Raw genomic sequence first — 56,158 nt, 5'->3', positions numbered from 1 at the left:
AGGAATATAAGACATGAAAACTCAACGTATCGCTTCAACGCTGTTTGCCTCTTCTCTGCTGCTGGGCGCAGCCAGTTTCTCTGCTCCGGTTTTTAGCGCTGACCCTACGCCGCTGGTCACCATTTCAGGCGTTGACCACGCTGGTATCAATGTTCCTGACCTGGCTGAAGCCATTGCGTTTTTCCAGACCACTTTTGGCGGCAGGATTGAATCGGACATCACCCCTGGCGCTATCCCGGATGCGTGGAAAGCGGCGTTTAACTGGCACCAGTCCAGTGACCTCAAGCGTTTTGTCATGATGCGTCTGCCTGATGGCACCGGAATCGAACTGTTCCAGTACAGCGGTGCGCAAATCGACCATACACGTCCACATCAGGATGATGACGGTGCGACGCATATCGCGCTGAGAACCCATGATGTGCCCGCCAGTTTTAAAGCGATTCAAAAAGCCGGACTGAAAACCCTGAATGAACCAGTGACCAACGCCGACGGCACCCAGTGGTTTTATTTCCTGACGCCATGGGGCTCGCAGATTGAGCTGGTAGGCAAAACGAAAACAGCAAACTAACAGAGGACGCAGATATGAAAAAGGTCCTTACCCAATCCCTGCTGCTGGCGGCACTGCTGGCCGGATCAAATTACGTATTAGCGGAGAACACAACCATGAATATCACTACGGCACAGATCGCACCCGCAGGTTTACAGAAGCTGATCGATCGCCACTTTGCTATCTGGAATAACACCGATGCCGTTGAGCGAGAGAAAGCCTTTACTGCGGTTTACTCGTCAGATTTTTTCGTTGCCGATTATGACGGACTGAACGCAGGGGTGGACCGCGTGAATGCCGCCATCAGTAGAGTTCAGTCACAGCATCCGGGCTTTATCTTCACCCCGGCAGCTGTCGAGTGGAATCACGGCATTGCCCGTGTGACCTGGGGTTATGGTCCAAAAGACAATCCGTATCTGGTACGGGGAGAAGATGTCTTTACGGTCAGCGCGGGTAAGTTGTCGAGCGCCCGGGTCTTTCTTAATAAATAACGCTGCTCTTTATTTTTGATTATCCAGTCACGTGGAAAGTGTTTTCTGAATTCATGCATTTTTTCGCACTCATTAATGACGTTACAGTGCTAACCGAACTCAGCAGGCTGATCTTTACTGTAACTCATTGACTTTAATAGCTAATTCATACTTTGATTAAGGAATTCCAACATGAGTAAAAAACTGTCAGGCAAAATCGCGTTAGTTACGGGCGGCAGCTCAGGCATTGGTCTGGCCTCAGCGCAGGAGCTGGCGGAGCAGGGGGCGAAAGTCTACATTACCGGCCGCCGCCAGGAAGAGCTTGATGCGGCAGTAGCCTTTATCGGGCCGTCAGCCACAGGGATCCGCGCGGATGCATCAGTCCTCGGCGATCTCGATAGGGTGTTTTCCACCATTGCGGGCGAATCAGGAAAACTTGATGTGCTGTTCGCAAATGCAGGTGGCGGTGACATGATGCCGCTCGGCGCCATCACTGAAGAGCATTTTGACCGTATTTTTGGCACCAATGTGCGTGGCGTGCTGTTCACCGTACAGAAGGCGCTTCCGCTGTTGACCAACGGTGCCTCCGTCATTCTAACCGGTTCGACCGCTGCGGCGAAAGGTACGGCCAGCTTCAGCGTTTACAGCGCCAGCAAGGCCGCCGTGCGTAATCTGGCTCGATCCTGGGCGCTTGACCTGAAGGAACGTGGCATCCGCGTCAATGTCGTTAGCCCGGGTCCTGTCCGTACACCAGGTCTGGGAGGTCTTGTACCGGAAGAGCACCGCCAGGGGTTGTTTGATGCGCTCGCTGCTGGCGTACCCTTAGGGCGTTTGGGTGAACCGGACGAGATCGGTAAAACCGTGGCATTCCTGGCGTCTGATGATGCGAGCTTTATTAATGCTGCGGAAATATTTGTAGACGGCGGCTTAGCGCAGATTTAATTCACTACCAGACAGACCTTATCAATTATTTATAACAACGACGACATGATTATTCATTTTGTCGATAGTTAGCCTTGCGCCATGCATATCAGAGCGATGAATAAATGCCGTTGTAAAAGAAGATATTTATTCTCTCGGGTATAACGTCAGGCCAGGAATAACCTGCACATCATCAACGGAGAAAAAGAAATGGGCTTTATTACCACACCTGATACAACCCGTCTTTTTTATAAAGACTGGGGTGACAAAAATGCACAGCCGGTTGTTTTCTCGCACGGCTGGCCACTAAGTTCAGATGCCTGGGATGGACAGATGCTTTTCCTGCTGCAGCAAGGGTATCGTGTGATAGCGCTTGACCGTCGCGGCCATGGTCGCTCCGACCAGCCGTCTTACGGCAATGACATGGACACCTACGCCGACGATCTCGCCGTGCTGCTGAATGAGCTGGATGTAAAAAGTGCGGTACTGGTAGGACACTCGACCGGTGGTGGTGAAGTCGCGCATTACATCGGGCGCCATGGCGAAGCTCGCGTAGCAAAAGTGGCGCTGGTTGGCGCGGTGCCGCCCATCATGATTTCATCGGCTGAGTGGCCTGAAGGTACCGATATGGCAGTGTTCGATGGCATTCGCAAAGGTGTCTTTGATAACCGTTCAGACTTTTATCTCAACCTCGCTATCCCTTTCTACGGGATGAATCGCGAGGGGGTAGAGATCAACGAAGGTCTGCGCCTGAGCTTCTGGAATCAGGGCATGTCAGGCTCGATTGTCGGTCAGTACGCCTGTATCCAGGCGTTCTCAGAAGTGGATTACACCGAAGATCTGAGAAAAATCACCGTGCCGGCGCTGGTCATTCATGGCGATGATGATCAGATCGTCCCCATTAGCCATGCTGGCCTGCTCTCTGCTGACATTATTCCTCATGCCGAGCTGAAAATTTATCCAGGTGCGTCTCACGGTCTGGCGGCAACGCATCAGGATCAACTTAACCAGGATTTGCTGGAATTTATTAAGTTGTAGTTCATCTATATTAGCCACCTCATTTAACCATGAGGTGGTCACGCTATTTAATCTTTTTACCAGCACGCCGCATTTTCCTTTTTATTTTTCTGTAATAAAGGCACGCATGCGTATGAACTTATATCAATTAATTCCTTCCCTGGTGCTGTTATTCATGGCGGATGTTGAGGCACAGGATCATGCTCATCAGGCTGTTCAGTCGGACGCTGCTGAATCCGCATTCATCCAGGACAATCAGACGGCGATGAACCGGATGATGGCAGGTATGGAGGCTAAGCCGACAGGCAACATCGATGAGGATTTTGTGGCGATGATGGCTCCGCACCATCAGGGCGCAATAGACATGGCCATCGGCGAACTCCGCTACGGCACCAATCCGCAGCTTCGCCGTATTGCGCAGGAAATCATTGTCACTCAGCAGCAGGAGATCACTGCTATGTATCAGGCACTGAATAAACCGCTGCCACCTGCGCAGGCAGCTCCCGATCAGATTGCGCCAGTAAAGGGGATAACTCCCTGATACCCCTCACCGATCTTCCTTTTGACAGACCCCACTAAACAGGATGATGCAATGAAAACGTTATTAAGGACCGGACTTGCCTTCGCTGTCGCGTTCTCCGCCTGGCCCGCGATGGCAGGCCAGGCTCCCTTTGGTGCTGCAGCCTCCGAGATCCCTCTCAGCCACCATGACCGTGTGTATGCCGCAGAACAGTTCTCAAATACGGTCTCCGTCACCGATCCAGCCAGTAATAAGTTGCTCGGCGTCATCCGACTGGGCGATTCCCAGCCGGCAAACCTCAGTCCCCTGTACAAAGGCCAGGTGTTGGTACACGGCATGGGATTTTCACCGGATCGTAAAACGCTGGTAGTGGTCTCGATTGGCTCAAATTCGGTGAGCTTTATCGATACTGCCACCAACGCAGTCAGGCATATCACTTACGTGGGACGTTCTCCGCACGAGGCGTTCTTTACGCCGAATGGAAAAGAAGTGTGGGTGACGGTCCGTGGCGAGGACTACGTTTCGGTACTTGATGCCAGCAGCGGTGAAGAGAAGACGCGCATTAAAGTGCCTGGCGGTCCGGGCATGCAGATCTTTTCGCCCGACGGGCGGTACGGTTACGTTTGCTCTTCGTTTAACCCGGAAACCGTGGTGGTTGACGTCAGTACGCACAACATTGTCGGCTCGGTAAAACAGGCCAGCCCTTTCTGCCCGAACATTGCGGCAACTCCCGATGGAAAACAGGTATGGTTTACCCTTAAGGACACGGGGAAAGTCCAGGTCTTTAACGCAAGGCCGCCATTCAACATATTAAAAACGCTGGATACCGGCCCCATCACCAATCACGTCAACATCGTAGAAAACGCGAAAGGCAGTTTTGCATGGGTCACCGTCGGTGGTCTGAACCGAGTCAACGTCTACCGCACGGATGATTTCTCACAGGTGGCCTCCATCCCGGTCGGAAATCTCCCGCACGGCCTGTGGCCATCTGGTGACGGGAAGCGTATTTATGTCGGTCTGGAGAATGCCGATGCGCTTGCAGCCATTGATACGACAACTTACAAGAGAGTGGCTACCATCCCGATTGGACAGGCACCGCAGGCTGTTGCCTATGTGCCCGGCGCTGTGCCGCAAGGGGATGGCATACAGGGCTTGCAGCCTCTGGGGATAGCCGGCCAGGCAGTGCATCTCCAGTTGAGAAGCGTGGGGGCTGCCGAAAATGCGCAGGCGACGACAACGGTTTCACTGTTTGAACAAGGGATAACGCAGGTTCTGCAGGCGTCGGCGACGGGTTTAGCACCCAAACAACCTTACCTGCTGGCATTGTCATCGCGAGCCGACGGCAGCGGTGAGCTGGAACCATTGACGCGCTTTATGACTAACCCTGCTGGCGCGGCCATTGTTAACGCGGTTGGCCCGATACGGCAAATCGTGGAGGCCCATCACGCGGATGAACGTCGCTACCTTGTGATTGCCAAAAGCGACGGCAGCCAGTTGGGGAGCGTCGTCCAGGTGCAGGCGCGCTAATACTTCACTAGTGTGTTTAATCCAGCCATGACGCGTCGGCATGACTGAAATTCTGGCTCACTATTACCCGTCTAAATGGCGGGTTTTTTTACGGATTATTACGGCAAAAACGCCTCTAATTTTTATTCATATTTTTTGAGTGTTTTAAGTAAATCTCTTTGCTTTTAAACCGAGGGTCGTAAGCGCATGATTAATCCATCGAGGCAAATAGCCTTACAAACTAAATAAATCATTGAGGAACAGATCATGAAAAACATCAAAACTTTCGTTGCAGTTATCGCTCTCTCTGCTGTTTCATTCGGTAGTTTTGCTCAGAGTGTAACCGCGTCAGCCTCTACTCTGGATGCTGCAGAAGCGCAGATTGCTGCTCAGGCACATCAGGCAGGTGCTTCATACAAAATCACAGGTGCACGTTTCAATAATGGCGCCTACATCTCTGCTAAGTTGAACAAATAAGCAAGGGTTTTAGTGGGTGATTCAGGGCCGCGAAAGCGGCCTTCAGTTTTTGGGCGCAAGCCAGGAATAGCGGGATAAAAGGCGGTGCTGATAAAATGTTTCTGACGGACTTTTTGCTGCTGGCAGTAGAGTAACTCTAACGGCTGAGTTAGTTTTTACTGGTTCTGACGCTCATTCGCTTATTCAAAAACGTGGCACTTAGCTGCTTATGCGTAGGGCTTAGAGGGCGGGTATGAGCGAGAAGCGGGCGTTTGTTTAAAAGCAGGAGCTTTGTCGCAGATGATGAAAAAGGGTCAGGCCAGGCAGAGTCTTTGCACTACTCATAAGGAACAAACGATATGAGCTTTAAATTTACTATAGTGAAATTAAATTTACTATTGTGAATTTAATTTCACTATAGTAAATTTAACCAGGCTCTTCTTGTACGTTAAAGCACCCGGTAAAAATCACCATAAGGTTGAAAAATGTTAGTAATCAGAATATCCCGACCCTCTGAAGCGTCAGAAATTATACAAATTTGGAAGAATTCCGTAGATGCTACGCACGATTTTCTGACAGCTCATGATCGACAAGAAATCGAAAAAGAAGTTGTCAGCTTTTTTTCAAAAACCCCTGTATGGGTTGCAACAAATCGGGATGATCAACCACTGGGATTTATGTTTTTGCATGATGGTCATCTGGAGGCACTTTTTGTAGATGCTTCTGCTCGCGGACTAGGCGTTGGCAAAAGGTTGATTTCACATGCGCTGGCGCTGCATCCGGATCTAAGCGTCGATGTAAATGAACAAAACCAGCAGGCTGTAGGGTTTTATCAGCATATGGGTTTTCAGGTATCAGGGCGTTCAGAGCGGGACAATCAGGGGAGGCCATACCCCCTGTTGCATCTAAGACCAGCTAATAAGATGTAACCATTGCGACAGAGAAAATTTCATTATTCTTTTTGGCTAAAAGCGACGATGTAAGAACAGCTCTGCTCACTGTCAGGGTTAGTCATTTGGTACTCGCTTGCAAAGGTAAGGGCGAGACAGTCACCGGCGCGTAAATGATGAGTCTGTTTATTGACCAGAAAATCAAGACTGCCACTCAGCACCCAAAGTGTTTGCCCGGAAAGATGTTCATTCGCCGAAGCGGGTATCGTCAGCTCACCCATGGCAGGAATTTCAACTCTTATAAGTTCCGGACATGCCCCTGCCGGGGAAAGAGACCAGCGAGTAATACCTGACTGCTCATCCGTCCAGTGCTGTTGCTGATGAGAAAAGAGAACCAGTGAGTTCTGTTGTAGTTCAAGCTCTGCGAAAAGCTTTGATAAGGTAATATTCATCGCGTTAGCCAAACGACTAAGTATCATTGCACTGGGGCTAGAAGTACCTCGTTCAACCTTGCTAATCATAGCCTGACTAACGCCCGAACGTTGAGCAAGCTCAGTTACTGTCAAGTTGCGAGCCTTTCTGTGTTTAAGCAATAAACGTGCAATGTCGCTATCTACTATCTGATTTTTAGATGTTTTATCCATCTTTACCCTCACTTTTGCCAGCCTGATTATGCCATTACATAAATCAGGCTGGAATAATTGATTGTACAAGTTTGATAAAAACCGGCATCGAATAGTAGGTCTCCGCCTTTAAGAACACACGTCATCATTTGAGCATCAATTTGCAACGATTATGGCCGCTTATGGCACAAAGCGGACATTCACCATTACCCAATAAGGCTTACAGCGTGTTTATGCGATTTAAATAAAAACACCCTGGCCTGATAATCTCAGGCTGGCTCAGGACCAGGGATATTTCGGCTCAGTAAGGCCAATTTAATCAGTGCCACCCCAGGCGTAATCAATGTAGCCCTCTCTTCCCTGGCTAAACCAGGTGTTGCGATCGTCAGGCGTAAGCGGCTGTCCTTGAGCGACACGATACGGAAAGTCCGGGTTGCTTATAAAGGGTCGGCCAAAACTGACCGCATCGCCGGTTCCCTCCAGCAGGGCCTGCTCAGCACGGGCTACGCTGAAGTCCGAGTTCAGGATTAAGGGACCGCGAAAAGAGCCTCTCAGCGCCTGCGCCAGCGGAGGCTGCTCACCCACGCCAAACGTGCCATCAATGGGTGGCTCTCTTAACTCCAGGTGAGCAATCCCTATATCTGACAACGTCTCTAGCGCCAGGCGAAAAAGCGGCACAGGATCGGAGTCACGTATGCCCTGGGTTTCACCATTAGGAGAAAGGCGCACGCCGACCCGATTTGCGCCAATCTCATCTGACACCGCCTGGGTAATCTCCGCCAGCAGACGAATGCGATTTTGCCTTGAGCCGCCATAGTTATCGGTTCTGAGGTTGTCGCTGTCGCGTAGAAACTGATCGATAAGATAACCGTTAGAGGCATGAAGCTGTATGCCGTCGAAGCCGGCATTGATGGCATTTCTGGCAGCTTGCCGATACTGCTCGATAATCTCGGGGATTTCGCTGAGGTCGAGCGGACGCGCCTGTTCATAAGCTGTTTTTCCCGCGTAGGTATGAGCATGGCCCGGCGCGGTGGTTGCTGATGCCGACACAGGCTGCGCGCCGCCCATGCTGGAGTGAACCACGCGGCCCATATGCCACAGCTGCGCAATTATCCTGCCGCCTGCAGCATGCACCGCCGAGGTAACGCGCTGCCAGCCCGCTATCTGTTCTGCATTCCATATGCCAGTGGCATAGGGCCAGCCCAGGCCCTGTCTGGAAATGCCGATAGCTTCGCTAATGATTAAGCCTGCAGACGCTCGCTGAGCGTAGTACTCCGCCATTATTGCCGTTGGCACATTATCCCGCGTGCCGCGAGCGCGCGTCATAGGCGCCATAATAAAACGATTAGGCATGGCGATAGCGCCCAGCTGCAGGGGTTCAAAAAGTTTACGCATTATTTTTTATCTCCAGGTCAAAAGCCGGACGTCTCAAACGAGGCGTTGTCCACCATCGATGTGCAGCACCTCGCCATTCATAAACGGGTTCTGCATGAGAAACAGCACGGCGGCGCCCGCCGCATCAGCGGAAACAATCTGCTTTAAGGGAAGCTGCGTGCTTAAGGAAGCAACGTAGCCGTCGCGCGCGTCGCCCAGCGTACGTCCCAGCAGGGCCGTATTGGTGGTGCCCGGCGACAGCGTATTAAAACGGCGCGGCGCTAACTCCAGCGCAAGGCCTCGGGCAAAACCTTCCATCGCTGAGGAGGCGGCAGCCAGAACAGCCGTCCCGATGGCGTTGGGGCGATCGGCCAGAATGCCCGAGATAAAGGTAACGGATGCCGTTTCGCTCAGCCGCTCGCCAAGCGCGCGAAGAATATCGATCGAGGCCCAGATACGCTCGTCGAACGCGCGGCGCAGATAGCCGGTGTTCGCATCCATAATTTTCCCTGCCACAAAGGACCCAGCCAGCAGAACCAGGTGATCCACGGCGCCGATGTCAGACAAGGCGACGTTAACGGCTTCTGTATCGGTAACATCCGCACTACGCCAGTCGAATCCGTGCTGCAAAGCGACACTCGCTGTGCGAGCCGCATCCGATCCGATAATAGTGACGCGGGCGCCGGCTTCCTTCGCCTGGCGCGCAGCCGACAGGCCGATGCCAGAACTGCCGCCAAAAATCACGATATGGCTGCCAGCGATGCCCTGCGCCTTGTCTGTAACTGGAAGGTCTTTGGTGATGTTCATATTCTTCTCCGGGAATGCAGTTGTGGGTTATTAACTCTTCCCGGACATACTAGGAGATTTTATTTGCTGATTTAATGGCGTTAATACTCACCTTGTAAGTGCCATTATGGAACAAATCAGGTTATAGATTTAGGCTCGCACCCAGGCAGAGATTCAGATTGGTTCTTTCACGGCCATCAGTTCCTGTTCCCAGGCGGTTGGCGACGCAAACACCTCGCCTAACATATCGATAAATGCCCGTACGTTAAGGCTGTTACGGCGGCTCTCAGGCCATAGCGCTGTGATCCAAGCCCGATTGAAGGCGTATGCCGGCAGCACAGGTACCAGAACGCCATTTCTGACGTGATGGGCGCTCATATAGGTGGGTAAAAATCCAATGCCGCCGCCTGCCGCGATCACGCCAGATACGATTTCGCTCGCGTCCGCCATCATCCAGGCGTTGACCGGGTACTCCTCAATTTCATCTTCGATACTAAATGACCAGCGAAATACCTGCCCGGTACTTTGAAAGCGGAAATTAACGCAGTCGTGATCCTTTAATTCATCAGGATGCGAGGGCATACCTTTGCGGTTGAGATAGGAGGGCGAAGCAAAAGCGCAGACGCGATGATGACCTAGCCGACGAGCAATCAGGCGCGAATCTGGAATACTCCCTACCCGAAGGGCGATATTGATGCCTTCCGCCGCCATATCGCTGACCTGATCGCTGCTACGAATATCGACAAAAATATCAGGATAGCGTTCATGAAAGGCGGGTAACGCTGGGGCCAGTATATGCACGGCAATGGGCCAGGGCGCCGTCACTCGCAGCAGGCCAGAGGGACGGCTTCGGGTAGAGATGACAGCCTGCTGAATATTTTCAGCTTCCTGTAGCAGCTGGAGCGCTTTTTCATACAGCACCCGGCCTTCCTGCGTCAGATGTAAAGAGCGCGTGGTGCGGGTAAAAAGCGTCAGGCTCATCTGTTTCTCAAGCCGCGCAATGCTTTTACTGACGGCTGAAGGAGAAATACCCAACGCTTTAGAGGCGGCAGAAAAACTGCCGAGCGATGCCGCACGCGTAAATGCAATCAGGCCCGTCAGGCGTTCAATCGTAATCTGTTCCATAAAGGCATCTGTTCATCAAAGATTCAGGTTTGTGAATCATATAAAACGGAACCTGTATTGAACAGTTACTCTATTGCTGGTAACAACGTGCGGTTGAAACAAAACGCCTGCTACCGATAAACGGCTGCGGACGTTTGCAGCGATGCAGCTATTTGGACCGCGCCTGAGCGCGGAGAGTGGCGTCCATCGAGGCGACGAAAAGACTCCGCCGCCCGCGCTGGAGTACAAACAGACCCGGCAAGCCTCTGGCTCATTGCCACTCATTAGGGTAGATATAGGCTGGTGTTGGTTACGTCACCCAGTGCGTGAGCGGCGGCAGAATGGCAGGTCGCATGATAAAGGATAATTAGCATCAACCCCTGTTTCCGGATGATTATTAAGGGAAATGCAACTTTTCTGAAAAAAAGCGCAGCAAAGCTCCCCGCTTATAACAAAAACGCAATAAGAAAATTGATTTTTGTTTACATTCCTCAGGTTAACACCGCGTGCTTTCCTTGTCTGGCAAGGGCTAAGGCTAGTTTGCCCTCTATTGCACAGAGCCGTGAGAAGAGAAGCTTTTGCCACAGAGTTATAACTTACCGCTATAACATATGCCTTTCCATTATCGGCCAGGCCCGTTTAGAGGTGTTATTTTAAGGCTCTGTAAAAACAACATAAGTGACAAAACGATGGCGTCACATATTATTGATTTTCTTTTAATTGGCAACAATTTTGGTACACCAGAAATGCGCGACGTCTGGTCGGAGCAAAACCGACTGCGGCAGCAGGTGCAGGTCGAGGTTGCGCTGGCGCAGGCGGAAGGCGAACTTGACGTCATTCCGGCGCAGGCGGCAAAAACCATTGTCGAACGCGCCGATCCGTCGAAGCTGAATATCGACGAAATCGCCCAGCAGGGCGCGCAGATGAAACACTCCCTGATGCCGACGCTGATTGCGCTGCAAAAACAGTGCGGCGAGGCGGGCGAGTTTATCCACTACGGCGCTACTACCCAGGATATCGTCGACACCGCAACCGTACTGCAGTTGCGCGACGCGTTCGCCATTATTCAGCGCGACGCGACCCAGCTGGCGAATGAACTCGCAGTCGTCGCCAGGCGCTATCAGCATACCCCGATGGTGGGCCGCACTCACGGCATGCAGGCACTCCCGACTACCTTCGGCTTCAAAGTGGCCGTCTGGCTGGATGAGTTCCTGCGCCATCTGACCCGCCTTAACGAGATCAAATCGCGCACGCTCACGGGCAACATCAACGGCGCCATCTCTACCTACGCCTCCTTTGGCCCGTCAGGCCCGGAAGTGGAAAAGCGCACGCTCGATATTCTCGGGCTGGCGACGCCGAATATCGGCTGGCAGTCGGCGCGCGACCGCTTCTCGGAGTTCGCCTCCGTGGCGGTGCTGATCAGCGGTACGCTGGGCAAAATCGGCAACGAGCTTTACAACCTGATGCGCACCGAGATCAACGAGATTGAGGAGCCGTTCTCCGCCGGCAAGATCGGCTCGACCACCATGCCGCACAAGCGCAACCCCGCCGCGCTGGAAGGGCTGGCCAGCCTGACCGCACCGGTGCTGAAAAGCGCCGCGCTGATTTATGAATCGATGCATGTCGAGCACGAGCGCGACGCCATGAGCTGGCGCGCCGAGTGGATCGCGCTGCCGGAAATCTGCATTTACCTCTCGGCGCAGCTGCAAAACGCCATCGCCATTCTGCGCGGCATGACGGTGAACGAAGCGCGCATGCGCCGTAATCTCGATATGCAGGGCGGTTTGCTGCTGTCGGAAAAAGTGATGTTCGAACTGGGTAAAAAGATGGGCAAGCAGACCGCGCACCACCTGGTGTACGAGTGCGCCATGCACGCCTGGGAACAGCAGCGCGACTTCAAAGAGACGCTGCGCGCCCATCCGCAGATGGACAACAGCATTAGCGACGACGAACTGAACCGCTGGCTCGATCCGGTGAACTATCTCGGTTCGGCGCCGCGCAAGGTGGATGAGGTGCTCGCCGCCGCGCAGGCGTCGGGTCTGCTGGAGATGCGGGCATGAGCGACAGCTTCCGCCAGCTGACCGAGGCCGATACCGCGGCCTATTACGCGCTGGTGCATGCGGCCTATGCGTCCGCGCGCGATCTGGGCATTAAATTCGATGCCGCTACGGCCGATGCGGCGCAGATGCAGCGCCATCTCGCCGCTCACGGCGTCTACGGCATGTTCCGCGACAGCGAACTGGTGGCGTCGGTCACGCTGCGCTATCCCTGGGGGCCGCTGCCTGGCCCGTTCGGGCTGCCGCATATCGGCTGGTTCGCCACCGCGCCGCACTATCGCGGACAGCGGCTGGGCGTGAAGATGCTCGACTGGCTGGAGCAGGCGGTACTGCGCGATCAGCTGCGCGCGCCAGCCTATTCCCTTGGTACCGCCGAGAGCCATCCGTGGCTGATTCAGCTTTACGAGGCGATGGGGTTTGAGAAGGTCAGTAAAAAAGACCTCGGCAAAGGCCACATCACCGTTTACATGCAAAAAAACCTTCATTCACAGCACGCCCGCTAAGCGCGGCTGCAGATAAGAAACCAGGGAGATCACCATGAAAAAAGGGTTAATCGCACTGTCCGTCGTAATGGCGGCCTCACTGCTTAGCGCCTGCGACAACAGCGACAAATCGGCACAGGGCGGCTCCGACGCATCCACTATCCGCGTCGGCGCGACCGGTCTGAGCTTTCCCGGCGCGTTCAAAAAAGATGGCAAGCTGACCGGATTCGACGTGGAGGTCACCGAAGCGATCGCTAAAGACCTGAACTACAAAATCGAGTGGGTCACCTCTGACTTCAGCGGCCTGATGGGCCAGCTGGAGGGGGGCAAGCTCGATACGGTGGCCAACGTGGTGGCGATCACCCCGGCGCGCCAGGCCAAATATAACTTCTCCACCCCTTACAGCTATTACGGCAGCCAGATTGTCACCAACAAAAGCAACGCCGATATCAACACGCTGGACGACCTGCGCGGCAAAACCATCGCCGGCGTGCTCGGTTCTAACCACCTGGTCAACCTGAAAAAAGCTTTCGGCGATAACGGCGTAACTATCCGCACCTACGAGAGCCGCGACGGCGCGATGAACGACGCCATCAACAACCGCGTGCAGGGCTACGTCAACTCCGGGCCGATTCTGCTGGCGGAGATCAACCAGAAAGGGCTGCCGCTGAAGTTTGTCGGCCAGCCGCTGGTGATCGAGTCGGTCGGCTTTCCGTTCCACAAAGATGAGAAGGGCGACAAGCTGCGCGCCGCGTTCGACAAAGAGGTCGATGCGATGCGCAAAGATGGCCGCCTGAAAGCGATCTCGGAAAAATACTTCGGCGAAGATATCACCGCGCAGCCGTCTCACTAAACCTGGCGTTTACTTGTCAACGTTTGCCACCGCCGGGTGGCAAACGTCGTTAAGGGCTTTTTATGAATTTCGATTTTAATTACCTGCTGAAAATCTCGCCGCAAATTCTCAGCTATCTGCCGGTTACCCTGATGCTGGCGGTGGTGTCCATGGCGTGCGCCATGGTGATCGGCCTGGGGCTGTCGCTGTTGCGCAACAGCAAATCCACGCTGGTGAGCAAGCTGGTCGAGCTCTATATTTCGCTGTTTCGCGGCATGCCGTCGCTGGTGCAGCTGTTTATTATCTACTTCGGCCTGCCGCAGCTCTTCCCGGCGCTGACCGGCATGTCCGCCACCACCGCCGCGATTATTGGCTTCAGCCTGAAGACCTCAGCCTATATGGCGGAGATCTATCGCGCGGGTCTGGCGTCGGTGGATCCCACGCAGATGGAAGCGGGGCTCTCTATCGGCATGCGTCGGGCGCAAATCTATCGCCGCATCATTCTGCCGCAGGCGCTGCTCAATGCGCTGCCCGCCACCGGTAACACCTTTATCTCGCTGATCAAAGATACCTCGGTCGCCTTTGCGCTGGGCGTTTCGGAGATGTTCGCCGAAGGCAAGATGATCGCGGCGGAGTCGCTGCGCTACTTTGAAACCTTCCTCGTAGTAGGTCTGATTTACTGGCTGGTGATTATCGGTTACGCCCGCCTACAGGCGCTGCTGGAGAAAAAACTCAGTCACTCACTGCAACGCTAAGGCTCTTATGATCAGTGTAAAACAGCTCAATAAACGTTTCGGCGACAAGGTGGTGCTGGACGATATCAGCCTGACTATCGGCGAAGGCGAAGTGGTGGCGATTATCGGGCCCTCCGGCTCCGGCAAGTCGACCCTGCTGCGCTGCCTCAACTTACTGGAAAAGCCGGAGTCCGGCGTGATCCAGATTGGCGACGTGGCGCTCGACACCGCCAGCTACAGCGCGAAAGAAGAGCATGCGCTGCGCGGGCAGACCGCCATGGTGTTCCAGAACTACAGCCTGTTTCGCAACAAAACCGCGCTGGAGAACATCACCGAAGGTTTGATCATGGTGAAGAAGATGCCGAAAGCGCAGGCCAGCGAGACGGGCATGCAGCTGCTGGAGCTGGTCGGTATGGCGCCGCAAGCGCATCAGTATCCGATCACCCTTTCCGGCGGTCAGCAGCAGCGTGTCAGCATTGCCCGCGCGCTGGCGGTTAAGCCGCGCGCCATTCTGTTCGACGAGCCGACCTCCGCGCTCGATCCCGAGCGCGTGCACGAGGTGCTGCAGGTGATGAAGAGCCTGGCGCAGCAAAAGACCACTATGGTCATCGTCACGCACGAGATGCAGTTCGCCAAAGAGGTGGCCGATCGCGTCATCTTTATGGCGGATGGCCATATCGTCGAGCAGGGCCCGGCGGAACAGGTAATCAGTTTCTCCGACAACCCGGTAACGCGCCGCTTTTTGCGCCAGATGACTAACATCGACACGAATGATGATTTCAATATTTAAGCGTGCCGCCGCATACTTTGCCGCAGGCCGTCGCACTGGAAGGAAATAATATGAAAGAGATCCGCGAGCAGGATCGGGCGCTTGCCAGCCAGATCCAGGCGTTTCGCCACGACATGCACCGTTTTCCCGAACTGTCGAATCAGGAGTTCGAAACCACTAAAAAAATCCGCGCGGCCCTGACCGCGGCGGGCATCCGCATCCTCGATCTGCCGCTGAAAACCGGTCTGGTGGCCGAGGTTGGCGAGGCGGCGGGGCCGCTGGTGGTGGTACGCTCCGATATCGACGCGCTGCCGATTGAAGAGGAGTCAGGCGTCGACTTCGCCTCTGAGAACGCGGGCGTGATGCACGCCTGCGGTCACGATTTTCACACCTCTGCCGCGCTGGGCGCAGCCATTCTGCTGCAGCAGCAGGCGGCGTCGCTGAAAGGGCGCGTGCGCATCCTGTTCCAGGCAGCCGAAGAGACCGGTCTGGGCGCCCCCGACCTGATCGCCACCGGCGCGCTGGACGAGGCCGCGGTGATTTTCGGCATTCATAACGATCCGACCCTGCCGGTGGGCGTGGTGGGCGGCAAAGAGGGCGCGTTGACGGCAGGGGTCGATCGCTTTGAAATCAAGGTGGCGGCCAAAGGCGCGCACGCGGCGAAACCGCATGAGGGCAACGACCCCATTATTATCGTTGGGCAAATTATTAGCGCGGTGCAGACGCTGATCAGCCGCAACGTGCCGTCAGATCAGAACGCCGTGGTCTCGATCACGCAGATCCACAGCGGCAGCACCTGGAACGTGATCCCCGATACTGCGTATCTGGAGGGCACGGTGCGCACCTTTAGCAGCGAGGCGCGCGCGTTGATCGAGCAGCGCTTCCGGGCGCTGCTGGACGGGCTCGCCGCCGCGTTCGGCGCGCAAATCGAGTTCCTGTGGCACGCCGGCCCGCCTTCGGTGGTGAATACCGCAGAGTGGGTCGATTTTGCGCTGGAGCAGGCGAGCGACGTCGGTTTCGAGGCGCGCCGCATCGACGCCAGCCCGATTGGCGAAGACTTCGCCTTCTATCAGCAGAAGATCCCCGGCACCTTTATGATGGTCGGCTCCGGCGGGCCCTGGGCGCTGCACCACCCGAAGTTCCGCGTTGACGATAAAGCGCTTTTCCCGACCGCGCAGTATCTGGCGCAGCTGGCGGTTAACGCCTTGAATAAGCTGGCTTGATTCTTTTCTATCCGGGGCGAACGCCTGCGCGTTCGCCCTCTTGCCCCGCATTCCCGCGTTTAGCTGCTTAAGTTTCAATCGCCCACGCCGATAAGGTTTTTAACAGCGCTGCTGTTTTATTCGCCTGTATCCGAAAAGTGGGGAAACCAATAATGAAAGCGGATCGCGTTCCGAAAAAGAGATTAAGTACCCGCGCCATGATGCTGCTGACCGGCGCGCTGACCATCGCCACCGGCTTCGCCGTCACTATCGGCGTGCTGAGCTGGCAGTCGGGCCAGGCGCAGCGCACGCTGGCGGAAGAGTATCTGCAACAGATTGCGCGCAGCAAGGCGCTGGAAGTAGAGCAAAGCCTTAACCATGCGCGCGATGTGGCGCAGAGTCTGGGGCAAAGTATCATCGCGCTGCCGGATGCCGGCGTGCACGATCGCCACGTCGCCGACAAGCTGGCTGAATATGCGCTGCGCAGCAACCCTGACTACCTCTCCATTTCCGTTATCCTGGAAAAAGATGTTTTCGACGGACGCGACGCCGAGTTCGCCGCGCAGAGCGGCCAGGCGCCGGAAGGGCGTTACGCCTGGTTTGTCGATGTCGATCAGGCGGGCAATTATAAAATGCATCCCCTGACCTCCTATCTGACGCCCGGCCAGGGAGATTACTATCTGGTGCCGCAGCGTACGCGCAAGGACTTTCCGACCGAACCCTACAGCTATGCCTATAACGGCGTGCCGACGCTGCTGACCTCGATCACCACGCCGATTATCGATCGCGGCAAACTCTGGGGCGTGGTTACTTCCGATATTTCGCTGGCGAAGCTGCAGCAGCGGGTAAATGAGATCAAACCCTGGCAGGGCGCGGGCTACGCCATGCTGCTCTCCAGCGGCGGTAAGATCGTCTCTTCGCCCGATAAAGCGCAAAATAACCAGCAGTGGAAGGGCGACAAAAGCCACCTGACCACCGCGGTGACAGAGCAGGAGGATGCGCTGCTCGGCGAAAAATCGCTGATGACCTGGCAGCCGATTGCTATCGGCAACAGCAGCAACGTCTGGTATCTGGGCGTTGCCGCGCCGCTGGACTTAGTGATGAGCGCCGCGCGTCAGCAGCTGCACAACGCCCTGTGGATGATGCTGGCAAGCATTGTGCTGGTGAGCCTGCTGCTGGGCGTGGTCTTCAGCCGCATCGTGCTGCGTCCGCTGGGCGGTGAACCCGCCGATGCGGCCGCCTTTGCGCTGGCGGTAGCGGATGGGCAGCTCAATACGCGCATTCCGCTGAAGGCGGGCGATCAGAGCAGCCTGTTCTATGCGCTGCATACCATGCAGGCGCGGCTGATTGCGATGGTCGGCCATATTAAAGAGACCAGCGCCTCGGTGCGCGACGGCGCGGAGGAGATCGCCAAAGGCAATATCAACCTGGCGTCGCGCACCGAGCAGCAGGCCGCCGCGCTGGAGGAGACCGCCGCCAGCATGGAACAACTAACGGCGACGGTGAAACACAACGCCGCCAATGCGCATCAGGCGACGTCGCTGACGGAAAACGCTTCTCAGACCGCGCGCAAAGGCGAGGCGCTGGTGGGCGAGGTGGTGCAGACCATGGCGCAAATCAACGACAGCGCGCGCAAGATCGGCGATATCACCGCCATCATCAACAGCATTGCGTTTCAGACCAATATCCTTGCGCTTAACGCGGCGGTAGAAGCGGCGCGCGCCGGCGAGCAGGGCCGCGGTTTCGCCGTGGTGGCGTCTGAGGTGCGCAATCTGGCGCAGCGCAGCGCCGCGGCGGTAAAAGATATCGCCTCGCTGATCGAAGAGTCGACGCAGCGCGTTGACAGCGGCGTTAGCCTGGTGCGTCATGCGGGCGACACCATGCAGGAGATCACCCAGGCGGTGACCTCGGTGCAGGCGATTATCGACGAGATTGCCACCGCTTCCGACGAGCAGAGCCGCGGCATCAGCCAGGTTTCCGTGGCGGTCAACGAGATGGACAGCGTGACACAGCAGAACGCCGCGCTGGTGCAGGAGATTTCCGCCGCCGCCAGCGCGATGGAGGATCACTCCTCTCTGCTGGCGCAGTCGGTCGAACAGTTCCGGCTGGAGGGGCAGCCTGCCTAGCATGAAGCGAAAAAAAGCAGCCGTAAGGCTGCTTTTTTAGTACCGACACTTAGCCTGGCCAGCGCGACTGCCGAATGATGCTGCAAAAATTAAGCGGCGCGAAGCCAGGCTGCTTGTCCGCGATCACATCCGCCTTGACGTTGCCGAAGGTGGTCTGCGGTTTGTGTTGAATGCCGTCATAGAAGGCCTGAATAATCTCCTCTTTAAACGCGGCGCTGCGCGGATGCTGGCTTACCACCGCCTCGCGCGCCTCGTCGCTAAACTCGTCGTAGCGGATGCCCAGCACGTCCATTTCAACGCCTGCGGTCACCAGCGCAATCTCCGCCGCCATAAATTCAGGAATGCCGGGCGTCGTGTGCAGGGCAATAGCCGTCCAGACCTTGTCGATATCGCTTTGCGCAATGCCGTAACCCGCCAGAAAAGCTTTCGCCGCGTTTGCGCCGTCTACCTCGAACCGTTTGTCACAGCTGCAGTGCACCTGCGTCAGGCCGATATCGTGAAACATGCAGCCGACATAGAGCAGTTCGCGATCGAACTTCAGCCCGCGCTGCTGGCCCGCCAGTGCGCCCCAGTAGTAAACGCGGCTGGAGTGGTGAAACAGCAAATCGGATTCGCTGTCGCGGATAAAAGCGGTAGCGTCGCGGGCGAGCTGTGTGTCAGGAATGGCAATACCGTTTATATGAAAGCTCATCAGGATTCTCCGTTGGGTTAGCTGCCAGTGAGCATAAAACGGATGATCGCTGTCTCAAATTGTCTTATAACGATGATTCAGGACATAACAGCAGTTCAGGACACCCCGTAATCATGTCTCATTCCGTTACCCTGTTCGCGCTGCCCGGCGTGCAGCTGCTTGACGTTTCCGGCCCGCTCGACGTCTTCGCCGAGGCGAACCGCACGCTGCGTCGCCAGTTTTACAGCCTGCGCGTAATGGCGGCTGATGCCAGCGCCATTACCTCCTCTTCCGGCGTGCGGCTTAGCGCCGATTTCCTGCTGCACGAGGCGGGTCGCCATCCGATCGATACGCTGCTGGTGGCGGGCGCGCCAGATGCGCAACACTGCTTTTTAAACGAGGCGCAGTGCGCCCAGCTGAGCGCGATCTGCGCGCGCAGCCAGCGCTACGGCTCCGTTTGCAGCGGTGCGCTGCTGCTGGCGCAAACCGGGCTACTGCGACAGCGGCGCGTGACGACGCACTGGGCCTGCGCCGATCTGCTGGCGCAGCGCTGCCCCGAGACGCGGGTCGAACCGGACGCGCTCTGTATCGCTGACGGGCCGCTGCGCACCTCGGCGGGCGTGACCGCCGGGCTGGATCTGGCACTGCGGCTGGTAGAGGAAGATTTGGGGCGCGAGGTGGCGGAAGAGGTAGCGGCGAATCTGGTGATGTTTTTCCGGCGGCCGGTCAATCAGGGCCACTTCGCCCGGCGCGATAGCGTATCGCTCAGCGGCCGCGCCGCGCTGCAGGAGCTGCAGCGCTGGGCGCTGGCCCATTTGCCAGAGATTGGCGGCGTGCAGGAGCTGGCGGCGCATATCGATCTCAGCGTGCGTCATCTCGGACGTCTGTTCCGCCAGGAGCTGGATATGCAGCCGGGAAGCTGGCTGGAGGATGCCCGTATCGAAAAGGCGCGCGAACTGCTGGAAGCGGGACGGCTGCCGCTCAAGGCGATTCCGGCAGCGTGCGGCTACCGCAGCGGCGACGTCATGCGCCGCGCTTTTGCCAGGCGCACCGGCATGACGCCGGCGGTGTATCGACGCCTGTTTTTGCAGTCGTCCGCCGTGCCGTGCCGAGAATAACCCGTGCCAGTTAAACGAAAACGCCCCGAGCGGGGCGTAGTCAGAGCTTAAATGCAGCACAAAAGTGACCCACTGGCTGTTCAGGTCTCCAGCTCTACTTTAATCCAGCCGGGTTCGCGCTTGTCGAACGCCTCATAAGCCTTAATCACATCCTCAATCGGCTCGACTTTGGTCAGCACTTTGGCAGGATCGATAACGCCGCTGCGCGTCAGCTCCAGCAGATAGGGGATATGAGTATGGTGGTTGCAGTTGCCCATCTTCAGGGTCAGGTTCTTGTTCATCGCTTTGCCGATGGGGAAGACCTCCGCCGTGGGAGGGTAAACGCCAATGATGCTAATGCGACCCGCCTTTTTCACGCCCGCGATCGCCCACTCCAGCGCCTGGGTCGGCGCATCGCCCGGCACCCAGTTGCCATCCTGCGGATGGGTTTCAGGCGCCACCTGCGCCACCTCCTCGCTGAATTTCTCCGCTTTCTCTTCGGCCTCCTCGCTGGCCGGGCCGTGATGAGCATGCTGACTGTCAACGCCTACCGCGTCGATGGCGCAGTCCGCGCCGGTGCCGCCGGTCAGCATTTTGATCGCCTCCACCGGATCTTCGCGTTCGAAGTTAACCGGGAACGCGCCCTGCTGGCGCGCCATCGCCAGTCGATCCTCATGACAATCCACCGCAATTACCCGCGCCGCGCCCATCAGCAGGGCGCTGGCGATGGCGAACTGCCCGACCGGTCCGCAGCCGAACACCACTACGATATCGCCGCGCGTGATATCGGCTAACTCGGCGCCGAACCAGGCGGTAGGAAAGATATCGCTGATCAGGATGGCCTGATCGTCGGTCACCCCGTCAGGAATTTTTACCAGCGTATTGGCGGCGTAAGGAATGCGTGCTTTCTCTGCCTGCAAACCATTTACCGGGCCGGTGGCTTTGGGGCCGCCGAAAAAGCAGGTGCCCGCCTCAGGGCCGTTGGGATTAGCATTGTCGCACTGCGCCGTATGACCGGCGCGGCAGGGGGGACAAACGCCGCAGGAGACGGTGGAGCAGACCACCACGCGATCGCCCGGACTGAAGTTGCGCACCTCGTCGCCTACCTGTTCAACGATGCCTACCGCCTCGTGGCCGAGAATGGTGCCGGGCTGCATATCGCTAAAGGTGCCGCGAATAAAATGCAGATCCGTGCCGCAGATCGCCGAGGCGGTAATACGAATGACGGCATCGCCCGGTTGTTCGATTTGCGGATCGGGAACGTTATCCAGCTGGATATTTCCCACGCCGTGCCAGACTAGTGCCTTCATTATTCACCTCTGTCGCATATATGTCGTTTGCTGGAAACAAGTCAGACTAAAAAGTATAGAAAGCGTCAGAAATCCTGCGCGACAGATAAATAAGCGCGACGGTTAGCAATGTTTAACAATTTTTGGGATCTCTCGCGTAAATAAACATAAATATCTGAAATAGCTGAATTTTTATGAGTAAATCCAAGATTAAATGCGGCTATTTTCACCAGGCTGTGGTTAATAAACGAAGCCGTTAAATGGCAGGCAATGTAATAGTCGCTAAGCTGAAGACATAACTTTACATAACAAACAAAAAGCACGCTGGCAGAAGCCAATTGCAATGTCGAGAACGAGGCGTTAAATGTCAGAGAAAACCTGTACCATTATTTATAATGGCGAACCCCTGGTGGGCGCCGTTAATCAGCCCTTGATCGACTTTCTCACCGAGCAGGGAAAAAAATTGCCTCACGTCTGTTACCACCCGGCGCTGCAGCCGCTGGAGAGCTGCGATGTCTGCTGGGTGGAAGCCAACGGGGAAAAGGTGCGCGGCTGTACGCTGCGCACTTTCCAGGGACTAGAAATCAATAGCGAAGGGGAGTGGCCGCGCGCCGCGCAGCAGGAAGGGATGGATCGCATCCTGAATCGCCACGAGCTTTACTGTACGGTTTGCGAGCACAACACCGGCGACTGTACGCTGCATAACACCGTCGCGGATATGCATATCCCGATTCAGTATTACCCCTACCAGCGCAAGCCCACCAGCAAGGATCACTCGAATCCCTTTTACACCTACGATCCCGACCAGTGCATTCTCTGCGGACGCTGCGTCGAGGCGTGTCAGAACGTCGAGGTGAATGAGACGCTGAGCATCGATTACACCCAGGAGCATCCGCGCGTACTGTGGGACGGCGGCACCCAGATCGCCGGATCGAGCTGCGTCAGCTGCGGCCACTGCGTGACGGTCTGTCCCTGCAACGCGCTGCTGGAGAAGACCATGCAGCCCGACGCGGGACCCTTTACCGCGATGGATGAAGGGCTGAAACGTCCGATGATCGATTTCGTCAAATCGCTGGAGAACAGCATCGGCATGGAGCCGATCACCGGCATCTCGCTGATCGATGACGCGCTGCGTCAGGCGGAAATTAAGCGCACCAAAACGGTCTGCACCTACTGCGGCGTGGGTTGCAGCTTCGAAATCTGGACGCGCGATCGCCATATCCTGAAAGTGCAGCCGGTCGCGGATGCGCCCGCCAACGGCATTTCCACCTGTGTAAAAGGCAAATTCGGCTGGGACTTCGTTAACAGCCCGGAGCGCCTGACCACGCCGCTGATCCGCGAAAACGGCCGCTTCCGTCCAGCCAGCTGGGATGAAGCGCTGGATCGCGTGGCGCAGGGGCTGCGCGACGTGGCGAGTCAGTACGGCGGCGACGCTATCGGCTTTATCGGCTCCAGCAAGGCCAGCAACGAAGAGGCCTACCTGACGCAGAAAATTGCCCGCCTGATTTTCGGCACTAATAACGTCGATAACTCGTCGCGCTACTGCCAGAACCCGGCGACCGAAGGACTGTTTCGCACCGTGGGTTACGGCGGCGACGCGGGCACCATTCGCGACCTGCAGAAAACCGATCTGATAATCACCGTCGGCAGCAACCTGGCGGAGAACCATCCGGTTATCGCCTCGCACATCAAGCAGAGCCACAAGCATCGCGGGCAGAAGCTGCTGGTGGTGGATCCGCGCAAACATGAGATGTCCGAGCGCGCCGACCAGTTCCTGCGCATCAAGCCGGGCACCGATATGGTGTGGGCCTCGGCGATGGCGAAATATATGTTCGATCACGGTTATGCCGACGAGGCATTCCTGGCGCAGCGCGTCAATCAGGTCGAGGAGTATCGAGCGTCGCTGGCGCCCTTTACCCTGGACTTCGCCAGCGAAGTCACTGGCCTGAGCGTGGAAGAGCTTACCACGGCGGCGGAGATGATCGGCCAGGCGGGCAGCGTCTGCCTGCTGTGGGCGATGGGCATTACCCAGCACAGCCACGGCGCGGACACCAGCACGGCGCTGTCGAATCTGCTGCTGGTGACCGGCAACTACGGGCGTCCAGGCACCGGCGGCTATCCGATGCGCGGCCACAACAACGTACAGGGCGCGAGCGATTTCGGCTGCCTCAGCAACATCTATCCCGGTTATGAAAAAGTCTCTGATCCATTGATACGCGAAAAATGGGCGCGCGCCTGGGGCGTCAACCCGGAGGCGCTTTCCGACCAGCCCGGCGCGGACAATTTTATGATGGTGCAGCACGCGCACGAAGGAAAACTGCGCGCCATGTATATCACCGGCGAAGAGACCGCTTTCTCCGATGCGGACTCCACCAAAGTGCATGAAGCTTTCAGCCGCCTCGATTTTATGGTGGTACAGGATATTTTCATGAGCCGCACCGCCGAGTTCGCCGACGTGGTGCTGCCGGGCTGCCCGAGCGTGGAGAAAGAGGGCACCTTCGTCAACACCGAGCGCCGCATCCAGCACTTCTCGCCGGCGATGGATCCACTGGGCGATAGCCGCCCTGACTGGTGGATTTTCACCGAGCTGGCTGCGCGGCTGGGTCATCATTGGAACTACCCCAACCCGGGCGCGATTATGGCGGAAGCGGCCGGCATCGCGGAGATCTTCGCCGGCGTCAGCTACGAGCGGCTGGTGGGCTGGCAGTCGCAGATCTGGCCGGTGACGCCGGACGGCGAGAGCACGCCGCTGCTCTATACCGATAAATTCAAGTTCCCGGACGGCAAGGCGCGGCTCTACCCACTGGAGTGGCAGCGGCCAATGGAAGAGGCGGACGCGGAATACGATCTGATGCTGGATAACGGCCGCATGCTGGAACACTTCCAGTCCACCAACCAGACGGGCCAGGGCGGCCGCATGATGTCGCTCTCGCCTAACTGGTTTGTGGAGATTTCGCCGCAGCTGGCGCAGGCGCGTGGGCTGAAAGAGGGCGAGTGGGTCACGCTGACATCGCGGCGCGGCACGGTGGAGGTACCGGTGGTGGTGACCAATCGCGTGGCGGGCAACGTGCTCTTTATCCCGATCCATCACGGCAAGCCGGGCGTCAACGGCCTGACGGGCGAGCATCACGATCCCGACGTCAACACCCCGGCCTACAAAGAGATTGCCGTCAATATGACGAAACTGGCGCGCACGCCGCAGCCGAATCCGATTCCGCGCCATAATTTCCGCCACGGCCAGCGCACGCCGCTGGATCATCTGCCCATTGAGCAGAAATGGCAGCAGGAAGGTTATGTCGAGCCGCCTGAACACGTTGAACACCCGGAGAAATTCTAATGGCAGAACGACTGTCCTATACCGTACCGCCGACGCGCACTGAAAAAACCGCGCAGGAAGCGATGGACGAACTGGTGGAAAATCTGCATGAGCACGGTTTTCTGCGGCTGGCGAACGACGCCATCAAGGCCAACAACGATATCGGCAAAATTCTGGTTGCCGGCCTGAACCGGCCAGGCACGCAGAGCGCGCTGCAGAATATATCGCTGATCCTGATGACGCTGAGCACCATTCCGCCGGAGCGGCTCAACCATATTCTGCTGGCGCTGCGCGACGCCGCGATGGCGATGAAGCCCGCCAGCGACGCCACGCAGCAGGAGGGCCACGCTGCGCCGGGCCTGCGCGGCGTGCTGCATCTGCTGAGCGACGAAAAACTGTGGCAGGGACTGCGGCCGCTGTTCGCCGCGCTGGAGGCTTTTTCCGCCGGCATGCAGCGCGAGGAGGAGAAGCCGATCACCCGCTACAGCGGAAAGCCAAGCAATGAGTGACGCGGAATGGGTGCTGCTGCTGTCGCGCGGCCAGTTCGCCCTGACGATGGGTATGCATATCACCCTGGCGGCGCTGACGCTGGGGCTGGCGCCGTTTCTGCTCTGGTTTGAAGCGCGCTGGCTGTGGGGAAAGCAGCCGGGCGCACGCGAGGCGTTGCTGCTGTGGCTGAAAATCTTTGCCCTGACGGTGGCGATCGGCGCGGTATCCGGCGTGGTGATGGAGGTGCAGTTCGGCACTCACTGGGCCGGACTGTCGCAAAAAGTCGGCGGCGTCATTGGCCCGCTGCTGTTTTACGAAGTGCTGGTGGCTTTTTTTCTCGAGTCGGGGCTAACCGGCGTGATGCTGTTCGGCATGGGAAAAATCAAGCCGGGCGTTCATTTTATCGTCACCTGCTTTGTCACGCTCGGCGCCTTGCTGAGCGCCTTCTGGATCCTGGCCGCCAACTCCTGGCTGCAAACGCCGGTGGGCTTTACGCTTGACGAAAGCGGGCGCTTTCAGCCGGAAAGCTGGGCGATGGTGCTCTCTGCGCCGTCGTTTCCCTTTCGCTTTAGCCATATGCTGCTGGCCTCGCTGATTGCCGTGGCCTTTATGATCGCGGGCGTGGCGGCGCGCCGTTTACTGCTCGATGCTCAGGAGCAGGCGGCGCGGCGCATGCTGACGGCCGCGCTTACGTTCACGCTGGTGGCGGTGCCGCTCCAGGTAGTGGTCGGCGATCTGCATGGCGAGAATACGCTGGCGCACCAGCCCGCCAAGCTGGCGGCGATAGAAGGCAGCTGGCATCCGCCTGCGGCGAACGAGGGCGAGCCGCTGCGGCTGTTCGCCTTGCCTGACCAGCAGGCGCAGCGCAACCGGCTGGAGCTGGCGATCCCCGATATCGCCTCGCTCTATCTGCGTCATAATCTTTCTGGACACATCAAAAGCCTGAGTGAATTCGACGCGCAGACTCTGCCGCCGGTCGCGCCGGTTTTTTTCGCTTTTCGCCTGATGGTGGGGCTGGGCGTGGTGATGCTGCTCGCCAGCCTGGTGGCGAACGTACAGCACTGGCGCGGACGACTGACCACTTCGCGCCGCCTGCTGCGTATGCTGGTATGGCTTTCCCCCGCAGGTTTTATCGCTATGCTGGCGGGCTGGCTGGTAACGGAAATCGGCCGTCAGCCCTGGACGGTTTACGGCATGCTGCGCACCGCCGACAGCCTCTCACCACTGTCGCTCTCTACGACCATAGCGGTGCTTATGGCTATCGTCGTGGTTTACGGCCTTAGCTTCGCACTGGGGCTGCGCTATCTGCTTCGCATGGTGTCTGCGCCGCTGAAGCCAGGGGGTGACGTTGTCACGCAAGAGATCAGGACAGCGCCATGACTATCGCCGACCTTGCCGCCCTGATGCTGCTGCTCTCTATGCTGATTTATGTACTGCTCGACGGCACCGATCTGGGCGTCGGCATGCTGCTGCTGGCGTTTCACCAGGAGTCGCAGCGTAAACGGATGATCAATACGCTGCTGCCTGTCTGGGACGCTAACGAAACCTGGCTGGTGCTGCTGGCGGGCGGGATGTTCGCGCTTTTTCCTCAGGCTTACAGCCAGCTGTTCAGCACCCTGTGCGCGCCGGTTTTCGCCATGGTGCTGGCGCTGTTTGTGCGCGGCCTGGCGCTGGAGTATCGGGCGCAGGCAGACGAAGCCTTCCGCCACTGGCTGGATCGCCTGATGTGCGCCAGCTCGGCGCTGGCAGCGTTTCTGCAGGGCTGGTGCGCGGGCGTCGTGTTTAGCGCCGATCCGCAGCGCGGGCTGGAAACCGGCTTCGCCCTGACGCCGCTGCTGTGCGGCGTGGGACTGGTGGTGATCTATCTGCTGCTCGGCTGCTGCTGGATCCGCTGGCGCGTCGGCGAGGATACGGACGAGCGGGCCAGCATCCTGGCCTGGCTGTTCTGGATGCTGTCGCTGGTGATTTTTCTCTCGGTGCTGCTGCTTAACGGCGATATCTGGTCGGCAAGCTGGCAGCGCTGGCCGGGTAAGATCGCCATTACGCTGATTTTCATCTTTTGGCTGGCTCAGCTGCTGGCGCTGTGGCGTGGTCGCCCAACATGGCAGCTGGCATTAACGCTGTGGTTGATTGCTGCGGTGTTCACGGGCGTCGCCTGCGGATTTTATCCCTGGCTTATTCCGTACCAGCACGATCTGCACCGCAGCGCCGCTTCGCCTACGACGCAGCGCTTTGTGCTGATCGGCGCCGCCATCGTGATGCCGCTGACGCTGCTCTATCACAGCTGGGCGTTTTGGGTATTTCGCGGCAAAGTGCGCTAGGCCTTGCCGCTCTCCGTTTGCTGCTGCCGCGCCAGGGTGCGGGCCAGAATAGACGAGTAGAGCGGCTTGCCGCCGAGGAACTGCGCCAGCAGCGTCGCGCCCAGTCCGGTGACGATCATTGGCAGGATCAGCTGATAATTATCGGTCATCTCCAGCACCAGCACGATGCCGGTCAGCGGCGCGCGCACCGACGCGGCCAGCAGCGCGCCCATGCCGGCAATGGCGAAGGTGGCGGGCTGCAAATGGTAGAGCGGGAAAAGATCCGCCATCAGCACGCCGAAGGCGGTGCCCAGCACGGTGCCCAGCGCCAGCATCGGCGCGAAAATGCCGCCTGGCGCACCAGAGCTGAAGCAGAGCAACGTGGTGAACAATCGCACCGCAAAGATCACCAGCAGCACGCCGAAGGTGTAGTGGCCGCCGGTCGCCTGCGGGATCAGCTCGAACCCGCCGCCTGCGCCCGGCGCGAACCACAGCGCCAGCAGACCGCAGCCGCCGCCGAGCGCGCCGCCGATGGCGACCGCGCGCCAGATCCGCCCGGCATAGAGCCGGGCGAAGGCATCCTGACAGAGAAAAATCAACCGGTTAAGCAAGACGCCCACCATACCGAACAGCATACCCAGCACCAGATAGAGCCACAGCGTCTCTACCGGCGCGTCCGCCAGTTTGCCGACGGAGATGACCGGATGCGCGCCATTGATCAGGCGAAAGACAATGCTCGCCATAATGACGCCGGTGAAGACCGCCTTGATAGAGATGAGGTTGTAGCGAAACTGCGGCCGCATCTCTTCGATGATGAAAAGGATGCCCGCCAGCGGCGCGTTAAAAGCAGCCGCCAGCCCCGCCGCCGCGCCGGTCGCCAGCAGCGAGTGGCGCGCTTCGTCGCTGCGAATACGCAGTAGATCGAGCACCATGCGGCCGATATTGCCGCCAAGCTGCACCGTCGGTCCTTCGCGACCCAGCACCATGCCCGCGCCCAGCGTGCCCATCCCGCCGAAAAACTTCACCGGGATAACGCGCCACCAGCGTACGGGACGCAGCTCTTCCAGCGCGCCTTCGATTTCAGGGATGCCGGAGCCTGCGGCTTCCGGCGCAAAGCGGCGCACGAGAAAATAACCCACCATCGCCAGCAGCGCGGAGAGCATAAATGCCAGCGCATAGAGCTTCCAGCCGCTGAGCAGCGTCGGATCGGCCAGCGACAGACGCCAGTGCTGCACCCAGTGGACCGCGCTGGCGAATGCGCTGCCGACCAGCCCGACGATGACGCCGACCAGCGCGGCGGAGATAAGCACCGCGACAGGGGTTTTATCGCGGTTAAGCAACGCCCGGAACATGCGATTGCGCGCCGGGATCGACTGAGGAACGTTAACTGAGGAGTGCGTTTCGTTATTCACTGTCATTCACTGCTGCAGAAAAGGAGAGCTGAAGTTTACTGCAATCGCCATTTTCCGTCCTGCATTGAGATCATTTGCTCGCTAACGCGGCTACTCCGCTTCGACCGTCTCCTCAATCATCTCTTCGCCCTGATTATGGATATTGCCGACCTTCTTCGTCACTGGATGCCAGCGAAATGCCGTCTCCGGCAGCGCCGCCTGCTCGGCGATTTTTTGCGCCCGTTCAGGCGAGGTTTCCTCGCTGAGCCACTCCTCCACCGCGTCGGCGCGCAGCACTAGCGGACGACGATCGTGAATATCTACCATGCCTTTGTTGCTGGCCGCGGTCACGATAACGAATCCCTCATGCCCATGCTCTTTATCAAAGGGCGCCTTGCCGATAGCGGCGAAAAACAGCGGCTCATGCTGCTGGTGATAGATAAAAAAGGGCTGTTTGCGGCTACCCTCTTTTTTCCATTCGAACCAGCCGTCGGCAGGCACTACGGCACGGCCATGATGCCACAGCGGCTTGAACATGCGGCCGGTGGGCGCGGTTTCGCTACGCGCGTTAATCAGCGGCTGCTTATGCCACCATTCGGGGCCGTAGCCCCAGAATACCGGGTCGAGATGCAGATGCTCGTCGCGCATGTTAAGCAACAGCACGCGGGTGCCCGGCGCGACGTTGTAGCGCGCAATCGGCTCGGGATCGTAAATCAGCTCGTCGTCTGCGATGCCGAGCGCGTCAAAATAGTCGTTCCGGCTGCGATACTGCGCAAAGCGTCCACACATAGTCGTTACCTCCGCTGTTAAGCATAGTCTGCCAGGCGAGCGGCATGAATTCATTACTAAAGCTTACCGGTTTTTGTCCGTTAATAGTGTCAGATTGTCTTGCGCAGCGCTGATGCAAGAAGACAGGCGGCGTGAGATGGATGAGGGACGTTAAAAAGGAAAGGCCAGTGAACATTAAGACTATTGCAGCAGGCACGCTCGCTATCATGCTCCTTGCAGGATGCGCAGGCGGCAAAAAACCCACGGTAGTTAAAGGCTCAGGCGGAAGCAGCCTGGAGGTTCTAACTACCCTGGCGCAGACCGATATGAACGGCAACCACTATCCCGACGCTCACCTGCGCGTCGTTGGACCTGGCTCCACAGGCGTGGTTGCGGGCCTGACCGCGGTAGGCGCATTGCTGGGCGGCGCCAGCATCAGCTCCGATATGTTTGATAAAAAGGGGTATCGGGGCACGACAATAGACGCCTTGCCGGAGCCGACCAGCCGCTACTTCGCACCAAAGGCAGAAGCTAAAATCGCGGAATATTTAGATAAGAACGGCGGAAGCTATGCCTGGCAGCACGCGCTTATTATCGGCGCGTCAAGCTGGTCTCTGGTCTATACGGATTTATCCTCCGCTAACAGCAATTACGACCTCTCTTATCGCGTTATTTTCTATAAGCGTCCTGAGGGCGGCACGGTGTTTAGCGCCTTTACGGTGGCAAGCTGCGAGCCTGCGGCGAAAACCGCGCCGCTGGCCGAATGGCAGGCGAACAATTATCAGAAAGTGACGCAGGAAACAGAGAAAATGATGGATGCCTGCCTGCTGGAACTTGATAATCAGCTGCCGCGACTGTTGAAAAAGCCCTCCTGACGCGCGGTTTAGGATAAAGACGCTGCGCAGTATCGGCAGCGTTTTCCAAAAGCGATAAAGAATAACCGGCAACCGCACACTATTAAGCATTATTTTGGTAATAGTTTACCCATAGCGATAAAGTTCAACTTTTGGTAAAGGTATCGCGGAAAAAACAAACCGATTTCACAGAAAAAATTCGAAGTTGAACGCTTTCCCACTGAAGTTGCTTTTAAGCGTAGCGCCTAATCCAGCTTGAAATCTATTTACGCTCCTTTCACGCTATTACCTTAAAAACTGACTATTCTTCTATGAAATAAACGACTTTCAGGAGGGAAGATGAAGTTTTTCTATTTCGTTTCGCTTATCGCCGCTGCCGGTTATCTGCTGGCTTTTCTGCCCAAACTCCGAACCAAACGTGAACCCGTCGCCTATTGGGGATGCTGGATTTACCTGGCTGCAAACGCCATTTACTGGGCGATCTATGCGCTACGTTATTATTTCCATTTTTAACCGCAGAAATAGTCTGCCGCAGGAGAAGAGATGTCTGAAAATAAACGCGACCTGATGCCTTACCTACTTTATTACTGCCAGTCTCGCCTGCTGGTGGAAAATATTGACGGCCATGTGGTCGATATCGGCGGCGCCGAGCTGGTTGGCGGCAAGCTGCGCTGGCAGCTCGACGGCAAAGAGGCGAAAGGCGCCACGGAAAATGAGGCTGAAGAGATGCTGAATGATGTCGCCCGGCACCTGAGCTTTTTATTTGTCGACGGCCAGTTCACCAGTCTGCCGGACGTGCGCGGCGAATATGGCGACCGTCTCGATAACGCGCCGTCACGGGAAATTTCGCTGTCGGAACTCAACGACAGCGACGAAGATATCGTGCGTTAACCGCCGCCAGGCTGCCTTCGGCAGCCTGGACGACCGTGTTAGCTGGCGGCGCGCTGCGACGCCATGCCCGGCACCAGAATGACCTTGCGGCAGTCATCCTTGCGCTTTTCGAAGATCTCATAGCCGTGCGCCGCGTCTTCAAGCGGCATATGGTGGGTAACGATCTCTTCCGGCGTCAGCAATCCCTGTTCGATCAGCGACAGCAGGCGCGGCAGATAGGCCTGCACGTGCGTTTGTCCCATCTTGAACGTCAGCCCTTTATCAAAGGCGTCGCCAAACATAAAGCCGTGAATAAAGCCGGCATAAACGCCCGGCACGCTCACCACGCCGCCGCGCCTGACGGCGGCGATGCACTGGCGCAGCGCCTTGCCGCTGCTGCCTTCCAGCTTGAGGTTGCTTAATACCGTTTCGGTCAGGCTGCCTTTCGCTTCGAAGCCGACAGCGTCGATAACCGCGTCAACACCGCGATTATTTTTCGTATGCTCGATAATCCATGCCGCCGGATCGTCGATATCGTCAAAGTTAATTGGCGTGACGCCGTAACGCTGACGGGCGAACTCCAGCCGATAATTGTTATGGTCGATCATAAAGATCTCTTCCGCGCCGACCAGGCGGGCGCAGGCGGCACTGAGCAGCCCCACCGGACCCGCGCCGAAAATCGCCACGCTGGAGCCTTTATCCAGACCGGCGTTCTGCACCGCCTGCCAGGCGGTCGGCAGGATATCGGACAGGAACAGCACTTTATCGTCCGGTAGCGTCAGCGGCACTTTAAACGGGCCGACGTTGGCTTTCGGCACTCGCACATATTCCGCCTGACCGCCGGGCACACCGCCGTAGAGGTTACTGAAGCCGAACAGCGCTGCCGGCGGCGTAATATTCTTTTTGTTCAGGATAGCGCCGCGGCCGCTGTTGGTGGTTTCGCAGGCGGCATACTGATGCAGATGGCAGTAGAAGCAGTCGCCGCAGGCAATGACGAAGGGCACCACCACGCGATCGCCGACGGCGACGCTGGTCACCGCCGAACCCGCCTCGACGACTTCGCCCATAAATTCATGGCCAAATATCTCGCCATGCTCGGTACCAGGGATCTTGCCGCGATAGAGGTGCAGGTCAGAGCCGCAAATCGCCGTGGCCGTCACGCGCAAAATAATATCGTCCGGCTCCTGCAGAACAGGATCGGGAACGGTCTCAACGCGAACCCGGTGCGGGCCATGATAGGTCAGAGCTCTCATAACAACATCCTTTCTTGATGAGTGTGCCGGTCGCCATGACGCAACACGGAAATTCCACGCCGGGGGTGCGCTTCCCGTACTTTCAGGGATGGCTGGCGTAGAAGACGGAGTTGGTTTAAGCCTGGCCGCAGATACAGGTAACGCAAGCGCGGCGGCTGTTGCGCAATCAGGCGAGACGGCAAATTCTTAGTAAAACGCTTAAAAAAAATACTGGATATAACAACAGTATCCTGTATACTTATTCAACAGCCCAAACGGCTGCGTACGTTTGCATGAGGTGACGCTGATGATGTTCTCTACTGAAAATCTTTCTGCTCTCAACGCTTCTGTCCTGATGAGCAGCCGTGAAATCGCCCGACTGACCGGCATTACCCACGGCGAAGTAAAACGTTTGATCAAAAGCCTGGAAACCGCGCAGCGGCTTTCGCAGCCGGTGACGATCAACCTTTACGAGCATGAAGGAGAGATGCGTCAGGAGTTCTGCCTGAACAAGCGCGACTCGCTGTTAGCCGTTGCACGCCTGTCGCCGGGCTTTACCGCCGATCTGCTCGATAAATGGCAGGAGCGTGAGAAAGTGGCGCATCTGCCCGACTTCACCAATCCCGCCGAAGCCGCGCGCGCCTGGGCCGAGCAGTTTGAGCAGCGCCGCGCCGCCGAAGAACAGCTGGCGCTCTCCGCCCCAAAGGCGGAATTTTTTGACCGCTTCGTCGAGGTGACGGACTCGCTTGGCTTTCGCCAGCTGTGCAAAATGCTGAAGGTGAAAGAGCCGGAGTTTCGCCAGTTCCTGCTGGAGCGCAATATCATGTACCGTGACAAAGGCACGCTGACGCCGCAGCATCACCATATGCAGGCGGGCTACTTTACGCTGCGCTCGGGCGTAGGAGAAAATCAGCATGCGTTTTCGCAGGCGCGCTTTACCGCCAAAGGGGTGAAGTGGGTCGCCAGCCTGTGGGCGGGACATGTCGCTACGCAGCCTAAAGGCGTCGCCGCCTGAATCTTGCCGCATTCATGTTAAAACCGGTCGCTGACCGGTTTTTTTATGCCTGCAATTCAATGGCGCGTCATAGCCCGTCTACGATGGTGATCATCGCTTCTGCTACATCGGCGCGTGCGGCGCGGGCGTGCTGATAGGCCGCGGAATGATAGCAGTCGAGCGCGCTCTGATAGTCATCGAACTCGATTAACACATGCTTCTGAAATGCGGCGCCCTCCAGCGACGTCGCTTCGCCGCCGCGCGCGAGAAAACGTGCGTTGTAGGCCTGAAAGGCGGCGGGTGCCAGCGCCATATAGTGCTGATACTGCGTCGGGTCGTGAATGGTGACGTGCGCAATCCAGTATGCGGCCATGGTTTACTCCGGTTGAGAAAGGATCTGCTTCGCCAGGCTGGCGGCTTCGGTGAGATGTTCATAAACCGCCTGTTTCGCGCGCGGCGCATCGTTCTGCTCGATCGCCTGGCAGATGCGCGACATGCGTTCAAAGCCTGCTACCTCGCGCTCCGGCCAGGCAAGCGTCAGCGCGCGAAGGCGGCTGATGCGGCTGTTCATACGCTGTACAATCTCCCAGGCGATAGTGTGATGCGCCACGCTGAATAGCGTTTCGTAAAACGCCTGCGACGCCTCGACGCGCTTGATATCGTCGTGCTCGCGCGACGCCTGCGCAATCTGCTGCAGCTGCTGGCGCAGCCTCGCCTTATCGGCCTCGTTAGCGCGCTGCGCGCAGTCATAGGCCGCTTCTTGCTCCAGCAGCAGGCGAATATTATAAATCTGCTCGGCGATCTCCCACGTCAGCAGGGCGACGATCGGCCCTTTTTTCGGCAGGATCTCAATTAGGCCTTCCGCCTCCAGATAGCGGATCACTTCACGTACCACGCTGCGGCTGACGCCGAGCTGCTCGGTAAGCTGACGCTCCACCAGCCGATCGCCCGCCTTAAAATAGCCGGCGATAATCGCCTGACGCACTTTCTTCAGCGCCAGTTCGCGCAGGGTCACCGGCGCGTTTTCAATTCTCAGAGAATGGTTCTCAACCATCAAATCCCTCTGTATTCAATTAGATAAATAAACCTGACGCGGGTCCGACTGCGCCGGAAGATAACTTACTATTAACACCGAACGATCAGCGCGCGCAATGCCCTCGCTGCAACAGCAGATGCGCTTTCAGACGTTAAATTCGGCCCGCCTCACACTTTTGCACTCTGCTAAAAAATAGTGCATCGCGCCAGTTGGCGACGCGCAATGCCTTGATGCACGTGTCTTTTTCGCTTACGCATTTTAAATCTGCCAGTAACGAGCGCCTAAATAGCGCAGCATTGCCTCTGGGTGAAATCCTCTTTCAAATCAGCTAGCTAACGCCTAAGAATACGCGTCTAAAGCCATCAAAATGCCATATCGTATGATGGTATACCATATTTTGACATGGCAATTTCCTCAATGCTATACCACTCACGAAACATTCATTTAGCATTTTGATAACTTTCAGGAGAGGACTATGCATCCCGCCATTCGTAAAACGCTCGTGACCACCGAAACGCTGTACGTCGACGGCGGCAAGGCTGCCGCTAAACCGCTGGTGATGATCGCCGCCGCCGCAGTAGTGAAAAACCCCTGGGCCGATCAGGGCTACGTTGAGGATCTCGCGCCGCAGATCCGTGAGTTCGCGCCGGTGCTGGGCGAACTGCTTACCCGGCTGATCCTGAAAGAAGCGGGGAGCGGCGAAAACGTCGAAGCCTTTGGCAAAAGCGCCGTAGTCGGGCTCGATGGCGAACTGGAACACGCTTCTGCACTGATCCACACGCTGCACTTCGGCAACCACTACCGCAGCGCGGTACAGAGCAAAAGCTATCTGGCGTTTAACAACACGCGCGGTCCGGCCAACACGCCGGTGCTGATCCCGATGATGCATAAAAACGACGAAGGCAGCCGCGAACACTACCTGACCATGCAGTTTACTATCGGCGACGCGCCGCGCTACGACGAGATCGTCATCGCGCTGGGCGCGGCGCTGGGCGGCCGTCCGCATCACCGTATCGGCAACCGTTACTCCGACCTGAAAGAGTTAGGCCATGATGCGAAAAACCCAGCGGCTCTCTAGCAGCCAGATGCGCGTCAGCTACCTCGAAGCCGGGCAAGGCGCGCCGCTGGTGCTGATCCACGGCGTCGGGATGAACGCCGAAGCCTGGTACCCGCAGATTGAGGCGCTGAGCGCGCGCTTCCACGTGATCGCGGTCGATATGCCGGGGCACGGCGAAAGCGACGCCTTTAGTCGGCCGGTCTCGCTGCCGGACTATGTCGCCTGGCTGGCAGAGTTTCTCGACCAGCGGCCGGAGTCACGCTTCGCCGTGGCAGGGCACTCGATGGGCGCGCTGATCGCCGCCGGACTGGCGATCGACTACCCAGAACGCGTCAGCCACGCCATCGTGATGAGCAGCGTCTACCGCCGCAGCGACGCGGCGCGTCAGGCGGTACTGCGGCGCGCTCAGGAGCTGGCGGCTGGCAGCGCCGATCTCGATTCGCCGCTGGTGCGCTGGTTCGGCGACGACGAACACGAAACCGCGCTGCGCGAGCGGGTCGGCGGCTGGCTGCAGCAGGTCAATCTTCAGGGTTACGCCGACGCCTACCAGGCGTTCGCCAGCGGCGACGAGGTCTACGCCGATCGCTGGGACGAAATGGCCTGTCCGGTGCTGGTGCTGACCGGCGAGCTGGACGCCAATTCGAATCCGCAGATGGCGCGCGCCATGGCCGCTGCGGCGCCGCATGGACAGGCGATCGTTATCGCCAACGCGCGGCATATGGTGAGCCTGACGGACGCCGAGCGCGTCAGTCAGGAGATGATGGACTTCTTAACCGCGCCCGTCGCGGCGGAAAAACAGATCAACGCACTGGCAGGAGTTTCTCATGCAGACAGATAAACGCAGACAGCTGCGCGACGCGTTCGGCGCCTTTATGACCGGCGTCACCGTGGTGACCAGCCGCGACAAAGCGGGCCAGCCGATAGGCTTTACCGCCAACTCTTTTACCTCAGTGTCGCTCGACCCGGCGCTGCTGCTGGTCAGCATCGACAAGCGTTCGGCCAACTTCGCCAACTTTACCGAGTGCGCGCACTTTGCGGTGAATATTCTGGCGGAGCAGCAGAAAGAGACGTCGAATATCTTCGCCTCGAAGGTAGAGGATCGCTTTGCGCTGGTGGAATGGCGTGCCAGCGACAACGGCACGCCGCTGCTGGAAGGCAGCTCCGCCTGGTTCGACTGCGCGCTGCATCAGGTGGTGGACGCGGGCGACCATGCGATCCTGATCGGCAGGGTCGACGAGTTCGACTCTCAGGCGACCGCCGGTCTGGGCTATTACCGCGGCGCCTATTTCACGCCGTACCAGAATGCGCAAACCCTGATCAATCGCCTGACCGTTGAAGTCAGCGCGCTGATCGAATGCAACGGCCACGCCATCATGGTGCAGAAAGAGGGCGCAGCCAGCCTGCCTTCGCGCCATGTCGCCGACGGCAGCGTCAGCGAGACCCTTACTGCGCTGATGGCCGATCTGGGCGTCAACGCCAGTCCCGGCTTCGTCTATTCGGTTTACGAAGATCGCCAGAGCAACAAGCAGCACATTGTCTTTCTCTGCGCGCTGCCGACCGACAGCACGCCTGGGGCGCTCAGCCAGGGCGAATGGCTCGATCTGGAAAAAATTTCTGCGCTTTCCATCAAAGATTCGGCGCTGAAATCGCTGATGAACCGCTTCGTCAGAGAGAATAGCGTCGGCAATTACAGCATCTATTACGGCGATGAAATCAACGGTTCAATAAAACAATTCGCCAGCTGAAACTCGTACCGGGGTACCCTATGAAACTGTCACTTTTTATCCATATGGAACGCATTTCGCCCGATGAGCCGCAGGACAAGCTCTACCAGGAAATGATGGCGCTGTGCGAGATGGCGGATCAGGCCAATATGCACGCCATCTGGACCGGTGAGCATCACGGCATGAACTTCACCATCGCGCCTAACCCGTTAATCAACCTGGCGGATCTGGCGAACCGTACCAAAAACGTGCGGCTCGGCACCGGCACGGTGATCGCGCCCTTCAACCATCCGCTGCGGCTGGCGGGCGAGGCGGCGATGACCGATATCATTACCGGCGGTCGCCTGGAGCTGGGCATCGCGCGCGGCGCCTACAGCTACGAATATGAACGTATGATGCCGGGCCTGACCGCCTGGGATGCCGGCCAGCGCATGCGCGAGCTGGTGCCGGCGGTGAAAAAACTGTGGGAAGGGGACTATGCCCACGACGGCGAGTTCTGGCAGTTTCCGCTCTCTACCTCGTCGCCGAAGCCGAAGCAGCAGCCACACCCGCCTATCTGGATCGCCGCGCGCGATCCCAACAGCCACGAGTTCGCCGTGACTAACGGCTGCAACGTCCAGGTTACGCCACTGCATCAGGGCGATGAAGAGATCGTACGTCTGGCGCAGTGCTTCCACGAAACGCGCCAGCGCCTCGCGCCGGAGAAGCCGCTGAAGATCATGCTGCTGCAGCATGGCTACGTGGCGGAGGACGAAGCGGACGCACAGCAGGCGGCGGAAGAGCTTAACCGCTTCTACAACTACTTTGGCGCCTGGTTCAAAAACGAACGTCCGGTCAGTCAGGGGCTAATCCAGCCGCTGAGCGATGCCGACATCGCCGCCAATACCTACTACTCCGCCGCCGCGATGCGCAAGAACCTGGCGATCGGCAGCGCCAACGAGGTGATCACGCGCCTTAAGCACTACGAAGCGCTGGGCTATGACGAATTTGCGCTCTGGATCGACAGCGGCATGACGTTCGAACGTAAAAAAGCGTCTCTGACCCGCTTTATCAACCAGGTGATGCCCGAATTTCACTAACAGGTGCCGAGATGGAATCGTTCAAACTCTTTATCAACGGCCAGTTTGAGTCGGGCGCCGCAACGTTCGACTCGCTGAATCCCGCCACCGGTCAGCCGTGGGCGACCATTGCCGAAGCGCGCGCGGAAGAGGTCAACCGCGCCGTCGCGGCGGCGCATCAGGCCTTTAACGCGCCGGCATGGCGCGACCTGACCGCTACGATGCGCGGCAAGCTGCTGATGCGGCTGGCGGATTTGGTCGAACAGAACGCTGACGAGCTGGCGCGGCTGGAAACGCTCGACACCGGCAAAATCATCCGCGAAACCCGCGCGCAGATCGCCTATGTCGCGGACTACTACCGTTACTACGCCGGGCTGGCCGACAAGATGGAAGGGCGCGTGCTCAGCATCGATAAGGCCGACACCGAAACCTGGACGCGGCGCGAGCCGGTAGGCGTCGTGGCGGCGATCGTTCCCTGGAACAGCCAGCTTTTTCTCTCCGCGGTGAAGATCGGCCCGGCGCTGGCGGCAGGCTGTACGCTGGTGGTGAAGGCGGCCGAAAGCGCGCCGACGCCGCTGCTCGCCTTCGCTCGCCTGATTGCCGAGGCGGGTTTCCCGGCGGGCGTCTGCAACGTTATTACCGGCTTCGGCGAGAGCTGCGGCACGGTGTTGACCACTCATCCCGACGTGGCGCATATCGCCTTCACCGGCGGTCCGGAGACTGCGCGTCACATCGTGCGCAACAGCGCGGAGAACCTCAGCAAAACCACGCTGGAGCTGGGCGGCAAGTCGCCGTATATCGTTTTTGACGACGCTGACCTGGAGAGCGCGGCCAATGCGCAGGTGGCGGCAATCTTTGCCGCGTCGGGCCAGAGCTGCGTCGCCGGTTCGCGCCTGCTGGTGGCGGAAAGCATCAAAGAACGTTTTCTGGCGACGCTGGTGGCGCGCGTCGAGCGCATCGTAATCGGCGCGCCGCAGGAGATGGCGACGCAGTTCGGCCCTCTCTGCACGCAACAGCAGAAAACCCGCATTCAGTCGCTGGTCGCCCGCTCACTGGAGCAGGGGGCGAGACTGCTGACCGGCCACTACGTCATCGACCGGCCCGGCTTCTACTATCCGCCGACCATTCTCGACTGCTCTGCCGCGCCGCGGGCCGAAACCGTGGTGAACGAACTGTTCGGTCCGGTGTTATCGGTGGTGAGCTTTCGCGACGAAGCGGAGGCCATTCGCCTCGCCAACGATACCGCCTATGGGCTGGCCGCGGGCGTCTTTACGCAGAACCTGGCGCGCGCCCATCGCGTGACGAAGGCGCTGCGCAGCGGCGTGGTCTGGATCAATACCTACCGCATGGTGTCGCCGCTGGCGCCGTTTGGCGGCTACGGTCTGTCGGGCCACGGCCGCGAAGGCGGCATGGAGGCGGCGCTGGAGTTCACCACCACCAAAACGGTGTGGCTGCGCACCAGCGATGAGCCCATCGGCGATCCCTTTATCATGCGTTAATTGCGTTTCCACACCAGGAAAAAACCTCACGGACGAGGTTACCCGCAGGCGCGCGCCGCACGGATACCGGCGTCGCGTCTGACGTAAAGGATGAATCCAGAAGCCCGATTGTTGTCGGGGCCACGACGGCCTCCGGCCAGGCTTTGCCGCAGTTCAGCTAAACAACCCTACACATCACAAAATAAAAATCCCCAGTGCGGAGGATAAAAATGTCTCAAAACAACGTGATAGAAAATAAATCGGTAGACTACGTGCCGGAAAACGAGCGGCACGGCCAGGCGCGCAGTCTGTTCACTCTGTGGTTCTGCACCAATATCGCGCCGCTGGCGGTGGTGACCGGCGCCATCTCGACCCAGACTTACCATCTTAATATCCTGTCGGCGATCTCGGCGATTATCGCTGGTCATCTGTTTGGCGGGCTGTTTCTGGCGCTGACCTCGGCGCAGGGGCCGCGCGTCGGCATTCCGCAAATGGTGCAGAGCCGCGCGCAGTTTGGCCGCTACGGATCGCTGCTGGTGATCTGCTTTACCACGGCGATCTACCTCGGCTTTTTTATCTCCAACGTGACGCTCTCCGGCAAGGTGATCAATAACGTGATCCCGGCGCTGCCGGTCCACAGCGCCACCATCCTCGGCGCGGTCGCGGCAACGCTGATCGGTATCGTTGGCTATCGCTTTATCCACCATATCAACAAGGTCGGCGCCTGGGTCATGGGCATTGCGCTGGTGGTGGGGTTGATCGTGATGCTCGACCGTCCGCTACCGGTGGATTTCTGGCAGCGCGGCAGCTTCAGCCTCAACGGCTGGTTCGCCACGTTCTGCATCTGCGCGGTGTGGCAGATTAGCTTCTCACCCTATACCTCTGACTATTCCCGCTATCTGCCCGCCAATATCGGGGTGTTCAAACCTTTTATCTGCACCTGGCTCGGCGCCTGCTGCGGCACAATTCTGGCCTTTTTGTTCGGCGTGGTGGCGGTGAATTTAGTCGGCGGCGAAGGGGATGCGATGGCGGCTGTGCGGCAGGCGACCGGCTGGCTCGGGCCGATGCTGATGGTGCTGTTCCTGCTGAATATCATCTGCCATAACTCAATGAATCTTTATGGTTCGGTGCTTTCGCTGATTACCGCCGTGCAGACCTTTCGCCCGGCCTGGCTGCCGGCGGCGCGCGTGCGCGTGATATTTTCAGCGGTGGTGCTAGTGGGCGGCGTGCTGGTGTCGCTGGCGGCATCGGCCAACTTTGTCTCCTTCTTCCTGAACCTGATTTGGGCGCTGATTGGAGTACTGATCCCCTGGAGCGTGATCAACCTGCTCGACTTTTATGTGGTGAAGCAGCAGCGCTATGACATCCCTTCGATTTTCCGCGCCGACGGGGGGCGCTACGGGCTGGTGAACGCCAACGCGCTGCTGATCTATTTCAGCGGCGTGGTGGTGCAGATTCCGTTCGTTGAGAACGCTTTCTTTACCGGACCCTACGCGCATCTGATCCCTGGCGCCGATATCTCCTGGGTGATCAGCCTGGTGGTGACCAGCGCCGCCTATCTGCTGTTCCATAAAAAAGGCGCGTCGCTGACGGCGCCTCAGCAGCAGCGCGCGCAATAGGTAAAACAACGCCGGAGGCGATCCCGCTTGCTGACGGCAAAGGCGTGAGCTAGATCTTAAACCCTGTGTTTTATTCAGGACAGGGAGAAGTTTTATGCTCAAAGCACCGTTAGCGTTACTGATGATGGCGGTTTCCGCAGCGGCTGCGGAACCGCCGACGCCGCACGTGCGGCCGCTGCAGGTGGGCAATCTCACTATTCAGCAGGGCAAACCGGCCATTATCGTCTCGACCACAGGCGACGATGCGGAGAGCGCGCTGAAGCTGGCGCGCCAGGCGGCGCAAACGCCGCAGGTGCAGATGGCCGAACTGCGTGTCGATAAGCTCGATTTCGCCACTAACGTTGACAAAGTCGCGCAGCTCGGGCGAGAGATGCGCCGCGAACTACAGGGCAAACCGCTGCTGCTGACGCTGCGCACTAAAAACGAAGGCGGCAGCCTGTCGCCGGACGACGCCAGCTATATCGCCCTTTATCAGCAGTGGATCGAGGCAGGCTTCGCCGATCTTATCGATATCGAGATGCGCATCGGCGCGCCGGCGGTGGATCGGCTGGTGACGCAGGCGCACCGCCGTCACGTCGCGGTTATCCTCTCTTATCACGACTTCCAGGCGACGCCGGATAACGCTGACATGCTGCAGCGATTGGCGTGGCAGGAGGCGCACGGCGCGGACATTCTGAAGATAGCGGTGATGCCGAAAGCGCCGCACGACGTCAGCCGCCTGAGCGACGTGACCTGGCAGATGCGCCAGCGCAGCGACAGGCCGCTGCTGACCATGGCGATGGGCGGCCTGGGCGCGGTGACGCGCATGTCGGGTGAGATTTTCGGCAGCAATCTGACTTTCGGCACCCTGGACGAGGCGTCCGCGCCGGGTCAGCTTGAGGTGCAGGCGCTGGATCGGGCGATGAGCACGCTGCATAAGGCGAATGCGTCATCATTTTAAATTGCGATTCAGTAAAGACTAACGATTGCAGCGTGCCGTTATAGCCCTGACAAAGCGCTTGAAGTATCCCCAGGTTGGGGGTACTTTACTCTCAGGTTCGGGACAGGGAATATCATGGACGCTACTTTCATCGAGCTTGCCAGCTTTCAAAGATATCGGGCTGAGTACCTTACTGACGATCAGTTTCGGCAGTTTCAGAACATGTTACTGATGAATCCTGAAAAGGGCGATCTTATTCCTGATACAGGAGGCTTACGTAAGGTTCGCTTCAAGGACGAACGCAGAAACAAGGGAACGCGAGGCGGTATCAGGGTTATCTATTACTGGTCGCTCGGACATCGCCAGTTCATCCTGTTTACGCTCTATGACAAAGACCAAAATGACGATTTGTCCAGACAACAGCGCGATGCGCTTGCTGAGGCGCTTAACGTAATTAAGAAAGGGTTGAGAAATGGCTGAACGCGATATCTTTAGTGAACTGATGGCAGGTATGCAGGAGCTAAAAGATCATCAGGAAGGCAAAATAACGCTTAAATCCTATAAAGTTGAAAAACGCGCGCCTGCCACGATTGCACCTGAAGAGTTACGTCGCGTGCGTGAAAATCTTAATCTCTCTCAGGCTGTTTTCGCTCATTATCTTCACACAGGTGAGACCACCTATCAGAACTGGGAGCAGGGGCGCGCAAAGCCTAATGCTCAGGCTGTGTTGCTGATCCGTATGGTTCAGCAAAATCCCGACACGCTTAACGTACTCGCGCACCTCTGAATAGGGCGCCAGCCTGATTACCTGCTGAAGAAACACCAATAACGTCGAGCACCGCTCAATCAATGGCGGCGCTCGATTTTCATTTCTCTTTACCGATGTTCGTCAGCGCTGATAAAAGCGGTCGCAAAATCCCTTGCTGGCGCCCAGCCGCGTCGACAGGCGATAAGCGCTATCCTGCATTGCGCGGGCAACGTCGCGGTCGGTGCGATCCGGCGTCAGACGTGATGAGGGGCCGGTGATGGCCAGCGCGGCGGCCAGCGTATCGCCCTCGCCGAATACCGGCATCGAAAACGCGGCGATATGCGGATCGCGAATGCCGGACGTATAGAGCGGCAGCGCAGGCGGCTGGGCAAACAGTGGCTCGTGCAGACCCCAGTGGCGCAGCACCTGGCCGATAGCGGAGTTATCCAGCGGCAGCGAGCTGCCCGCCAGCCGCGTTTCGCGCAGCCCTTCCGACGACTCGGCGCGGAACAGGCAGAGCCGTTGCCCCTCCTCGATAACGTACCAGGAGGCGCTTTCGCCGGTGGCGGCCGCCAGCGCGTGCAGCTCCGGCTGGACAATGTTCGCCAGATGAAAAGATTGTTCATAGAGCTTGCCGAGATAGAGCAGACGCGGCCCAAGCGAGTAGCTGCCGTTCTCACGGCGGATGACATAATGCATTCGCTCCAGCGAATTCATCAGGCGATAGACCGTGGTTTTATGCTGACCCGAGGCCTGCGCCAGCGCGGTCAGCGTCAAGGACTCCTCGCCCGGTTTAAAGCAGTCGAGCAGCGCCAGCGCTTTCTCTACGGCAACTACGCCTTCATTTCCCATCCTGTTCCTCCTGATTTTGGCGCTACGGATTGTAACCTGCAATTTGTGATTTACATCGTGTTTACATCACAAATGAATCGTTAACAGTGGCTTTGCCAGAGGCTGGCTGGCTATAGTCGTTGTATATAGTAAAACATAGTTTTACAGAGTAAAACAACAGGAGCGACAGCCATGACCGATCATCCATCATCTCTATTAAAACGCGCTATTGCGCGCGTCGAGCCCGACCTCGTCAAACGCGCCGCAGAATTTCAGGCGGCGATACTCGCGGATGTGGCAGGACGACGCGGCACGCTGCACGGGCGAATTAAACCGCTAAACCCAGCCATGAAAGTCGCCGGGTCTGCGGTAACCGTGGAAGTGCGCCCCGGCGATAACCTGGCCATTCATGCGGCGCTGGCGATTGCCCAGCCGGGCGACGTTATCGTCGTCGACGGGAAAGGGGATCTTAGCTGCGCCCTGATCGGGGAGATCATGTCTGCCCAGGCGCACGCCGCCGGTATCGCCGGGATAATTATCGATGGCGCAGTGCGCGACAGCGCTGCGCTGGCGCAAGGCGCTTTTCCGGTCTTCTCCGCCGGGCTTAATCCCTGCGGTCCGACTAAATCCATTGCCGGGCGCGTTAATCAACCGGTATCGGTGGCGGGCGCGGCGATCCAGCCAGGGGATCTGATTATTGGCGACGCGGACGGCGTGGTAGTGCTGCCGCGGGAAGAGGTCGCAGCGCTGCTGCAGCTGGCGCAGAAAAAGCTGGATGGCGAAAATCGTCGGCTTCAGGCTATCCGTCAGGGCGATATTCGCGCGCCCTGGCTGGAAGAGGCGCTGCGCGCGGCGGGTATGCTGAACGACGGGGAGACGCTGTGATGAGCCATAAGCCGACCATTATCATTACCGGCAGCGATCTGGCGCAGGAGGCGGTCGATCTGCTGCACGCTTATCAGTTGGTCTATGCCGGCCGTCAGCCAGGCGAGGCGGATCTGATCGCCCTGTGCCAGCAGCATAATCCGCTCGCCATCATTGTGCGCTACGGCAAGATTAACGAGCGCGTGATGGCGGCCGCCCCGGCGTTGCGGGTGATTGCCAAACATGGCAGCGGAATCGACGTGATCGACCAGGCTGCGGCGGCGCAGCGCGGTATCCGCGTGCTGGCCGCGGTGGGCGCCAACGCCGCCGCCGTCGCGGAGCACACCTGGGCGCTGATCCTCGCCTGCGCCAAATCGGTAATTACGCTGGACAAGCGCATGCGCGAAGGGCACTGGGATAAAGCGCGGCATAAATCGCTGGAGCTGGAGGGACGCACGCTGGGGCTGATCGGACTGGGCGCGATCGGCGGCCGCGTGGCGAAAGCAGGCGCGGCCTTCGGCATGCAGGTTATCGCCTGTGATCCCTGGGCGAAACAGCTGCCTGACGGATGCGAATCGGTCGAGCTGGCGACGCTGCTGCGTCGGGCCGACGTAGTGTCGCTTCACTGTCCGCTGACCGCCCAAAACCAGGGCATGATCGATCGCGCGGCGCTGGCGCAGTTCAAACCAGGCGCCATGCTGATCAACACCGCCCGCGGCGGTCTCATTGATGAAGAGGCGTTAGCGGAAGCGCTGCAGGACGGCACGCTGCGCTGCGCCGCGCTGGACAGTTTTGCGCAGGAGCCGCTGACCGCGCCGCACCGCTGGCAGCAGCTGGACAACCTGATCCTCTCTCCCCATATCGGCGGCGTAAGCGATACCTCATACGTAAAAATGGGCTGCGCGGCGGCGCGCAATGTGCTGAGCGTGCTGCAGGAAGACGCCGCCGAGGCGCCTTCGCCGGTATAAATAGCAGGCAATAAAAAAGGCGCTTATCGCGCCTTTTTTTACGCCTGTCGATTGCTTATCGCGGCTGCGCCTCAGCCTCAACCCGCAGCTGCGACTTGCGGCCCATCACCAGCACCGCGATACCGCCCGCCGCGCAGAGCAACGCCAGCGGCATCATCGCCAGCGTATGGCTGCCGGTCGCCTGATTGATCATGCCGTACACGTTCACCATCAGGCCGCCGCCGATCAAATTGGCGACAGCGCCGATAGCCGCCAGCCCGGCCGCCGCGGTCGAAGAGGATAACCAGCCTGAGGCCAGCGCCCAGAACGGACCTTTCATCGAATAGGCGCCGATTAACACCAGCGACAGGATCACCACGCTGCCGGTGAGAGACTGGCTGATAAAGGCGGAAAGCAGGCCGCCCGCAATCAGGAACAGCGTCAAAGCGGTATGCCAGCGTCGTTCGCCGGTGCGGTCTGAACTGCGGCCCCACACAATCATCAGCACCGATGCCAGCCCGTAAGGGATCGCGTTCACCAGGCCAGTGGTAAAGTTATCCAGCCCAAACGACTTCAACAGCTGCGGCGACCAGACGCTGAGCGTGGATCCGGCGGCGGAAGCGCCGGCGTAGATCAGCGCCATGACCCAGATATGCTTGTGGCGCAGCAGCTGCCACAGGGAAATATGGCCGATGGCTTTGCGTTGGGCATTTTCCGCCGCCAGAGTGGATGAGAGCCAGTTGCGCTGCTCGCTGGTGAGCCAGCTCGCGCTGTCCGGACGATTGCTCAGCACGAAAAAGGCCGCCACGCCCAGCAGCACCGCGGGAACGCCTTCGAGAATGAAGAGCCAGTGCCAGCCGCGCATGCCGAACCAGCCGTCCAGCGACAGGATCGCGCCGGAAATCGGCGACCCGATAAAGTTAGCGGCCGGGATCGCCACCATAAAGGTAGCGATAACGCGCGCGCGGTACTTCGCCGGGATTCAGTAGGTGAGATAGAGGATAACGCCGGGAAAGAAACCCGCTTCCGCGGCGCCCAGCAGAAAGCGCAGCAGATAAAGCATTTCGCTGCTCTCTACAAAAGCGGTGCAGACCGACACGATGCCCCAGGTAATCATGATGCGGGAGATCCAGATCTTTGCGCCGATCTTTTGCATCGCCAGGTTGCTCGGCACTTCAAACAGAAAGTAGCCGATAAAGAACAGGCTGCTGGCCAGGCCGAAAACCGCTTTCGACAACCCCAGATCCTCATTCATTTGCAGCGATGCCATGCCGATATTGCCCCGGTCGATGATCGCAATCAGGTAACAGACGATCAAAAAGGGCAGGATCCGCCAGACGACGCGCCTGACGGTTTGCCTTTCCAGCTCTGAGGGCGCAGATGAAGCGTGCATCTTTTCAGACATGATGTACCTCTTAACAGAAGTCGTCCCCGGCAAAGCGCGAACTTGCGGGAGTAGGTTGTTTTACTGTGTAAAACTATTATGTACAGAGTACAACTCATTATCTCTGCATGTGCTTTTATCTGCAGTGGCATGTTGCAAGGTTGAGTGAGATGTCACAAAAAGATGGCGCGATGATAGCGGTTATGTGATGCCATTAAAATTCTGCCCATGGTTGGGCAAGGTAAGGAAACAGGTAATGCTCCCCGGCGGGCGCCAGGGAGCAGCATCAGAAGCTGTAGTTCAGACTGACCGACATATTGCGCGGCTCCCCGTAAACGGCAGAGCTGTCGAGGTAAGAGTAGTATTCGCGGTCAAACAGGTTATGAAGATTCGCCTGCACGGCCAGCTGCTTCGTCACCTGATAGCGGGCAAAGAGATCCACCAGCGGGTAGCTGCCCTGGTAGAGGCGCTGCGTCTCGCCGCTCGGTCCGGTGATATCCTGATAAACGCGGTTCTGCCAGTTTATCCCGCCGCCCAGCGTCAACTCCGGCAGCATCGGCAGGCGATAGCGGCTAAAGAGCTTGAGCTGCGTTTGCGGCGCAAAACTGTTGTAGCGGCCGCTGCTGTCGCGCGCCACATAGCGCGTGGCGCTGAAGGTGAGTTGCAGATTGTCGGTGACTGCGCCATTTACCTCCAGCTCCGCGCCTTTACTCACCGCGCCCTGCGTCGCGCGGTAGGCCTGCTCGCTCGACCCGTTGACAAAGATGCCGTCAATCGCCTCGGCGGCGTTCTGTTGTTCGATGCGGAAAATAGCAAGATTGCTGGTCAGACGGCCATTCATCCAGTCCGCTTTCAGGCCGGTTTCATAGTTTTTCCCGGTAACAGGCGACAGCCAGGCGCCGTCGGCGCTGCGTTTGGTTTGCGGCGAGAAGATCGAGGTGTAGCTGGCGTAGGCGGAGAGACTTTCGCTCAGGTCGTACACCAGACCACCGTAAGGCGTCACGTTGTTCTTGCGCATATCGCCGCTGCTGCCGTCGGTGCTGTACTGCGTATAGCGCGCGCCGACGACCAGCGACAGCGGATCGGCCAGCGAGAAACGCGCGGCGGTATAGGCGGATTTCTGCCGCACGATATCGTCGTTATTCAGATACCAGTCGCCCCATTCAGGCTCGGCGAGGGAGCCGTCCCAGCTGCTGCTGAAGACCCCAAGCTGTTCGCTGCTGACCGGGCCGTTTGCGCTCCAGGAGGCGTTGTGCTGGCGGCTGTAGCTCAGCCCCGCCATCAGCTGATGCTGACGTCCCAGCAGCTCAAATGGGCCGCTGGCGTAGGCGTCCCAGGAGTCCAGCGTGCGTTTGCCGCGATCTTGGCTGCCGAAGCCGCTGGCGCCGAGTCCGGTTTCCTCGTCCGGATTATCCATAACGTAGAGCAGTTTGTCATTGAGGGTCTGTTCGCCGTGGGTGCCGTTCAGCTGGAAGGTCCAGCCGTTGTCCCAGTTATGGGTGACGTTGGCAAATACCTTACGCGATTCCACTGCATAACTCGCCCAGTCGGTCGAGGTATTGGTGCTGCGGTCGTAGCGGGTGCGCGATCCGTTGCTGAACAGGCTCGGTAAGCCGCCCCAGGTGGGGTTGCCGGTATGCTGCTGCTGATAATCCCAGCCGAGCGACAGGGTGGTGTGGTCGCTCAGGTCGGCATCCACCACGCCATAGAGGAATTTTTTGGTTTTCTGGTAGCGATCGAGCCAGCTCTCCTGATTCTGGTAGCCGGCGATAACGCGGCCTCGCACGCTGCCGTCGGCGTTAAGCGGAGCGGAGAGATCCGCCACATAGCGCTGCGCGTTCCAGCTGCCGTAGCTGGCGCTGAGGTTGCCAGTAAAGGTTTTGCTGTCGGCGTGCTTGCGCACCATATTGACCGTAGCGCCTGGATCCCCCGCGCCGGTCATCAGGCCGTTGGCACCGCGCACAATTTCGATGCGATCGTAAATCGCCGTATCTTCTGCAGCGTCGCCATAGTTCCAGGCGTCGCCCGTGGTGGTGGGGATGTTGTCATAGGAGAAGTCGGTGATCTGAAAGCCGCGTGAGTAGTAGTAGCTGCGCTCGCTGTCAACCTGCTGCGATGAGACGCCGGTGGCGTTGGTCAGCACATCATCTACCGTCTGAAGATCCTGATCGTCTATGCGCTGGCGGGTGACGACAGTAACCGACTGCGGCACGTCACGCGGCGTCAGCAGCATTTTGGTGCCGGCTCGCGTGGTGGTGACCTGATAATCCTGACTGCTTTGTGCCGCGTCCGTCACGCTGCCGTCAACCACCAGCTGCTGAGGCGAAGCGTCGCTCTCTGCGGCCCAGGCGGAATGCGCGCCAGCGTGGATCGCCAGCGCCAGCAATGTGAGCGTGAAGGTTTTTATCGATCGTGGTGCGCGCGCTGCCGCGCCTGTTTCCCTGCCGCTGAAAGACATAATTTTTTCCATCAGGAAGTATTGTTATGGTGCCCTTGCTCGTCTCTGTCGCAACGAAGCGCAGAGAATATGGGACTGTAATGAGAACGTTAATGATAATCATTTGCTTTAATTCGGCGCAGATAAATTGCGTCGCATTTGTAACTGAATGTAAAAATGATATTAATCATATTGTTAAAATTAGAATTGCATCATCTCAGCAGCGGCATCAGAACAAGCTGTTCATAAAGCAAACGTAATTACCTCTCTGAGCGGCACGGCGGTAGACGTCGTCAGGCCTGGCCACAGGCAACCGGATTGTCGACTTTGATGTTAATGAGTATGATTCTCATTCATTTTGCTATTCCCGCCTCGGCAGCGCCTGACGGGAGAAGCTTTTCCATTGATGGAGTCCTGCATGAAATCGCTATTCACCCCGCGCCAACGCGCGCTTGCCGTTGTCATTATCGCAGCGTCAGCTCTGACGGCCTGTCAGACACCGGCGCGCACTGCTGCGCCCGCCGCGACGGCTGTAGCTAAGCCCGCCGCCGCTAACCTGACGCAGCGCGAGCTGGGCGAGGGGCTTTACGAGATGGCTTACGCGCCTGCGGCAAACGCCCTGTTTGTCGCCAGCGCGCAGGGCTTTAATGCGGTAAACGGCGGCGTTATTTATCGTCTTGATCCCACTACGCTGGCGACCAAAGGCGTCACCCACACCGATCTGAAAAACTTCGGCATGGCGGTGGACAGCAGCGGAGATCGCTTTTGCGCCACCAACACGCTTGACGGCGGCGTCTCGCAGGTGGATGTGCAGAGCGGCAAGGTGCTGCAGCGTCTGATGTTCAAAGGTAAAGATAAAGATGGCGATCCCATCGGTGCGCGAGAAGTGCTGTTCCACAACAACGAACTCTTCATTGGGGGCGTGGCCGATCCCGGCTTTATCTCTGTGGTGGATGCGAAGCGCATGACGCTGAAAAAGCGCATTCCCAACGCTGGAAAATGGGTGACCGGCATCATTTACTCGTCGCTGACCGACCGCGTCTATGCTGCCAACGGCGGCGGCGAAATTCTGGTGATCAATCCTCATACCCACCGTATCGAGAAACGTCTCTCGCCGCATGACGGCAAAGAGTATCTGTTCCTGAACCTGGCGGAGGATCCCGCTACCGGCCGCCTGTTCGTCACTGACGACTCAAAAGCGAAAGCCACGCTGGTGTTTGACGAACGTTCCGGCAAAGTGATCAAACGTCTCGAAGGCGATGCGCTGGGCATTAAGTTCAACCCGGCGCGCAATGAGATCTATATCAGCCAACGCGAGTCGAAGAAGGTGCTTCAGCTTGACGCCACCAGCTACGCGGTGAAAAACAGCTGGGCATTTAACAGCCATCCCAACAGCCTGCTGCTTTCCCCAGACGGCGGGGTGCTCTACGTCACACTGAAGCAGGACTTCAACAAAGACAACTCCACGAAAGGGCCGGACAGCGTAGTGCGCATTGCGCTGCCGTAATGCGCCGCGCTAACGATAGAGCTTTAGATTGCCGGTCAGGCGGGTAACTGCTTTCTTCGGTCCCGCAGCCCCAGCGCCACCAGTTCGATAGCGACTTCCTGTTGCAGGTAGTGGCCGCCGATCTCGACAGCTTTGCCGATTTCGCCATGAGCGTTATGCGTCGCCTGCCGGGAATCAAAGAGATGCAGAGCATGTCCGAACCGACGCGGCCGGCCGTGTCGCTTTAGCCTTGAGTCATCTGGCGAAAGCGCGCCGCCTTGGCCCGGTTGCCGCAGAGTGCCATGCTGCACCAGCGGCGGCGATGCGCTTTGGTGCGGTCGTAAAACCACAGCGTGCAGTCGGGATGCTCGCACTCGCGCACCAGCGAGAAATCGCCGTTTACCAGTAGATCGGCAGCCTGTTCCGCCACCGGACCCAGCTGCTGCTCGGGCGTGGCCGTCGCGTAGACACGGCGATACTCATACTGGCCGTCGCGATTCAGCGTCAGCTCAAAGTGGCTGGAGGCGCTGCGAAGGAAGCGATTGAGCTGCTCCGGCTGCCATATCTCTTCTCTCTTTTTCCGTTGTACCGCCTGCAGGATAACGGCGCGCAGTTCACGCGCCGCCTTGAGCAATCCGCCAGCGTGCGCTTCACGCTCCCTCCCGGCTGACCCGCATCCCGCCGCCTCAAGCCAGCGCACCACATCCTCGTCACGCTGAAAAAAATCATGCGGCTCGCCATCGACCTGCGCCACGGTGTTCAGAAAATCGAGCGCCAGATGATCGCCAATCTGCAACGGCGCGGCGGGTAAGCTTTCGCTGTTTCTCTCTTTCATTTGATTTGGCTCTCCTGATAACCATTAAAGATTACTTTGAATGGTTACTTGCTGCAACGGTGACGCACTCAAGTAACCGCTAAAAATAACTTTTAAAGGTTTAAATTCTGTGCCAGGGTATAAATCAACCTGTAAAAAACAACTTTAACGGTTACATGAGAGGTCGAAATGATCAGCAATCCGCTCTATCCAGTGCATTATCGCTATGTCGACGCTGACGGCGTGCGCGTGTTCTACCGCGAGGCAGGCAATCCTGAACTTCCCACGCTGCTGCTGCTGCACGGCTATCCCAGCTCCTCGCATCAGTTTCGCGATCTGATTCCCTTGCTGAGCGACAGATTTCATCTGGTGGCGCCCGATCTGCCTGGCTTTGGTTTTACCGAAGTGCCGGACGCGCGCCGTTACGTCTATAGCTTCGACGCGCTGGGCGAAACGCTCGCCGCGTTCGTCGATGCATTACGGCTCGAACGCTACGCGCTTTACGTGTTCGACTATGGCGCGCCGAGCGGACTGCGGCTGGCGCTCGCTTATCCCGACAGGGTAACCGGCCTGGTGTCGCAAAACGGCAATGCTTATCTGGAAGGACTGGGCGACGCATGGGAGCCGATTCGCCGCTACTGGGCGCAGCCGACGCCGGAAAATCGCCAGGCCGTGCATGACAACGTGCTCAATCTGGCAGGAACCCGCTGGCAATATTTGCATGGCGTCAGCGACGAAACGCTGGTGGCGCCGGAAGGCTATATGCTCGATGCGCTGCTGATGGAGCGGCCCGGCAACAAAGCGATTCAGCTGGATCTCTTCCTGGACTACGCTAATAACCTGACGCGCTACCCGGCTTTTCAGCAGTTCTTCCGCGAAAAACAGCTGCCGACGCTGGTTATCTGGGGCAAACACGATCCCTTCTTTATTCCGCCGGGCGCGCAGGCTTATTTGCGGGATAACCCACAGGCGCAGGTCGAGCTGCTCGATACGGGCCATTTTGCGCTGGAAACCCATGCGGTCTATATCGCGCAGCGCATCAGACAGGTGATCGGCGGCGAAGCGGTTTAGATGGCGGATTTGCCGGGATAGCGTATGGTTAAACTTTGGCCGCACTATTTAAAGTGAATCATCAGGGGGGAAACATGGATTACGCTATCGCCAGCAATCTAGATGAGCTGAATGAACTGCTCAGCAGCGGGGAGCATAAATCAGTGGTTATCGGCTATGAGCTTTCTGCCGATGAGTTTTTTGGTATCGCGATGTACTGGGGCGATCGGGGCGCGAAAATCAAACGCGTCGACGGCAGTTTTCTGGTGAAGCTGGGGAAAAACGCCATTCCGCCGAACGACGAAATCTAGCATCTGGCTGAGTGATAACAGAGGGGCCGCGCTGAAGGCGGCCCGTCTGGTAGCCTTACTGAATCTCCGGCCAGGCGACCGCCGGAATGCCGTTCAGCTGCGGACGGGCAAACAGATAACCCTGGAAATTGCTGATGCCAGCGGCTTCCAGCCACATCCACTCTTCCGGTTTCTCGACCCCTTCAGCGATAACGCTGATCTCCAGCGAGGAGCAGCATTTAAGAATCGCATGCACAATCGCCTGTTTCGGCCCGCTTTTGTGCACGTCGATAATGAGATTACGGTCGATTTTAATTTTGTCCGGCTGGAAACGAGACAGTAGCGACAGCCCGGCAAAGCCGGCGCCGAAATCATCCAGCGCGATGCTGATGCCTGCCGCGCGCAGTTGCTTAACGGCGATGGTGAACTCATCAAGACGTGAAATCACCTCATTTTCCGTCACCTCCACCACCACCTGTTCCGGCACCAGTCCATTCTGCTTGATCTGATCCAGCAAAATCTCTACCGCGTTCGGCACCACCACCAGCGACATCGGCAGTAAATTGACCGATAACGTCTGGCCCTGAATATCGAGCTTTTTCGCCAGCGCGAAGGCGACGCCTTTCGCTTTGATATCGGCAGCGTAAATCTCGTCGCCGGAGAACTGGGCGAAATAGTCGGTCGGCGCACTGCCGTCCGGCGTGCGGATCAGCGCCTCCAGCGAGACGATTTGCTGCATCAGCGGATCGATAATCGGCTGAAAGGCGAAGCTGCAGTCAGCGGCGTCCGGCGGCGCAATGGCTTTTTCCAGCGCCTCCTCTACGACAAAATGCAGGGTATCGGTCGGCGGGATTTCAAAGTAGTTGGCTTTTTCTCGCGCTTCGACGAAGGTGCGCAGGAACTGCAAGGCGCGGTCGTCATAGGTAAGCTGGTACTTTGAGGTACCTTTATTGAGCACCGCCTGCAGCACCGTCTCTTTGTCATACTTGCGCAGGTCGAACAGCTCCATGCCGACGTTGCCGAAGCGGCGCGACGGCGAATAGTCATACATCAGTTCAACTAAATTATGATGACGCTTATCCGCGCAAATGCGCTCATAAATGGCGCATACCGCTGCATCGGAACCCTCCAGAAGCTGAAAAAAATGGGTGCCGTCAAACAGCAAAATTCCGGTAACGTCGAAAGTCTCGTTCGTTGTATTGGCGCGTGTGGCTAAATTATCCAGCGTTTTTACAGGCACGTCGTCTGATAGATGGCTGCGATAGATTATTGTTGTCAGCATGGATAATTCCAGTCTTAGCTTTTGTGAGGCACACATTAACAGAGGTCGCGCAGGAATTGTCTAGCGCTTTTTTTTAGAAATAAAAAAAAGTTTGCGAGAAGGTGTTTTTTTAAAAAACAGGTCATAACAGTTTTTCGTTTCGCTTAAATTCCCTTTCTTTTAACGTTCCTCTTTTTCTTCACTTATATTATTTATAAGTCTCTGAAAGTGATTATGTTTTAGGGAAATGAAATCATCTGCTTTCAGGTCAGATAAAGTTGCAAGATAAATGCACGTTATCTCGGTACGCAGTAGTGCGTGGCGCCTGTCGGCAGAGCCTGAAATATCCTCGCCCGCCATTAGCCGCTTCGCTTTAATTACCGCTTAGTATTGCAAAAACGTTAACTATCGCCACGCTGCCAGTAAAGCGGAGAACCATAGACCTCGACAAAGTAATCGATCACCGCGCGCACGCTGAGCGGTGGATGGCGCGTATTGGGATAGATCGTCGCAATTTGCTGCGGCACGGGATTGATCCCCGCTTCAAACTCCTCCAGCAGCCTGACCAGCTTGCCCGTGCGCAGATGATCGCCCGTCAGCCAGTCAGGAAAAAGCACCATCCCCATGCCGCCCAGCGCGGCGGTCAGCAAGGTTTCAGCGTTGTTCGACGACAGCAGCGGCATCACCGGATAGTGCACCCAGGGCGCGCCGTCGCGCCGGAACAGCCAGCGATTGGCGCCCGCGGATCCGCGATAGACCAGACAGTGATGCTCGCTCAGCGCATCCGGACTGGCGATAACGCCATGCCTGGCGAGGTAGTCTGGCGCAGCGGCCAGATAGTAGCGCTGACTGCCCAGCACTCGCGCGTGAAATGAGGAGTCGGTGAGCGTGCCGATGCGAAAGATAAGATCGGTCGCGGTGCGATGCGGGTCGACATAGTCGTCAGTTAGCGTCAGCTCAATCTCCAGCAGCGGATAGCGTGCAGACAGGCCCGCCAGCCAGGGCGCGATATGCCGCTGGCCAAAAAAAACAGGCGCATTGAGCCGCACCAGGCCTGAGGGCTGAAGCGATCGCTCCTGCAATGCCTGACGCGCGTCGCTGAACTGGCTGTCAATGGCGCGCGCATAGTCAACAAACAGCCGGCCCGCTTCGGTCGGGATCACCGCGCGCGTGTTGCGGTAGAAGAGCTGCTGCCCCAGCGCATCCTCCAGCTGGAGAATAGTGCGCGACACCACGGAAGCGGATACCCCTTCGCGCCGCGCTACCACGGAAAAATTTTGCGCATCGTACACGCTAAGGAAAAAGCGCAGGGCGCGCAGATCAATCGAACCGGTACCGTCCATTAATGCAATTCCTGCAAAGGTGTTTGCTACACTATAGCGTTTTTCATCTTAATCGACTCCATTATGCTGTTTCGCTTCGATTTAAAGGAAGCGATTATGCAACTCATTTTTCTATTTCTGGTTATC

General features: G+C 57.9%; 55 protein-coding genes and 2 pseudogenes (1 of these 57 running past the window's edge). 40 read left to right on the top strand and 17 right to left on the bottom strand.

Annotated features, from left to right (window positions below):
* Positions 1-13: 13 nt before the first annotated feature.
* From JS46_RS06105 to JS46_RS23260, 8 genes are all read left to right on the top strand, one after another.
* Positions 14-568 (top strand): VOC family protein, encoded by a 555-nt coding sequence (locus JS46_RS06105; RefSeq protein ID WP_033748988.1) that lies wholly within the window; start codon positions 14-16, stop codon positions 566-568.
* 14 nt (positions 569-582) lie between these two features.
* On the top strand, positions 583-1,038 hold the full coding sequence (locus JS46_RS06100; RefSeq protein ID WP_081876046.1) for a 4-hydroxythreonine-4-phosphate dehydrogenase: 456 nt from the start codon (positions 583-585) through the stop codon (positions 1,036-1,038).
* A 171-nt stretch (positions 1,039-1,209) separates the two neighbouring features.
* A complete protein-coding gene (locus tag JS46_RS06095) occupies positions 1,210-1,959 on the top strand; it encodes an SDR family NAD(P)-dependent oxidoreductase (protein WP_033748987.1) in 750 nt (249 codons plus the stop codon).
* Between the two features lie 189 nt (positions 1,960-2,148).
* Entirely contained in the window at positions 2,149-2,976 is an 828-nt protein-coding gene (locus JS46_RS06090) for an alpha/beta fold hydrolase (protein WP_033748986.1), read from the top strand.
* A gap of 112 nt (positions 2,977-3,088) precedes the next feature.
* Positions 3,089-3,496, top strand: coding sequence for a DUF305 domain-containing protein (locus JS46_RS06085; RefSeq protein WP_072010399.1), 408 nt, complete (start codon positions 3,089-3,091; stop codon positions 3,494-3,496).
* 51 nt (positions 3,497-3,547) lie between these two features.
* Positions 3,548-5,002: a YncE family protein gene (locus JS46_RS06080; RefSeq protein WP_033748985.1), complete on the top strand. Its 1,455-nt coding sequence runs from the start codon at positions 3,548-3,550 to the stop codon at positions 5,000-5,002.
* Positions 5,003-5,248: 246 nt separating this feature from the next.
* Entirely contained in the window at positions 5,249-5,458 is a 210-nt protein-coding gene (locus JS46_RS06075; protein WP_033748983.1) for a YdgH/BhsA/McbA-like domain containing protein, read from the top strand.
* Between the two features lie 464 nt (positions 5,459-5,922).
* Positions 5,923-6,366, top strand: a complete 444-nt coding sequence (locus tag JS46_RS23260; protein WP_072010398.1) for an acetyltransferase — start codon at positions 5,923-5,925, stop codon at positions 6,364-6,366.
* 23 nt (positions 6,367-6,389) lie between these two features.
* Here JS46_RS23260 and JS46_RS06070 read toward each other — a convergent pair whose 3' ends face one another.
* The 4 genes from JS46_RS06070 to JS46_RS06055 all read right to left on the bottom strand — a co-directional run bounded on the left by JS46_RS06070 (position 6,390) and on the right by JS46_RS06055 (position 10,235).
* Positions 6,390-6,971 (bottom strand): helix-turn-helix domain-containing protein, encoded by a 582-nt coding sequence (locus tag JS46_RS06070; RefSeq protein WP_033749111.1) that lies wholly within the window; start codon positions 6,969-6,971, stop codon positions 6,390-6,392.
* Between the two features lie 294 nt (positions 6,972-7,265).
* Positions 7,266-8,345: an alkene reductase gene (locus JS46_RS06065; protein WP_033748982.1), complete on the bottom strand. Its 1,080-nt coding sequence runs from the start codon at positions 8,343-8,345 to the stop codon at positions 7,266-7,268.
* 33 nt (positions 8,346-8,378) lie between these two features.
* Positions 8,379-9,131 (bottom strand): SDR family oxidoreductase, encoded by a 753-nt coding sequence (locus JS46_RS06060; RefSeq protein ID WP_051905582.1) that lies wholly within the window; start codon positions 9,129-9,131, stop codon positions 8,379-8,381.
* A 153-nt stretch (positions 9,132-9,284) separates the two neighbouring features.
* The gene (locus JS46_RS06055; RefSeq protein ID WP_033748980.1) at positions 9,285-10,235 is read right to left on the bottom strand and encodes a LysR family transcriptional regulator; all 951 of its coding nucleotides are present in this window, start codon (positions 10,233-10,235) and stop codon (positions 9,285-9,287) included.
* A 668-nt stretch (positions 10,236-10,903) separates the two neighbouring features.
* Here JS46_RS06055 and purB point away from each other — a divergent pair.
* From purB to JS46_RS06020, 7 genes are all read left to right on the top strand, one after another.
* Positions 10,904-12,274, top strand: a complete 1,371-nt coding sequence (purB, locus tag JS46_RS06050) for an adenylosuccinate lyase (RefSeq protein WP_033748979.1) — start codon at positions 10,904-10,906, stop codon at positions 12,272-12,274.
* Positions 12,271-12,774, top strand: a complete 504-nt coding sequence (locus JS46_RS06045; RefSeq protein WP_033748977.1) for a GNAT family N-acetyltransferase — start codon at positions 12,271-12,273, stop codon at positions 12,772-12,774. Before purB ends, JS46_RS06045 begins: the two co-directional genes overlap by 4 nt.
* Before the next feature lie 34 nt (positions 12,775-12,808).
* The gene (locus tag JS46_RS06040) at positions 12,809-13,606 is read left to right on the top strand and encodes an amino acid ABC transporter substrate-binding protein (RefSeq protein WP_033748975.1); all 798 of its coding nucleotides are present in this window, start codon (positions 12,809-12,811) and stop codon (positions 13,604-13,606) included.
* A 62-nt stretch (positions 13,607-13,668) separates the two neighbouring features.
* Positions 13,669-14,340 carry an amino acid ABC transporter permease gene (locus JS46_RS06035; protein ID WP_033748973.1) on the top strand — a complete coding sequence of 224 codons (672 nt, stop codon included), beginning with the start codon at positions 13,669-13,671 and terminating at the stop codon, positions 14,338-14,340.
* A 7-nt stretch (positions 14,341-14,347) separates the two neighbouring features.
* Positions 14,348-15,109 carry an amino acid ABC transporter ATP-binding protein gene (locus tag JS46_RS06030; RefSeq protein ID WP_033748971.1) on the top strand — a complete coding sequence of 254 codons (762 nt, stop codon included), beginning with the start codon at positions 14,348-14,350 and terminating at the stop codon, positions 15,107-15,109.
* 50 nt (positions 15,110-15,159) lie between these two features.
* The gene (locus tag JS46_RS06025; protein WP_033748969.1) at positions 15,160-16,311 is read left to right on the top strand and encodes an amidohydrolase; all 1,152 of its coding nucleotides are present in this window, start codon (positions 15,160-15,162) and stop codon (positions 16,309-16,311) included.
* A 152-nt stretch (positions 16,312-16,463) separates the two neighbouring features.
* Complete coding sequence (locus JS46_RS06020) at positions 16,464-18,416, top strand: methyl-accepting chemotaxis protein (protein ID WP_033748966.1); 1,953 nt, start codon at positions 16,464-16,466, stop codon at positions 18,414-18,416.
* 49 nt (positions 18,417-18,465) lie between these two features.
* Here JS46_RS06020 and JS46_RS06015 read toward each other — a convergent pair whose 3' ends face one another.
* Complete coding sequence (locus JS46_RS06015) at positions 18,466-19,107, bottom strand: HD domain-containing protein (protein ID WP_033748963.1); 642 nt, start codon at positions 19,105-19,107, stop codon at positions 18,466-18,468.
* 113 nt (positions 19,108-19,220) lie between these two features.
* Here JS46_RS06015 and JS46_RS06010 point away from each other — a divergent pair, with 113 nt between their 5' ends.
* Positions 19,221-20,204: a GlxA family transcriptional regulator gene (locus JS46_RS06010; protein ID WP_033748962.1), complete on the top strand. Its 984-nt coding sequence runs from the start codon at positions 19,221-19,223 to the stop codon at positions 20,202-20,204.
* Between the two features lie 80 nt (positions 20,205-20,284).
* Here JS46_RS06010 and JS46_RS06005 read toward each other — a convergent pair whose 3' ends face one another.
* Positions 20,285-21,493: a zinc-dependent alcohol dehydrogenase gene (locus JS46_RS06005; RefSeq protein WP_033748959.1), complete on the bottom strand. Its 1,209-nt coding sequence runs from the start codon at positions 21,491-21,493 to the stop codon at positions 20,285-20,287.
* Positions 21,494-21,836: 343 nt separating this feature from the next.
* On the opposite strand from JS46_RS06005, the gene fdhF reads away from it, so the two are divergent.
* Genes fdhF through JS46_RS05985 form a run of 4 tightly spaced genes read left to right on the top strand, consistent with a single transcriptional unit; the run spans position 21,837 to position 27,598 of the window.
* The gene (gene fdhF / locus JS46_RS06000; RefSeq protein WP_033748957.1) at positions 21,837-24,809 is read left to right on the top strand and encodes a formate dehydrogenase subunit alpha; all 2,973 of its coding nucleotides are present in this window, start codon (positions 21,837-21,839) and stop codon (positions 24,807-24,809) included.
* On the top strand, positions 24,809-25,297 hold the full coding sequence (locus JS46_RS05995; protein ID WP_033748956.1) for a DUF1641 domain-containing protein: 489 nt from the start codon (positions 24,809-24,811) through the stop codon (positions 25,295-25,297). Before fdhF ends, JS46_RS05995 begins: the two co-directional genes overlap by 1 nt.
* Positions 25,290-26,657: a cytochrome ubiquinol oxidase subunit I gene (locus JS46_RS05990; RefSeq protein ID WP_033748954.1), complete on the top strand. Its 1,368-nt coding sequence runs from the start codon at positions 25,290-25,292 to the stop codon at positions 26,655-26,657. The genes JS46_RS05995 and JS46_RS05990 overlap by 8 nt, the downstream gene beginning before the upstream one ends.
* Complete coding sequence (locus tag JS46_RS05985; RefSeq protein ID WP_033748952.1) at positions 26,654-27,598, top strand: cytochrome d ubiquinol oxidase subunit II; 945 nt, start codon at positions 26,654-26,656, stop codon at positions 27,596-27,598. Before JS46_RS05990 ends, JS46_RS05985 begins: the two co-directional genes overlap by 4 nt.
* Here JS46_RS05985 and clcA read toward each other — a convergent pair.
* Both clcA and JS46_RS05975 read right to left on the bottom strand, forming a co-directional pair.
* Positions 27,595-28,995, bottom strand: coding sequence for a H(+)/Cl(-) exchange transporter ClcA (gene clcA / locus JS46_RS05980; protein WP_200879018.1), 1,401 nt, complete (start codon positions 28,993-28,995; stop codon positions 27,595-27,597). The genes JS46_RS05985 and clcA overlap by 4 nt on opposite strands.
* A gap of 84 nt (positions 28,996-29,079) precedes the next feature.
* The gene (locus JS46_RS05975) at positions 29,080-29,757 is read right to left on the bottom strand and encodes an SOS response-associated peptidase family protein (protein WP_033748950.1); all 678 of its coding nucleotides are present in this window, start codon (positions 29,755-29,757) and stop codon (positions 29,080-29,082) included.
* Positions 29,758-29,924: 167 nt separating this feature from the next.
* Between JS46_RS05975 and JS46_RS05970 the strand changes: the two genes are divergently transcribed.
* The 3 genes from JS46_RS05970 (at position 29,925) to JS46_RS05965 (ending at position 31,481) form a co-directional block, all read left to right on the top strand.
* Positions 29,925-30,611, top strand: coding sequence for a hypothetical protein (locus JS46_RS05970; protein ID WP_033748948.1), 687 nt, complete (start codon positions 29,925-29,927; stop codon positions 30,609-30,611).
* A gap of 318 nt (positions 30,612-30,929) precedes the next feature.
* Positions 30,930-31,103, top strand: a complete 174-nt coding sequence (locus JS46_RS24430; protein ID WP_179944755.1) for a hypothetical protein — start codon at positions 30,930-30,932, stop codon at positions 31,101-31,103.
* 30 nt (positions 31,104-31,133) lie between these two features.
* Positions 31,134-31,481 (top strand): hypothetical protein, encoded by a 348-nt coding sequence (locus JS46_RS05965; protein WP_033748947.1) that lies wholly within the window; start codon positions 31,134-31,136, stop codon positions 31,479-31,481.
* 38 nt (positions 31,482-31,519) lie between these two features.
* Here JS46_RS05965 and JS46_RS05960 read toward each other — a convergent pair whose 3' ends face one another.
* Positions 31,520-32,713 (bottom strand): zinc-dependent alcohol dehydrogenase, encoded by a 1,194-nt coding sequence (locus JS46_RS05960; protein WP_033748946.1) that lies wholly within the window; start codon positions 32,711-32,713, stop codon positions 31,520-31,522.
* A 286-nt stretch (positions 32,714-32,999) separates the two neighbouring features.
* Here JS46_RS05960 and JS46_RS05955 point away from each other — a divergent pair, with 286 nt between their 5' ends.
* Entirely contained in the window at positions 33,000-33,707 is a 708-nt protein-coding gene (locus JS46_RS05955; RefSeq protein WP_033749107.1) for a phage antirepressor KilAC domain-containing protein, read from the top strand.
* A gap of 67 nt (positions 33,708-33,774) precedes the next feature.
* Here JS46_RS05955 and JS46_RS05950 read toward each other — a convergent pair whose 3' ends face one another.
* The gene (locus JS46_RS05950) at positions 33,775-34,059 is read right to left on the bottom strand and encodes a DUF1330 domain-containing protein (RefSeq protein ID WP_033748943.1); all 285 of its coding nucleotides are present in this window, start codon (positions 34,057-34,059) and stop codon (positions 33,775-33,777) included.
* 3 nt (positions 34,060-34,062) lie between these two features.
* A complete protein-coding gene (locus tag JS46_RS05945; RefSeq protein ID WP_033748940.1) occupies positions 34,063-34,740 on the bottom strand; it encodes a GntR family transcriptional regulator in 678 nt (225 codons plus the stop codon).
* A 457-nt stretch (positions 34,741-35,197) separates the two neighbouring features.
* On the opposite strand from JS46_RS05945, the gene JS46_RS05940 reads away from it, so the two are divergent.
* The 9 genes from JS46_RS05940 to JS46_RS05900 all read left to right on the top strand — a co-directional run bounded on the left by JS46_RS05940 (position 35,198) and on the right by JS46_RS05900 (position 43,364).
* The gene (locus JS46_RS05940) at positions 35,198-35,800 is read left to right on the top strand and encodes an amino acid synthesis family protein (protein ID WP_033748938.1); all 603 of its coding nucleotides are present in this window, start codon (positions 35,198-35,200) and stop codon (positions 35,798-35,800) included.
* Positions 35,772-36,617 carry an alpha/beta fold hydrolase gene (locus JS46_RS05935; protein WP_033748933.1) on the top strand — a complete coding sequence of 282 codons (846 nt, stop codon included), beginning with the start codon at positions 35,772-35,774 and terminating at the stop codon, positions 36,615-36,617. Before JS46_RS05940 ends, JS46_RS05935 begins: the two co-directional genes overlap by 29 nt.
* Positions 36,604-37,524, top strand: a complete 921-nt coding sequence (locus JS46_RS05930; RefSeq protein WP_033748931.1) for a flavin reductase family protein — start codon at positions 36,604-36,606, stop codon at positions 37,522-37,524. Before JS46_RS05935 ends, JS46_RS05930 begins: the two co-directional genes overlap by 14 nt.
* Positions 37,525-37,544: 20 nt before the next feature.
* Positions 37,545-38,582, top strand: a complete 1,038-nt coding sequence (locus JS46_RS05925; protein ID WP_033748929.1) for an LLM class flavin-dependent oxidoreductase — start codon at positions 37,545-37,547, stop codon at positions 38,580-38,582.
* 11 nt (positions 38,583-38,593) lie between these two features.
* Positions 38,594-40,060 carry an aldehyde dehydrogenase gene (locus JS46_RS05920; RefSeq protein ID WP_033748920.1) on the top strand — a complete coding sequence of 489 codons (1,467 nt, stop codon included), beginning with the start codon at positions 38,594-38,596 and terminating at the stop codon, positions 40,058-40,060.
* Between the two features lie 209 nt (positions 40,061-40,269).
* Positions 40,270-41,658 carry a cytosine permease gene (locus tag JS46_RS05915; RefSeq protein ID WP_033748918.1) on the top strand — a complete coding sequence of 463 codons (1,389 nt, stop codon included), beginning with the start codon at positions 40,270-40,272 and terminating at the stop codon, positions 41,656-41,658.
* A 94-nt stretch (positions 41,659-41,752) separates the two neighbouring features.
* On the top strand, positions 41,753-42,598 hold the full coding sequence (gene aroD, locus JS46_RS05910) for a type I 3-dehydroquinate dehydratase (RefSeq protein WP_033748917.1): 846 nt from the start codon (positions 41,753-41,755) through the stop codon (positions 42,596-42,598).
* A gap of 114 nt (positions 42,599-42,712) precedes the next feature.
* Entirely contained in the window at positions 42,713-43,057 is a 345-nt protein-coding gene (locus tag JS46_RS05905) for a hypothetical protein (protein ID WP_033748916.1), read from the top strand.
* The gene (locus JS46_RS05900) at positions 43,050-43,364 is read left to right on the top strand and encodes a DNA-binding transcriptional regulator (protein ID WP_033748913.1); all 315 of its coding nucleotides are present in this window, start codon (positions 43,050-43,052) and stop codon (positions 43,362-43,364) included. Before JS46_RS05905 ends, JS46_RS05900 begins: the two co-directional genes overlap by 8 nt.
* A gap of 102 nt (positions 43,365-43,466) precedes the next feature.
* On the opposite strand, the gene JS46_RS05895 is transcribed toward JS46_RS05900, so the two are convergent.
* Positions 43,467-44,177 (bottom strand): IclR family transcriptional regulator, encoded by a 711-nt coding sequence (locus JS46_RS05895; protein WP_033748910.1) that lies wholly within the window; start codon positions 44,175-44,177, stop codon positions 43,467-43,469.
* A 171-nt stretch (positions 44,178-44,348) separates the two neighbouring features.
* On the opposite strand from JS46_RS05895, the gene JS46_RS05890 reads away from it, so the two are divergent.
* On the top strand, positions 44,349-45,041 hold the full coding sequence (locus JS46_RS05890; RefSeq protein ID WP_033748907.1) for an RraA family protein: 693 nt from the start codon (positions 44,349-44,351) through the stop codon (positions 45,039-45,041).
* Entirely contained in the window at positions 45,041-45,988 is a 948-nt protein-coding gene (locus JS46_RS05885) for an NAD(P)-dependent oxidoreductase (RefSeq protein ID WP_033748906.1), read from the top strand. The genes JS46_RS05890 and JS46_RS05885 overlap by 1 nt, the downstream gene beginning before the upstream one ends.
* A gap of 55 nt (positions 45,989-46,043) precedes the next feature.
* On the opposite strand, the pseudogene JS46_RS22850 reads toward JS46_RS05885, so the two are convergent.
* Together JS46_RS22850 and fhuE are read right to left on the bottom strand one after the other, a co-directional pair.
* Positions 46,044-47,372 (bottom strand): annotated as a pseudogene (locus JS46_RS22850) (MFS transporter).
* Between the two features lie 265 nt (positions 47,373-47,637).
* Positions 47,638-49,809, bottom strand: coding sequence for a ferric-rhodotorulic acid/ferric-coprogen receptor FhuE (gene fhuE, locus JS46_RS05875; RefSeq protein WP_033748905.1), 2,172 nt, complete (start codon positions 49,807-49,809; stop codon positions 47,638-47,640).
* Between the two features lie 397 nt (positions 49,810-50,206).
* Between fhuE and JS46_RS05865 the strand changes: the two genes are divergently transcribed.
* Both JS46_RS05865 and JS46_RS23255 read left to right on the top strand, forming a co-directional pair.
* Positions 50,207-51,295 carry a YncE family protein gene (locus JS46_RS05865; protein ID WP_033748902.1) on the top strand — a complete coding sequence of 363 codons (1,089 nt, stop codon included), beginning with the start codon at positions 50,207-50,209 and terminating at the stop codon, positions 51,293-51,295.
* Between the two features lie 86 nt (positions 51,296-51,381).
* Positions 51,382-51,522: pseudogene (locus JS46_RS23255) on the top strand (Lrp/AsnC ligand binding domain-containing protein); the annotation flags it as partial.
* Here JS46_RS23255 and JS46_RS05860 read toward each other — a convergent pair.
* The gene (locus JS46_RS05860) at positions 51,519-52,109 is read right to left on the bottom strand and encodes an ABATE domain-containing protein (protein ID WP_033748901.1); all 591 of its coding nucleotides are present in this window, start codon (positions 52,107-52,109) and stop codon (positions 51,519-51,521) included. The pseudogene JS46_RS23255 and the gene JS46_RS05860 overlap by 4 nt on opposite strands.
* 168 nt (positions 52,110-52,277) lie before the next feature.
* Here JS46_RS05860 and JS46_RS05855 point away from each other — a divergent pair, with 168 nt between their 5' ends.
* Together JS46_RS05855 and JS46_RS05850 are read left to right on the top strand one after the other, a co-directional pair.
* Positions 52,278-53,159 carry an alpha/beta fold hydrolase gene (locus tag JS46_RS05855; protein WP_033748900.1) on the top strand — a complete coding sequence of 294 codons (882 nt, stop codon included), beginning with the start codon at positions 52,278-52,280 and terminating at the stop codon, positions 53,157-53,159.
* Positions 53,160-53,233: 74 nt separating this feature from the next.
* On the top strand, positions 53,234-53,449 hold the full coding sequence (locus JS46_RS05850) for a hypothetical protein (protein WP_033748899.1): 216 nt from the start codon (positions 53,234-53,236) through the stop codon (positions 53,447-53,449).
* A 55-nt stretch (positions 53,450-53,504) separates the two neighbouring features.
* Here JS46_RS05850 and JS46_RS05845 read toward each other — a convergent pair whose 3' ends face one another.
* Together JS46_RS05845 and JS46_RS05840 are read right to left on the bottom strand one after the other, a co-directional pair.
* Positions 53,505-54,710, bottom strand: coding sequence for a diguanylate phosphodiesterase (locus JS46_RS05845; protein WP_033748898.1), 1,206 nt, complete (start codon positions 54,708-54,710; stop codon positions 53,505-53,507).
* A gap of 380 nt (positions 54,711-55,090) precedes the next feature.
* Entirely contained in the window at positions 55,091-56,032 is a 942-nt protein-coding gene (locus tag JS46_RS05840; RefSeq protein WP_033748897.1) for a LysR family transcriptional regulator, read from the bottom strand.
* A 96-nt stretch (positions 56,033-56,128) separates the two neighbouring features.
* Between JS46_RS05840 and JS46_RS05835 the strand changes: the two genes are divergently transcribed.
* On the top strand, positions 56,129-56,158 hold the beginning of the coding sequence (locus JS46_RS05835; protein ID WP_033749106.1) for a DMT family transporter. 405 nt of this gene lie beyond the right edge of the window; only the first 30 of its 435 coding nucleotides appear in the window; its start codon is at positions 56,129-56,131; the stop codon falls past the right edge of the window.

This window comes from Pantoea sp. NGS-ED-1003, from assembly GCF_000738765.1.
Classification (GTDB): Bacteria; Pseudomonadota; Gammaproteobacteria; order Enterobacterales; family Enterobacteriaceae; genus Pantoea; species Pantoea septica.
This window is presented reverse-complemented; position numbering and strand designations above follow the sequence as displayed.

Bases quoted from the DNA above. Each gene is read 5' to 3' on its own strand.
- JS46_RS05890 (WP_033748907.1), top strand. From the start codon at position 44,349: ATGACCGATCATCCATCATCTCTATTAAAACGCGCTATTGCGCGCGTC.
- JS46_RS05940 (WP_033748938.1), top strand. From the start codon at position 35,198: ATGCATCCCGCCATTCGTAAAACGCTCGTGACCACCGAAACGCTGTAC.
- JS46_RS06030 (WP_033748971.1), top strand. From the start codon at position 14,348: ATGATCAGTGTAAAACAGCTCAATAAACGTTTCGGCGACAAGGTGGTG.
- JS46_RS05975 (WP_033748950.1), bottom strand. From the start codon at position 29,757: ATGTGTGGACGCTTTGCGCAGTATCGCAGCCGGAACGACTATTTTGAC.
- JS46_RS06045 (WP_033748977.1), top strand. From the start codon at position 12,271: ATGAGCGACAGCTTCCGCCAGCTGACCGAGGCCGATACCGCGGCCTAT.
- JS46_RS05865 (WP_033748902.1), top strand. From the start codon at position 50,207: ATGAAATCGCTATTCACCCCGCGCCAACGCGCGCTTGCCGTTGTCATT.
- JS46_RS06095 (WP_033748987.1), top strand. From the start codon at position 1,210: ATGAGTAAAAAACTGTCAGGCAAAATCGCGTTAGTTACGGGCGGCAGC.
- JS46_RS05860 (WP_033748901.1), bottom strand. From the start codon at position 52,109: ATGAAAGAGAGAAACAGCGAAAGCTTACCCGCCGCGCCGTTGCAGATT.
- JS46_RS06100 (WP_081876046.1), top strand. From the start codon at position 583: ATGAAAAAGGTCCTTACCCAATCCCTGCTGCTGGCGGCACTGCTGGCC.
- JS46_RS06040 (WP_033748975.1), top strand. From the start codon at position 12,809: ATGAAAAAAGGGTTAATCGCACTGTCCGTCGTAATGGCGGCCTCACTG.
- JS46_RS05995 (WP_033748956.1), top strand. From the start codon at position 24,809: ATGGCAGAACGACTGTCCTATACCGTACCGCCGACGCGCACTGAAAAA.
- JS46_RS24430 (WP_179944755.1), top strand. From the start codon at position 30,930: ATGAAGTTTTTCTATTTCGTTTCGCTTATCGCCGCTGCCGGTTATCTG.
- JS46_RS06060 (WP_051905582.1), bottom strand. From the start codon at position 9,131: ATGAACATCACCAAAGACCTTCCAGTTACAGACAAGGCGCAGGGCATC.
- JS46_RS06005 (WP_033748959.1), bottom strand. From the start codon at position 21,493: ATGAAGGCACTAGTCTGGCACGGCGTGGGAAATATCCAGCTGGATAAC.
- JS46_RS05930 (WP_033748931.1), top strand. From the start codon at position 36,604: ATGCAGACAGATAAACGCAGACAGCTGCGCGACGCGTTCGGCGCCTTT.
- JS46_RS05850 (WP_033748899.1), top strand. From the start codon at position 53,234: ATGGATTACGCTATCGCCAGCAATCTAGATGAGCTGAATGAACTGCTC.
- JS46_RS05935 (WP_033748933.1), top strand. From the start codon at position 35,772: ATGATGCGAAAAACCCAGCGGCTCTCTAGCAGCCAGATGCGCGTCAGC.
- JS46_RS06090 (WP_033748986.1), top strand. From the start codon at position 2,149: ATGGGCTTTATTACCACACCTGATACAACCCGTCTTTTTTATAAAGAC.
- JS46_RS05950 (WP_033748943.1), bottom strand. From the start codon at position 34,059: ATGGCCGCATACTGGATTGCGCACGTCACCATTCACGACCCGACGCAG.
- JS46_RS05900 (WP_033748913.1), top strand. From the start codon at position 43,050: ATGGCTGAACGCGATATCTTTAGTGAACTGATGGCAGGTATGCAGGAG.
- fhuE (WP_033748905.1), bottom strand. From the start codon at position 49,809: ATGTCTTTCAGCGGCAGGGAAACAGGCGCGGCAGCGCGCGCACCACGA.
- JS46_RS05855 (WP_033748900.1), top strand. From the start codon at position 52,278: ATGATCAGCAATCCGCTCTATCCAGTGCATTATCGCTATGTCGACGCT.
- JS46_RS05885 (WP_033748906.1), top strand. From the start codon at position 45,041: ATGAGCCATAAGCCGACCATTATCATTACCGGCAGCGATCTGGCGCAG.
- JS46_RS06055 (WP_033748980.1), bottom strand. From the start codon at position 10,235: ATGGAACAGATTACGATTGAACGCCTGACGGGCCTGATTGCATTTACG.
- JS46_RS05985 (WP_033748952.1), top strand. From the start codon at position 26,654: ATGACTATCGCCGACCTTGCCGCCCTGATGCTGCTGCTCTCTATGCTG.
- JS46_RS05920 (WP_033748920.1), top strand. From the start codon at position 38,594: ATGGAATCGTTCAAACTCTTTATCAACGGCCAGTTTGAGTCGGGCGCC.
- JS46_RS05945 (WP_033748940.1), bottom strand. From the start codon at position 34,740: ATGGTTGAGAACCATTCTCTGAGAATTGAAAACGCGCCGGTGACCCTG.
- JS46_RS05905 (WP_033748916.1), top strand. From the start codon at position 42,713: ATGGACGCTACTTTCATCGAGCTTGCCAGCTTTCAAAGATATCGGGCT.
- JS46_RS05845 (WP_033748898.1), bottom strand. From the start codon at position 54,710: ATGCTGACAACAATAATCTATCGCAGCCATCTATCAGACGACGTGCCT.
- JS46_RS06105 (WP_033748988.1), top strand. From the start codon at position 14: ATGAAAACTCAACGTATCGCTTCAACGCTGTTTGCCTCTTCTCTGCTG.
- JS46_RS05925 (WP_033748929.1), top strand. From the start codon at position 37,545: ATGAAACTGTCACTTTTTATCCATATGGAACGCATTTCGCCCGATGAG.
- JS46_RS06020 (WP_033748966.1), top strand. From the start codon at position 16,464: ATGAAAGCGGATCGCGTTCCGAAAAAGAGATTAAGTACCCGCGCCATG.
- JS46_RS05840 (WP_033748897.1), bottom strand. From the start codon at position 56,032: ATGGACGGTACCGGTTCGATTGATCTGCGCGCCCTGCGCTTTTTCCTT.
- aroD (WP_033748917.1), top strand. From the start codon at position 41,753: ATGCTCAAAGCACCGTTAGCGTTACTGATGATGGCGGTTTCCGCAGCG.
- JS46_RS05990 (WP_033748954.1), top strand. From the start codon at position 25,290: ATGAGTGACGCGGAATGGGTGCTGCTGCTGTCGCGCGGCCAGTTCGCC.
- fdhF (WP_033748957.1), top strand. From the start codon at position 21,837: ATGTCAGAGAAAACCTGTACCATTATTTATAATGGCGAACCCCTGGTG.
- JS46_RS05915 (WP_033748918.1), top strand. From the start codon at position 40,270: ATGTCTCAAAACAACGTGATAGAAAATAAATCGGTAGACTACGTGCCG.
- JS46_RS06065 (WP_033748982.1), bottom strand. From the start codon at position 8,345: ATGCGTAAACTTTTTGAACCCCTGCAGCTGGGCGCTATCGCCATGCCT.
- JS46_RS06010 (WP_033748962.1), top strand. From the start codon at position 19,221: ATGTCTCATTCCGTTACCCTGTTCGCGCTGCCCGGCGTGCAGCTGCTT.
- JS46_RS05895 (WP_033748910.1), bottom strand. From the start codon at position 44,177: ATGGGAAATGAAGGCGTAGTTGCCGTAGAGAAAGCGCTGGCGCTGCTC.
- JS46_RS06035 (WP_033748973.1), top strand. From the start codon at position 13,669: ATGAATTTCGATTTTAATTACCTGCTGAAAATCTCGCCGCAAATTCTC.
- purB (WP_033748979.1), top strand. From the start codon at position 10,904: ATGGCGTCACATATTATTGATTTTCTTTTAATTGGCAACAATTTTGGT.
- JS46_RS06070 (WP_033749111.1), bottom strand. From the start codon at position 6,971: ATGGATAAAACATCTAAAAATCAGATAGTAGATAGCGACATTGCACGT.
- JS46_RS06015 (WP_033748963.1), bottom strand. From the start codon at position 19,107: ATGAGCTTTCATATAAACGGTATTGCCATTCCTGACACACAGCTCGCC.
- JS46_RS06080 (WP_033748985.1), top strand. From the start codon at position 3,548: ATGAAAACGTTATTAAGGACCGGACTTGCCTTCGCTGTCGCGTTCTCC.
- JS46_RS06085 (WP_072010399.1), top strand. From the start codon at position 3,089: ATGAACTTATATCAATTAATTCCTTCCCTGGTGCTGTTATTCATGGCG.
- JS46_RS05965 (WP_033748947.1), top strand. From the start codon at position 31,134: ATGTCTGAAAATAAACGCGACCTGATGCCTTACCTACTTTATTACTGC.
- JS46_RS05960 (WP_033748946.1), bottom strand. From the start codon at position 32,713: ATGAGAGCTCTGACCTATCATGGCCCGCACCGGGTTCGCGTTGAGACC.
- JS46_RS06025 (WP_033748969.1), top strand. From the start codon at position 15,160: ATGAAAGAGATCCGCGAGCAGGATCGGGCGCTTGCCAGCCAGATCCAG.
- clcA (WP_200879018.1), bottom strand. From the start codon at position 28,995: ATGACAGTGAATAACGAAACGCACTCCTCAGTTAACGTTCCTCAGTCG.
- JS46_RS05955 (WP_033749107.1), top strand. From the start codon at position 33,000: ATGATGTTCTCTACTGAAAATCTTTCTGCTCTCAACGCTTCTGTCCTG.
- JS46_RS23260 (WP_072010398.1), top strand. From the start codon at position 5,923: ATGTTAGTAATCAGAATATCCCGACCCTCTGAAGCGTCAGAAATTATA.
- JS46_RS06075 (WP_033748983.1), top strand. From the start codon at position 5,249: ATGAAAAACATCAAAACTTTCGTTGCAGTTATCGCTCTCTCTGCTGTT.